50 protein-coding genes, 2 tRNA genes and 1 pseudogene (2 of these 53 cut by a window edge) are annotated in these 57,671 nt (G+C 49.9%); 19 read left to right on the top strand and 34 right to left on the bottom strand.

The genetic code is table 11. The features are described from left to right. The 6 genes in view from atpB to atpG are tightly spaced (at most 39 nt apart) and all read left to right on the top strand, a layout consistent with a single transcriptional unit that may run on beyond the window. Window positions 1-544, top strand: partial view of a F0F1 ATP synthase subunit A gene (gene atpB / locus B5F83_RS04715; RefSeq protein WP_239383826.1) — the 3' portion only. It extends 494 nt beyond the left edge of the window; only the last 544 of its 1,038 coding nucleotides appear in the window; the start codon falls outside the window, past its left edge; its stop codon occupies window positions 542-544. A gap of 39 nt (window positions 545-583) precedes the next feature. Next, entirely contained in the window at window positions 584-835 is a 252-nt protein-coding gene (atpE, locus tag B5F83_RS04710; RefSeq protein WP_087277210.1) for an ATP synthase F0 subunit C, read from the top strand. Window positions 836-839: 4 nt separating this feature from the next. Next, entirely contained in the window at window positions 840-1,352 is a 513-nt protein-coding gene (atpF, locus tag B5F83_RS04705) for a F0F1 ATP synthase subunit B (protein WP_087277207.1), read from the top strand. 5 nt (window positions 1,353-1,357) lie between these two features. After that, complete coding sequence (gene atpH, locus B5F83_RS04700) at window positions 1,358-1,918, top strand: ATP synthase F1 subunit delta (protein WP_087277204.1); 561 nt, start codon at window positions 1,358-1,360, stop codon at window positions 1,916-1,918. Between the two features lie 4 nt (window positions 1,919-1,922). After that, on the top strand, window positions 1,923-3,509 hold the full coding sequence (gene atpA, locus B5F83_RS04695; RefSeq protein ID WP_087277202.1) for a F0F1 ATP synthase subunit alpha: 1,587 nt from the start codon (window positions 1,923-1,925) through the stop codon (window positions 3,507-3,509). Window positions 3,510-3,512: 3 nt separating this feature from the next. After that, the gene (atpG, locus tag B5F83_RS04690; protein ID WP_087277199.1) at window positions 3,513-4,421 is read left to right on the top strand and encodes an ATP synthase F1 subunit gamma; all 909 of its coding nucleotides are present in this window, start codon (window positions 3,513-3,515) and stop codon (window positions 4,419-4,421) included. 36 nt (window positions 4,422-4,457) lie between these two features. Here the strand turns inward: atpG and B5F83_RS04685 are convergent, their stop codons facing one another. The 5 genes from B5F83_RS04685 to B5F83_RS04665 form a co-directional block, all read right to left on the bottom strand. Then, window positions 4,458-5,114, bottom strand: coding sequence for a DedA family protein (locus B5F83_RS04685; protein WP_087277196.1), 657 nt, complete (start codon window positions 5,112-5,114; stop codon window positions 4,458-4,460). Window positions 5,115-5,247: 133 nt separating this feature from the next. Next, window positions 5,248-6,369 carry a hypothetical protein gene (locus B5F83_RS04680; RefSeq protein WP_087277193.1) on the bottom strand — a complete coding sequence of 374 codons (1,122 nt, stop codon included), beginning with the start codon at window positions 6,367-6,369 and terminating at the stop codon, window positions 5,248-5,250. A 5-nt stretch (window positions 6,370-6,374) separates the two neighbouring features. Next, window positions 6,375-7,703, bottom strand: coding sequence for an MBOAT family O-acyltransferase (locus B5F83_RS04675; protein WP_204207329.1), 1,329 nt, complete (start codon window positions 7,701-7,703; stop codon window positions 6,375-6,377). A 159-nt stretch (window positions 7,704-7,862) separates the two neighbouring features. Beyond that, a tRNA-Val gene (locus B5F83_RS04670) sits at window positions 7,863-7,940 on the bottom strand. Between the two features lie 90 nt (window positions 7,941-8,030). Further along, the gene (locus B5F83_RS04665) at window positions 8,031-8,858 is read right to left on the bottom strand and encodes a helix-turn-helix domain-containing protein (protein ID WP_087277189.1); all 828 of its coding nucleotides are present in this window, start codon (window positions 8,856-8,858) and stop codon (window positions 8,031-8,033) included. Window positions 8,859-9,076: 218 nt separating this feature from the next. Between B5F83_RS04665 and B5F83_RS04660 the strand changes: the two genes are divergently transcribed. Then, the gene (locus B5F83_RS04660; protein WP_087277186.1) at window positions 9,077-9,925 is read left to right on the top strand and encodes an aldo/keto reductase; all 849 of its coding nucleotides are present in this window, start codon (window positions 9,077-9,079) and stop codon (window positions 9,923-9,925) included. Between the two features lie 58 nt (window positions 9,926-9,983). Next, a pseudogene (locus B5F83_RS04655) lies at window positions 9,984-10,930 on the top strand (alpha/beta hydrolase). Window positions 10,931-10,969: 39 nt separating this feature from the next. On the opposite strand, the gene B5F83_RS04650 reads toward B5F83_RS04655, so the two are convergent. From B5F83_RS04650 to B5F83_RS04640, 3 genes are all read right to left on the bottom strand, one after another. Next, on the bottom strand, window positions 10,970-11,488 hold the full coding sequence (locus tag B5F83_RS04650) for a GNAT family N-acetyltransferase (RefSeq protein ID WP_087277183.1): 519 nt from the start codon (window positions 11,486-11,488) through the stop codon (window positions 10,970-10,972). 456 nt (window positions 11,489-11,944) lie between these two features. Then, window positions 11,945-12,022: transfer RNA gene (locus tag B5F83_RS04645), tRNA-Val, on the bottom strand. Between the two features lie 116 nt (window positions 12,023-12,138). Then, window positions 12,139-13,518: a Mur ligase family protein gene (locus B5F83_RS04640; protein ID WP_087277180.1), complete on the bottom strand. Its 1,380-nt coding sequence runs from the start codon at window positions 13,516-13,518 to the stop codon at window positions 12,139-12,141. A gap of 50 nt (window positions 13,519-13,568) precedes the next feature. Between B5F83_RS04640 and B5F83_RS04635 the strand changes: the two genes are divergently transcribed. From B5F83_RS04635 to B5F83_RS04620, 4 genes are all read left to right on the top strand, one after another. After that, complete coding sequence (locus tag B5F83_RS04635) at window positions 13,569-14,711, top strand: AIR synthase-related protein (protein ID WP_087277177.1); 1,143 nt, start codon at window positions 13,569-13,571, stop codon at window positions 14,709-14,711. 39 nt (window positions 14,712-14,750) lie between these two features. Beyond that, entirely contained in the window at window positions 14,751-16,094 is a 1,344-nt protein-coding gene (locus tag B5F83_RS04630; protein WP_087277174.1) for a PhoH family protein, read from the top strand. 104 nt (window positions 16,095-16,198) lie between these two features. Further along, a complete protein-coding gene (ppdK, locus tag B5F83_RS04625; protein ID WP_087277171.1) occupies window positions 16,199-18,967 on the top strand; it encodes a pyruvate, phosphate dikinase in 2,769 nt (922 codons plus the stop codon). 90 nt (window positions 18,968-19,057) lie between these two features. Further along, on the top strand, window positions 19,058-19,699 hold the full coding sequence (locus tag B5F83_RS04620) for a hypothetical protein (protein WP_087277168.1): 642 nt from the start codon (window positions 19,058-19,060) through the stop codon (window positions 19,697-19,699). A 184-nt stretch (window positions 19,700-19,883) separates the two neighbouring features. On the opposite strand, the gene B5F83_RS04615 is transcribed toward B5F83_RS04620, so the two are convergent. Continuing rightward, on the bottom strand, window positions 19,884-21,812 hold the full coding sequence (locus B5F83_RS04615) for a PL29 family lyase N-terminal domain-containing protein (protein ID WP_087277165.1): 1,929 nt from the start codon (window positions 21,810-21,812) through the stop codon (window positions 19,884-19,886). Window positions 21,813-21,937: 125 nt separating this feature from the next. Here B5F83_RS04615 and B5F83_RS04610 point away from each other — a divergent pair, with 125 nt between their 5' ends. Next, window positions 21,938-22,807, top strand: coding sequence for a helix-turn-helix domain-containing protein (locus B5F83_RS04610; RefSeq protein WP_087277162.1), 870 nt, complete (start codon window positions 21,938-21,940; stop codon window positions 22,805-22,807). On the opposite strand, the gene B5F83_RS04605 is transcribed toward B5F83_RS04610, so the two are convergent. The 8 genes from B5F83_RS04605 to B5F83_RS04570 form a co-directional block, all read right to left on the bottom strand. After that, window positions 22,773-23,105 (bottom strand): PAS domain-containing protein, encoded by a 333-nt coding sequence (locus B5F83_RS04605; protein ID WP_087277159.1) that lies wholly within the window; start codon window positions 23,103-23,105, stop codon window positions 22,773-22,775. The two genes, B5F83_RS04610 and B5F83_RS04605, sit on opposite strands and share 35 nt — an antisense overlap. A gap of 5 nt (window positions 23,106-23,110) precedes the next feature. Then, window positions 23,111-24,307, bottom strand: a complete 1,197-nt coding sequence (locus B5F83_RS04600; RefSeq protein ID WP_087277156.1) for an MFS transporter — start codon at window positions 24,305-24,307, stop codon at window positions 23,111-23,113. Next, window positions 24,304-25,167: a bifunctional hydroxymethylpyrimidine kinase/phosphomethylpyrimidine kinase gene (gene thiD, locus B5F83_RS04595; protein WP_087277153.1), complete on the bottom strand. Its 864-nt coding sequence runs from the start codon at window positions 25,165-25,167 to the stop codon at window positions 24,304-24,306. Before thiD ends, B5F83_RS04600 begins: the two co-directional genes overlap by 4 nt. A 58-nt stretch (window positions 25,168-25,225) precedes the next feature. Then, complete coding sequence (locus B5F83_RS04590) at window positions 25,226-26,248, bottom strand: low specificity L-threonine aldolase (protein ID WP_087277150.1); 1,023 nt, start codon at window positions 26,246-26,248, stop codon at window positions 25,226-25,228. A 90-nt stretch (window positions 26,249-26,338) separates the two neighbouring features. Then, a complete protein-coding gene (locus B5F83_RS04585; RefSeq protein ID WP_087277147.1) occupies window positions 26,339-27,283 on the bottom strand; it encodes a PorV/PorQ family protein in 945 nt (314 codons plus the stop codon). A gap of 20 nt (window positions 27,284-27,303) precedes the next feature. Next, window positions 27,304-30,030: a S8 family serine peptidase gene (locus B5F83_RS04580; protein WP_158094155.1), complete on the bottom strand. Its 2,727-nt coding sequence runs from the start codon at window positions 30,028-30,030 to the stop codon at window positions 27,304-27,306. 144 nt (window positions 30,031-30,174) lie between these two features. Next, the gene (locus B5F83_RS04575) at window positions 30,175-31,254 is read right to left on the bottom strand and encodes a choloylglycine hydrolase family protein (protein WP_087277141.1); all 1,080 of its coding nucleotides are present in this window, start codon (window positions 31,252-31,254) and stop codon (window positions 30,175-30,177) included. 7 nt (window positions 31,255-31,261) lie between these two features. Then, the gene (locus B5F83_RS04570; protein ID WP_087277138.1) at window positions 31,262-32,029 is read right to left on the bottom strand and encodes an SDR family NAD(P)-dependent oxidoreductase; all 768 of its coding nucleotides are present in this window, start codon (window positions 32,027-32,029) and stop codon (window positions 31,262-31,264) included. 122 nt (window positions 32,030-32,151) lie between these two features. Between B5F83_RS04570 and B5F83_RS04565 the strand changes: the two genes are divergently transcribed. Further along, window positions 32,152-34,389 (top strand): inorganic phosphate transporter, encoded by a 2,238-nt coding sequence (locus tag B5F83_RS04565; protein ID WP_087277135.1) that lies wholly within the window; start codon window positions 32,152-32,154, stop codon window positions 34,387-34,389. Between the two features lie 3 nt (window positions 34,390-34,392). On the opposite strand, the gene B5F83_RS04560 is transcribed toward B5F83_RS04565, so the two are convergent. The 3 genes from B5F83_RS04560 to B5F83_RS04550 are packed head-to-tail and all read right to left on the bottom strand — an operon-like array spanning window position 34,393 to window position 37,026. After that, the gene (locus B5F83_RS04560) at window positions 34,393-35,673 is read right to left on the bottom strand and encodes an ATP-binding protein (RefSeq protein ID WP_087277132.1); all 1,281 of its coding nucleotides are present in this window, start codon (window positions 35,671-35,673) and stop codon (window positions 34,393-34,395) included. Beyond that, window positions 35,651-36,343, bottom strand: coding sequence for a response regulator transcription factor (locus B5F83_RS04555; RefSeq protein WP_087277129.1), 693 nt, complete (start codon window positions 36,341-36,343; stop codon window positions 35,651-35,653). The genes B5F83_RS04560 and B5F83_RS04555 overlap by 23 nt, the downstream gene beginning before the upstream one ends. A gap of 2 nt (window positions 36,344-36,345) precedes the next feature. Then, window positions 36,346-37,026 carry an HAD family hydrolase gene (locus B5F83_RS04550; RefSeq protein WP_087277126.1) on the bottom strand — a complete coding sequence of 227 codons (681 nt, stop codon included), beginning with the start codon at window positions 37,024-37,026 and terminating at the stop codon, window positions 36,346-36,348. Between the two features lie 196 nt (window positions 37,027-37,222). On the opposite strand from B5F83_RS04550, the gene B5F83_RS04545 reads away from it, so the two are divergent. Continuing rightward, window positions 37,223-37,705 (top strand): ferritin, encoded by a 483-nt coding sequence (locus B5F83_RS04545; RefSeq protein WP_087277123.1) that lies wholly within the window; start codon window positions 37,223-37,225, stop codon window positions 37,703-37,705. 130 nt (window positions 37,706-37,835) lie between these two features. Then, the gene (locus B5F83_RS04540) at window positions 37,836-38,507 is read left to right on the top strand and encodes an HD domain-containing protein (RefSeq protein WP_087277120.1); all 672 of its coding nucleotides are present in this window, start codon (window positions 37,836-37,838) and stop codon (window positions 38,505-38,507) included. Between the two features lie 21 nt (window positions 38,508-38,528). Here B5F83_RS04540 and pfkA read toward each other — a convergent pair whose 3' ends face one another. From pfkA to pyrE, 8 genes are read right to left on the bottom strand one after another with little or no spacing between them, the layout of a single operon-like run. Next, on the bottom strand, window positions 38,529-39,506 hold the full coding sequence (gene pfkA, locus B5F83_RS04535; protein ID WP_087277118.1) for a 6-phosphofructokinase: 978 nt from the start codon (window positions 39,504-39,506) through the stop codon (window positions 38,529-38,531). A gap of 44 nt (window positions 39,507-39,550) precedes the next feature. Further along, window positions 39,551-40,771, bottom strand: a complete 1,221-nt coding sequence (locus tag B5F83_RS04530) for a beta-ketoacyl-[acyl-carrier-protein] synthase family protein (protein ID WP_087277115.1) — start codon at window positions 40,769-40,771, stop codon at window positions 39,551-39,553. Next, on the bottom strand, window positions 40,768-41,523 hold the full coding sequence (gene fabG, locus B5F83_RS04525) for a 3-oxoacyl-ACP reductase FabG (protein WP_087277112.1): 756 nt from the start codon (window positions 41,521-41,523) through the stop codon (window positions 40,768-40,770). The genes B5F83_RS04530 and fabG overlap by 4 nt, the downstream gene beginning before the upstream one ends. A 5-nt stretch (window positions 41,524-41,528) precedes the next feature. After that, window positions 41,529-43,046 (bottom strand): aromatic amino acid ammonia-lyase, encoded by a 1,518-nt coding sequence (locus B5F83_RS04520; RefSeq protein ID WP_164484246.1) that lies wholly within the window; start codon window positions 43,044-43,046, stop codon window positions 41,529-41,531. Between the two features lie 7 nt (window positions 43,047-43,053). Beyond that, window positions 43,054-43,686, bottom strand: a complete 633-nt coding sequence (locus tag B5F83_RS04515; RefSeq protein ID WP_158094154.1) for a CpXC domain-containing protein — start codon at window positions 43,684-43,686, stop codon at window positions 43,054-43,056. Next, complete coding sequence (locus B5F83_RS04510) at window positions 43,679-45,100, bottom strand: rRNA cytosine-C5-methyltransferase (protein ID WP_143822552.1); 1,422 nt, start codon at window positions 45,098-45,100, stop codon at window positions 43,679-43,681. Before B5F83_RS04510 ends, B5F83_RS04515 begins: the two co-directional genes overlap by 8 nt. Continuing rightward, complete coding sequence (locus tag B5F83_RS04505; RefSeq protein WP_087277100.1) at window positions 45,097-45,552, bottom strand: hypothetical protein; 456 nt, start codon at window positions 45,550-45,552, stop codon at window positions 45,097-45,099. The genes B5F83_RS04510 and B5F83_RS04505 overlap by 4 nt, the downstream gene beginning before the upstream one ends. After that, complete coding sequence (pyrE, locus tag B5F83_RS04500; RefSeq protein ID WP_087277097.1) at window positions 45,545-46,183, bottom strand: orotate phosphoribosyltransferase; 639 nt, start codon at window positions 46,181-46,183, stop codon at window positions 45,545-45,547. Before pyrE ends, B5F83_RS04505 begins: the two co-directional genes overlap by 8 nt. Window positions 46,184-46,255: 72 nt before the next feature. On the opposite strand from pyrE, the gene B5F83_RS04495 reads away from it, so the two are divergent. Further along, a complete protein-coding gene (locus tag B5F83_RS04495; protein ID WP_158094153.1) occupies window positions 46,256-46,876 on the top strand; it encodes an NUDIX domain-containing protein in 621 nt (206 codons plus the stop codon). 23 nt (window positions 46,877-46,899) lie between these two features. Here the strand turns inward: B5F83_RS04495 and B5F83_RS04490 are convergent, their stop codons facing one another. From B5F83_RS04490 to B5F83_RS04460, 6 genes are all read right to left on the bottom strand, one after another. Beyond that, on the bottom strand, window positions 46,900-47,625 hold the full coding sequence (locus B5F83_RS04490; RefSeq protein WP_087277091.1) for an outer membrane lipoprotein carrier protein LolA: 726 nt from the start codon (window positions 47,623-47,625) through the stop codon (window positions 46,900-46,902). A gap of 21 nt (window positions 47,626-47,646) precedes the next feature. Beyond that, window positions 47,647-50,139, bottom strand: a complete 2,493-nt coding sequence (locus B5F83_RS04485) for a DNA translocase FtsK (RefSeq protein WP_087277088.1) — start codon at window positions 50,137-50,139, stop codon at window positions 47,647-47,649. Beyond that, window positions 50,139-50,813: a DUF4290 domain-containing protein gene (locus tag B5F83_RS04480; protein ID WP_087277086.1), complete on the bottom strand. Its 675-nt coding sequence runs from the start codon at window positions 50,811-50,813 to the stop codon at window positions 50,139-50,141. The genes B5F83_RS04485 and B5F83_RS04480 overlap by 1 nt, the downstream gene beginning before the upstream one ends. A gap of 56 nt (window positions 50,814-50,869) precedes the next feature. Beyond that, entirely contained in the window at window positions 50,870-51,952 is a 1,083-nt protein-coding gene (locus B5F83_RS04475; protein ID WP_158094152.1) for a DUF6359 domain-containing protein, read from the bottom strand. A gap of 157 nt (window positions 51,953-52,109) precedes the next feature. After that, a complete protein-coding gene (locus B5F83_RS04470; RefSeq protein ID WP_087277080.1) occupies window positions 52,110-52,673 on the bottom strand; it encodes a hypothetical protein in 564 nt (187 codons plus the stop codon). 450 nt (window positions 52,674-53,123) lie between these two features. After that, on the bottom strand, window positions 53,124-55,502 hold the full coding sequence (locus B5F83_RS04460) for a UvrD-helicase domain-containing protein (RefSeq protein WP_087277074.1): 2,379 nt from the start codon (window positions 55,500-55,502) through the stop codon (window positions 53,124-53,126). A gap of 105 nt (window positions 55,503-55,607) precedes the next feature. Here B5F83_RS04460 and B5F83_RS04455 point away from each other — a divergent pair, with 105 nt between their 5' ends. Both B5F83_RS04455 and B5F83_RS04450 read left to right on the top strand, forming a co-directional pair. Then, complete coding sequence (locus tag B5F83_RS04455) at window positions 55,608-56,966, top strand: Na(+)-translocating NADH-quinone reductase subunit A (RefSeq protein ID WP_087277072.1); 1,359 nt, start codon at window positions 55,608-55,610, stop codon at window positions 56,964-56,966. A gap of 12 nt (window positions 56,967-56,978) precedes the next feature. Then, on the top strand, window positions 56,979-57,671 hold the 5' portion of the coding sequence (locus B5F83_RS04450; RefSeq protein WP_087277069.1) for an NADH:ubiquinone reductase (Na(+)-transporting) subunit B. 507 nt of this gene lie beyond the right edge of the window; 693 of the gene's 1,200 nt are visible here — the first part of the coding sequence; its start codon is at window positions 56,979-56,981; its stop codon lies beyond the right edge, outside the window.

Genomic DNA, 57,671 nt, shown 5'->3' with positions numbered 1-57,671 from the left:
TGCCGTCGGACCTAACTACGCGAGATATTCTCCTTACCTTCTTACGGCATTTTTCTTCATCCTCATAAACAACCTGCTGGGAATCATACCGATTTTCCCGGGAGGGGCCAATCTCACCGGAAACATTGCCGTGACTTTCGTGCTTGCCCTCTGCACCTTCCTTGCCGTCAACCTGACGACAAACGGACACTACTGGAGGGAGATATTCTGGCCGGAAGCGCCGATGTGGATAAAACCGATACTGATTCCGATAGAGATGTTCGGAATGTTTACCAAACCGCTCTCGCTGATGATTAGGCTTTTCGCCAACATCATGGCCGGACACGCCCTGATACTATGCATAGTATCCATGATATTCATTACCATAAAGATGGGTGCAATCATCGGAGGCTCAATGACGGTGGTGTCCGTAGGCTTCGGGATTTTCATGGATTGCTTCGAAATACTTGTAGCCTTCATACAGGCATACGTATTCACCATACTTTCGGCGGTATTCATCGGTCTTGCACAGGAAAGGCCGCACGCCGAGGGACACAAAAACTGACGATATTATTAATGTAAAACGATTTAAAATACTAAGGTTATGTTACTTACAACATTATTGGCGGCAAGTGCCGCATTGGGAAAACTCGGAGCCGCAATAGGCGCCGGAATCGCTGTAATCGGTGCTGCAATCGGAATCGGTAAAATCGGTGCTTCGGCCATGGAATCCATAGCACGCCAGCCGGAAGCGGCAAGCAACATCCGTTCGAGCATGATTCTCGTTTCCGCCCTTATAGAAGGTGTGGCCCTGTTCGCCGTCATCGTCTGCATGTTGGTACTCTTCATAAACTAAGACAATGTCTCTGCTTATACCGGACAGCGGACTTCTATTCTGGATGCTTCTGATTTTCGCGGTAGTATTCGCCATACTCGCGAAATTCGGTTTCCCTGTCATTACCAAAATGATAGCAAAGCGCCGGGACCACATAGACAACTCGCTGCGCCTTGCCGAGGAAGCCGAAGTCAAGCTCGGACAGATAAAGCAGGAACATGCACGGATAATAGCACAGGCGCGCGAAGAGCAGAACAGGATATTGAAGGAAGCCGCACAGGAAAGGGACAACATCATCCGTATGGCCCAAACGCAGGCACAGGATGAAGCCCGCAAAATACTTGACGAGGCCAAGACGAGGATAGATGCGGAAAAGGAAAGCGCACTCAGGGAAATACGGAGCCAGGTAGCCCTGCTCTCGGTTCAGATTGCCGGGAAAGTCATCCGTAAGAACCTTGAATCCGACCAGGCCCAGATAGATCTTGTAACAAGGCTGCTTGATGAGGCCAACACCTCACGGGCAATTAAAAACAACTGATAACCATGAATGTAGGTATTGTTTCGGCAAGATACGCGGAAGCTCTCCTTAAATACGTGGGAGAGACAGGAAACGGAGAGACCGTATACAGGCAGGTATGCGGACTGGAAAAATGTTTTTCTTCGCTCGAAGACATGAGAAGCCTCATTTACCACCCGAAAGCGACGTCGGACAGACTCAAGCTCCGTGTCCTGGCGACGGCCCTCGGAGGAGAAGAAAACGCCGCTCCTGAACTGATGCGTTTTTTCAGGCTCGTAATCAGGCACAAGAGGACCAAATTCCTGCATCTGATACTGCGAATCTTCATGGAAAAATACCGTAACTCACGTGGAATCAGCTGGGCAAGACTCGTAACGGCAGTTCCTTCGGAAGAACTCGAAAAAAAGATTGCCGGAGTACTGCATGATGTGACGGGCCGTACTTTGGAACTCGAAACGAAAAACGACCCGTCGCTGATAGGCGGATTCATTTTCGACATGGAATGGACACGGTTGGATGCGAGCGTGGCATCGCAGCTCAATTCAATCAAAAGGCAATTCATCGAAAAAAACAGAAGAATAGTATAAAAATATGTCTCAGAATATAAAACCAAGCGAAATATCGGATGTGTTGCTAAGGCAACTCAAGGAAATCAGGAACGAACTCAAGTTTGAAGAAATCGGCGAAGTCCTGCAGGTCAGCGACGGCGTAGTGAGGATTTTCGGTTTGGACAATGCCGAAGCGAACGAACTTATCGAGTTTGAAAACGGAATAATGGCCGTTGTGATGAACCTTGAGGAAGACAATGTCGGTGCAGTCCTGCTCGGCCCTACCGACCAGATCAAGGAAGGCATGACCGTTAAAAGGACAGGCCGCATAGCCTCAATCGATGTAGGGGAAGGAATGATAGGAAGGGTCGTCGACCCTCTCGGAACTCCGCTCGACGGACGGGGGACGATTGAAGGGGAAACGCTCGAAATGCCTCTTGAAAGGAAGGCTCCGGGAGTGATTTTCCGCCAGCCGGTCACCCAGCCGCTCCAGACAGGACTGAAATCGATTGATGCCATGATTCCTATAGGAAAAGGCCAGCGCGAGCTCATAATCGGCGACCGCCAGACAGGAAAGACCGCCATCGCAATCGACACCATAATCAACCAACGCGAATCCTACCTTGCGGGCAATCCGGTATATTGCATCTACGTAGCCGTCGGCCAGAAGGCATCCACCGTAGCGAGCATCGTCAATACTCTCAGGCAGAAAGGCGCAATGGACTACACCATAGTAGTTGCCGCCACGGCCGCAGACCCTGCCGCCATGCAGTATTACGCGCCGTTTGCCGGGGCCGCCATCGGAGAGTACTTCAGAGACACGGGAAGGCACGCCCTCGTCGTATACGACGACCTTTCAAAACAGGCTGTGGCATACCGCGAGGTATCACTGATACTGAAAAGGCCTTCAGGAAGGGAAGCATATCCGGGAGACATATTCTATCTTCACTCAAGACTGCTCGAAAGGGCTGCAAAAATCATCGACCAGCAGGAAGTCGCCGAAAAGATGAACGACCTGCCGGACAGCCTCAAAGGGAAAGTAAAGTGCGGGGGCTCGCTTACAGCCCTTCCTATAATCGAAACACAGGCCGGGGACGTATCGGCATACATCCCTACAAACGTGATTTCGATTACGGACGGACAGATTTTCCTTGATACCGACCTTTTCAACCAGGGCTTCAGGCCTGCAATCAATGTCGGAATCTCGGTTTCACGAGTCGGCGGAAGCGCACAGGTAAAGAGTATGAAGAAAGTGGCCGGCACACTGAAAATCGACCAGGCCCAATACAGGGAGCTCGAAGCATTCTCCAAATTCAGCAGCGACATGGATCCGGTGACAGCCATGTCGATAGACAAGGGAAGGAAGAACAACGAACTCCTGATACAGCCACAGTACTCCCCTATGCCAGTCGGAGACCAGGTGGCAATACTTTATTGCGGCACGCACGCCCTCATGAAAGACATTCCGCTTGAAAGGGTAAGGGATTTCCAGACCACATTCCTCGACAGGATGCATGCGGGCCATGAAGAGGACGTACTGAAACCTCTTGCGGCCGGAAAAATAAACGAAGAGATAGAAAATACGATAAAGGAAGTGGCAGAATCCGTTTCCGTCCTATATAAAGCTTAAAAAATGGCATCACTGAAAGAAATAAAAAGCAGGATAAATTCCATAAACGGGACCCTAAAAATCACGTCGGCAATGAAAATGGTTGCCGCCGCCAAGCTCCATAAGGTGCAGAATGCCATAACCACGATGCTGCCATACGAGCGGCAACTGCATGATATCCTGTCAAGACTTCTTTCAGACAGTGCTGAAAACGGCACCGCCATCGGATGCGAAGAATACATAACGGAAAGGCCGCTGCACAAGGTTGCCATAATAGCCGTTGCCTCGAACAGCTCCCTCTGCGGCGCATTCAACTCCAATGCCATCAGGCATTTCAGGGAGATTGCCTCCGGATATATTGAAAACGGTCTTTCAAAAGACGACCTCCTCGTCTACCCTATAGGAAGAAAAATGGCGGAGGCCGCAAGCAAGGCCGGTTTCAGTCCCCAGGGGGACTTCAACACCCTTGCGGACAAGCATCTGTACAGGGAAGCTGCCGATTTTGCTAAGGAACTGATAGATAAATACCTCAAAGGCGAGATAGACAGAATCGAACTCGTATACAACCACTACAAGTCCTCGGCATCGCAAGTTCCGATGAACGAAACATATCTCCCGTTTGCCCTTGACCGGGACGGACACGGAAAAGACGGAGAAGCCGGCAACGGATATCTGAAAAATTACATCATCGAACCGGACCCGGGGTCCGTACTGAAGGTACTTCTTCCGAAAGTCCTTGTTCTGAAAATTTTCACCATGCTTCTGGATGCGAACGCAGCCGAACATGCCGCCAGGACCATAGCCATGCAGGAGGCGAGCGACAACGCCCAGAAACTGCTCCAGGAGCTCAAACTCCAGTACAACAAGCAGCGCCAGCAGGCCATTACGGACGAGTTGCTGGACATCGTGAGCGGAACAATGGTGAACAATTAAGGGACTGTTTAAAACGCACCCGCCCCAGCCGGAAAATCAGACCTTCCCTACTGATTTTTTCGATTTTACTCTGGCCCTGAGGACTTCTATCACCGCCGGTAGTATGGAAATCAGGATTATCGCCACGATAAGAAGCTTAAGGTTGTTCTGGACGAACGGCAGATCCCCGAAGAAATATCCCACATAGCAGAAAATCGCCACCCATGCGGCTCCTCCCACGGCATTGTAAATGATGAAATAGGCATAGTGCATCTTTCCCATTCCGGCCACAAAAGGGGCGAAAGTCCTGACTATGGGGACGAAACGCGCGATGATTATCGTTTTCCCTCCGTATTTGTTGTAAAATTCATGGGTCTTGTCAAGATAACTCCTCTTGAATATCTTGGAATCGGGATTGCGGAACAGTTTTTCTCCGAAAAAATGCCCTATCATATAGTTGCACGAATCCCCGATGAATGCCGCCACGAACACAATCAGCACGAGCAGATGGATGTTCAGCGGGGAGTCAGGAAGGGCCGAAATCGCACCGGCCACGAAAAGAAGCGAGTCCCCGGGCAGAAAAGGGGTAACGACCAGCCCCGTTTCACAGAAAATTATCAGGAAAAGTATTGCATAAGTCCAAAGATGATACTGGTTGACTATCTCAACCATGTGCTTGTCGATATTGAGGATAAAATCAATTATGAAATCCATACTCCTGTCGGCATTTCCCCTTGTCGGGAATCATAAAAATTCAACACGGCCGCAAAGATAATAAGAAGCCGAGAGCAATGCAAATGAACCTCTCCTATTTGCTTTGGATTTGCTTTGGATTTGCTTTGGAACATTACCGTGGAAACCTTGCCACGAAATCCTGCCACCGCCGCTCTCCCCTGCGGTCGGGCAAAGAAGGCATTATACGGTCGAGATACTGCGCAAAGACACCTGCCGTAACCGCCATGCCGTAATTGGTAAGATGCTGGTTGGCCGAATAGGTATCCTGGAAAGCCGCCGGTCCGTAAACCTCCCCAAGTCCGGCATCGGTCAGCTGGAGAGCCTGGAGGTCAAGCCAATAAGGGCTGAGTGGCGAGATATGCGCGGCCAGCCTGTCATGCCAGACCTGATAATTTTCCACGTGCCCGCGATACATGGGCACTGTCAGAAACACCAGCTGAATCCCGTTTTCCCGGCAAAGGCGGGCGATTTTCCCGACATATTTTACCGAACTTTTGCTGATTTCATATTTTTCTCCGTCTACCGGCGCACCCTCGCTCTCATAACGGCCGAGGGTCTGCGGCGACAATCCCTTCGAAAAACGCGCGAACTGTCCAAGATAAATATCGTTCCTCACCCTGCGCCTCGGCCCCTCGCCTTTCAGATTCCGCATCAGCTGGTCCGGCTTCGTGAAAATATAATTGTGGTTCCTGAAAGTCTCGCACCATGCTATCGGAACATTGTGATAGTCGAAAAGCGAAAAGGTCGATTGGATTTTCAGCCATGTATCCCTGCGAGCCCTGAAACTGTTGATCTGGTCATTGAGTTTTCCTTTTTCCAGTCGATACGGCTCGTCATCGTTTATGGCGTAAGTCTCAAGCACGATGACCTTCGGTTTTTGCACCTTTACCGCTTCCTCTATCGTAAAATACAAATCCGCGACCCCTACACCGCTCGCCCCGAGCAGGAAGCAATACAGTCCTGTCTTTTCAGTAAAAACGTAAGGATTGATGCCCGTAAGCAAATGGGAATTGCCGACAAAAAGCACGTCTACCGGGATATTGTACTGCTTCAGCCGGTAATACCAGTCCCATTTCCACTCTTCGTGGTTATTAGCACTGTCCTCGACGAAAATCCGTTTATTCTCCAATACGGCTATGATACAAACCGCCATGGCGGCAAGCACCGCACCTCTGGCCAACAGGGCCTTGAACGAAACGGCCCTCGCGCGTTTTTGTTTTTTCCTGACACCCATACCGTTTAAAACTGAAAATAGATAAAACTGTTGTCGTTATTCGTCGCGTACACCCCGAAAAGAATGACAGTAAATACCATGACCATATAGATACTCCACCGAAGCCAGGCGGGACGGCTGAAAACCAGCATATCTAAAATGTTTTTCCCTTTGCGCTCCAGATTTTCGGACACGTATTCGAAACACATCAGCGCCGCTAGCATGGCAAGGCTGAAAGCAAGTTCGTTTCCGCCGAGGCCGAAATCAAGCACGGAACCGGCATTCCCGAAACCTGCGCCGCATATCATTCCAAGGGCGGCATCCAGCCCCTCTGCCCTGAAAAATGCCAGCGACAGAGTCCACATGACAAAGACAACTACCGAAGCCGGAAAACCCTTTATCTTCAATCTGGCCAACAACGGATCGAGGATTATCACAAAAAGCCCGTTGATTATACCCCAAATCACGAAGTTCCATGAGGCCCCGTGCCACAATCCGCTGACCGCGAATACTATCAGCAGATTCCTCACGGTACGGACGCGGCCTTCACGGCTGCCGCCCAAAGGGATGAAAATATAGTCCCTCATCCATTGGGACAGCGAGATGTGCCAGCGCTCCCAGAAATTATTGAAAGACCGGCTCAGATAAGGCCTGCGGAAGTTGGTGCTCAGGTTGAAGCCCAATATCTTGGCCGTACCCACCGCTATCTGCGAATAAGCGGAAAAATCAATATATAACTGAAATGCGAAGAAAATCAGGCCCAAAACGGAAGGCAGGCCCTGTATTTCACCCCGGTTCTGACCCGAAGCCGTCAGGAAAACAGAATCCACATAGACCGCAAGCCTGTCCGCAATTACCATTTTCTTGACCAAACCTATAAATATCTCGACGATTCCTTCCCTCGCTCTGGCATAATCGAATTTTTTCAAATCATTGAACTGCGGAAGCAGGTGCGAGGCCCTTTCGATAGGCCCGGCGACCAATTGCGGGAAGAAGCTTATGAAGGTAAGGAAAGCGATTATATCCTTCGAGGGTTCGATTTTACGGCGGTAAACATCTATGATATAACTGAGGGACTGGAAGGTATAGAAACTTATGCCCACCGGAAGTATGATATTCAACGTCGATATATGCAGTTCTGTTCCGAAAAATGTGAACAGCCCGTCGATGCTGTCTATGAAGAAATTGGCATATTTGAAGAAACCGAGTATTCCGAGATTGATTATGAGGCTGAGGGCCAGCAACGATTTTCTCTGTACCTTCTTATCCTCACCGGTATTCCCAATGGCCCTTCCGAGAACATAATCGACCGTGGAACTGAATACGAGGAGACCGAGGAAACGCCAGTCCCACATTCCGTAGAAAAAATAGCTACATATTAAAAGGAATGCGTTGCGTAATTTTACCCCCCCCCTTGGTAAATACCGTCCAATACAGTATTGTCACGACCGGAAGGAAAATTGCGAAATCGATTGAATTGAAAAGCATGATGAGTGATGATTTGCCCTTTCGGGTGGTGGGAGCTGAGGGAGTCGAACCCCCGACCCTCTGCTTGTAAGGCAGACGCTCTGAACCAACTGAGCTAAGCTCCCGTTCCGTTTTGGGATTGCAAAGATAAGTATAATTTTCGTTCCTGCAAATTTTCTTGCATCATTTTTCGAAATCATTTTTCGAAGTAAATCTCATGCCTGAGGCGTGAAGACCCTGTATTCAGTAGGACAAACGCCTAACCGTTTCCGGACATACCGGCTGAAATAAGACACGGAAGAGAAATTCATCCGCTCCGCTATTTCTGTCAGCGGGAGTTCTTTCTGCCTGAGCAGGCGGGTGATTTCCTGCATGGCGAAGCGCTCAATCCAGTAAGAGGCAGGTTTCCCGCTTATTTTTTTGCATATTTCCGACAGATAGTGAGGTGTGATACAGAGGCGTGAAGCATAAAATTCAAGGTCCCTGTTCCGGACATATTCACCGTTATACAGCAGTTCTATGAAACCTCGCAACAGGGAGGTAACGCGCTCCGACACTTGCAGGTCCTTGCGGTTGCGTGCGTGAATGTCGTACAGGTCGAGAATATGCGCGGTCAGCAGGCTGCCCAATAATTCCTCACGGAAAAGGTGCTTCTCATCTTCCATGCGCACACGGAGATACTGCAAGGCGGCCTCGCATATCCGGAAGTCCCGCCCAGAAAGTTTCATGACCGGATTCCGTAATAATGACAAATGCCCTATGATACCATAGTTGCTGCGGATGGCAATCGAAGTTACGAATGCCTCCGAAAGGTTCATCAGAATGCCTTGGAAATCATCCGAAGCCGAAAATCCGGAGGCAAATGCCGCATTGGGAAGAATAACATAATCACCGGCTGAAATGTTATAATGGGTGTCCTGGAAAGTAAATCCCATATTGCCCCTTCTGCAAAGGATGTGGATTACCCTTCCCGCATACTGCAAGGTACTGAATTCCTGCCATGTATCGGCAAAAATGATTCCGTCGAATTTACTATCGTCCATTATCTGACATCTTTGTCCGTTTACCCGCAAAAATATGCAGAAGCCGAGAGCATAGCAAATGAATTTATTCAAATTGCTATGCCGAGGCGTAAACAGTATTTCTGCCGCAGGCAAAAATACGCAAAAACCACGAATAGTGAAAATATTACCCCCGATTATGCAACGACAGGACCACAGGCACTCCGTAATTTTGCATCAAAATTTAAAAATCCAGATATATGAAAGATGTAAGATTGAACAATGGTGTGATGATGCCGGCCATCGGATTCGGAGTCTACCAGATTCCGGTGGATGAGACGGAAAGAGTTGTAAGCGATGCCATCGAAGCGGGTTATCGGATGTTCGACACGGCCGCTTCCTATTTCAACGAGGAGCAAGTGGGCAATGCAATCCGACAGAGCGGCATTAGGCGCGAGGAATTTTTCATCACCACCAAACTTTGGGTGCAGGATTATGAATATGAAGACACACTCCGTGCCTTTGACAAGTCATTGAAACTACTCGGGCTTGATTATATCGACCTCTATCTGCTGCACAAGCCCTACGGCAACTATTATGCAGCATGGAGGGCCTGCGAACGGCTTTACAAAGAAGGGCTTATCCGCGCAATCGGCGTGACGAGTTTTTCCAATGAACGCCTGCAAGACTTATTTTTGCACAACGAGGTGAAGCCTGCTGTCAATCAGTTGGAGACCCACCCGTTCTTCCAACAAAAAGCCGCAAATAAGTTTTTGCAGTGCGAAGGCATACAGCACGAGGCGTGGGCACCTTTTGCCGAAGGACAGAATGATATCTGGAACAATCCCGTACTGAAAGCCATCGCGGAAAAACACGGGCGCACGGTCGGTCAGGTCGTTCTCAGCTGGCTGAACCAGCGCAATGTGGTGGTCATTCCTAAGACAGTGCATAAGGAACGGATGATAGAGAACTTCAATATTCTTGATTTTACGCTTACGGAAAAAGAAATGGATGCCATCGCTACGCTTGAAACCGGGAAAAGCCCGATTTACGATGATATGGACTTGGCAATTGTGAAAGGTATCGGCTTGCATAAAATCCATGAATAATCATCAAGGAGCATATAAGGCAATGGAACCAAAACAAATCAAAAATACCTCAAGCCACATGGAAACGAAATACATCGACACTCCCGAATGGGACAAGACATTTCCCTCAGCAACAAAGTGAACCATAAGAAAGTCAGCTTCAACAACCGCTACGGCATCCGCTTGGTCGGCGACCTGTACATGCCCAAGAGCCAGACAGAGAAACTGCCTGCAATCGCCGTCTGCGGTCCTTACGGAGCGGTAAAGGAACAGGCATCGGGATTGTATGCCCAGACCCTTGCCGAACGCGGTTTCATCACTCTCGCTTTCGACCCGTCATTCAGCGGAGAAAGCGGCGGACAGCCCCGATACATCTCATCGGGTGAAATCTATACCGAGGATTACAGTGCGGCGGTGGATTTCTTCATGCTCCAACCGGAAGTCGACCGGGAGGGCATAGGCATTCTGGGCATCTGCGGCTTCGGAGGCATCAGCATCAATGCCGCCGTGCAGGATACCCGCATCAAAGCCACCGTTTCATCCACAATGGGGGCATTCGACCCTCACGACAAGGAGCAGAAGTATGAAATGCGCAGACAGCTCAACGGACAGCGCACCGCCGATCTCCTTGCCGGACGGACCAATGAACGTAGCGGCGGCGTGCCGGCGAACCTGCCCGACGATGCGCCCGGCTTTATGAAAGATTACCGGGACTATTACAAGACTCCGCGCGGCTTCCATCCCCGTTCCGTAAACTCCAACGGAGGTTGGGAAAAGATTGCCGACCTGCCTTTCCTCACGTTCTCCCTACTCGACCATGCGGACGAAATCCGCTCCGCCGTGCTTGTCGTACACGGGGAAAAGGCTTATTCGCTTCCGGCTTCCCGTGAGGCTTTCAGCAAATTGAAAGGAGACAACAAGGAATTGCTGATTATTCCCGGCGCGAACCATACCGACCTGTACGACCGGACGGACATCATTCCGTTCGACCGGATTGAAGCGTTTTTCAAAAAATACCTGAAATAAAAATCGGAGACTAAACTTTACATCTCGACAAAAGCATATTTAGAAGCTATTTATCTTCATGAAATGTTCAGTGCGGACATCCCCGAGTGGAGATGTCATGCCGTCTACCGTATGGTGAAAAAGGAAGCCGCATTTGTCAAGTACGCGGCGTGATTTCGTGTTGCCGTCATAATATGCTCCCCATACGGCACTGATGCCCAGATCAGTAAAGCACCGTAGCAAAAGGCAGCGGACGGCTTCCGGTATCAGGCCCTGGCCCCAATATGGCTTGCCTATCCAGTAGCCTATTTCCGCCTCATCAGGCAGGATTCCTGCGACATGCGAGCTTTCCCCGAACAACAGCCCGATGCTTCCGATTGGCTCTCCGGTTTCTTTCAAAACCACGGCGTAAGTCTCCGGAGCAGAAAAGACGGTACGGATTACGTCAAGGCTGTCTTCAATTGATGTGTGCGGAGGCCAACCTGCCGCAGGGCCGATTTCCGGGTCTTTAGCGTATTTATACAATGTCCCTGCATCCGATTCCCGCCATGGGCGCAGGATAAGCCGATTCGTTACCATTATTTGGAAGCCGTTTAAATTTATGGCATAATTGCCAAACTTATTTTATAATCAATTGTAAATCAGCAGATTATTTTTTTGAGGGGAGGGGTATTTCATAACTTTATGGTTGTCAAGACATTAAAGTCACACATAAATACCCAAACAACCTGACTGATAAAAAGTGGCAAGTTATAAAAAATATGTTAGAAGATAAAAATATGTTAGAAGCTAATTCACCTCGGGGGAAAGTGCCACAGATTTGCAGGAAAATGGTTCACTTTCCCCAAAAGACGGATGTGGAATAGCGTTGGGAGCAATACTCCCGGGGACCAGCGGATAATGGACCTGCGAATAATGCGAATAATGCCAATCATACCAAAACGAGAGACGGCAAAAATCGGTCGGTTCCGGCCATAAACAAAAAATCCTGAAGTCGCTGGACTTCAGGATTTCGCTTTGATTTACCCTTTCGGGTGGTGGGAGCTGAGGGAGTCGAACCCCCGACCCTCTGCTTGTAAGGCAGACGCTCTGAACCAACTGAGCTAAGCTCCCGTTCCGTTTTGGGATTGCAAAGATAAGTATAATTTTCGTTCCTGCAAATTTTCTTGCATCATTTTTTCAAAATTATTTTTCAAAACAAATCCCAAAAACAACCGCAAAGGAAGCCGTCAGATGAAAAGAGGCAGAGCTTCGGCCACAACGAACGTACTTCCGCCAATATAGACGACAGCCCCTTCGTCAGCCGCCATCGTCCCGAGGACTGTCCGCACCGCATCCGTTACGGATGGAATCGAAGCTACCGAATATTCCCCTCCGCCTGTTTTCAAACGGACCGAGTCAGGAGAAAGGCCGTGAAACCGGACAAAATGTTTTTCCAGTTCGGAGGCCGGAAGGGCACGGCGCGATTCCGCATTGGTAAACACCACATCGATATTCCGTCCCGGGAGGAGCGGGAACAGCCGCAGAACAGAATCCACATCCTTATCGGAAACCATACCGAATATTATGCAGGCCCTTTTGTCAGGATTGGCCTCGAAAAGACGGGCGAGCTGGGAAAAGTTGTACTTCAGTCCATGGGCGTTATGGCCTATGTCCAGAATCACGGTTTTGTTGCCCCGGCGGAAAGTCTGCCAGCGCCCGAGAAAGCGCATCCTCGAAGCCGCCCCGGTAATGCCGTCATACAGGACAGGCTCTTCTATCCCATCGGCAAGAATTCCCAGACTCGACAACAGCGAAATTGCAGACAGGGCCGTAGAAAGGTTGCGCCTCTGGTATTCCCCATGCAAATCCATTTCCGACAAAAGGCTGTCAAGAACCGGAGAATCGTAAGGAAACATATCGGATGCGTCAAACAGCGGGGATTCGCATTCAAGCGCCTTTTCCTCAAATACATCCGCTATTTCCTCATCATTCTCCCCTATCACGGCCGGAATCCCCGGCTTTATTATCCCGGCCTTCTCGAAAGCTATCTTTTCACGGGTGTCCCCGAGCAAATCGCAATGGTCGAGACCGATATTGGTTATTACGGAGAGTACCGGAGTTATGATATTCGTACTGTCCAGACGGCCTCCGAGCCCGGTTTCTATGACGGCGAAGTCCACATGCTCGCGGGCAAACCAGTCGAAAGCCATCATGGTTGTTATCTCAAAAAACGAAAGCGAATTTTCCTCGAAATAATTTTTCCATTTTACGAGGAAATCATAGACATTTTCCTTCGGGACATATTTAGCCACTCCCCCGCTCCCGTCGCATATTTTCATCCTCTCACGGAAATCGAGTATGTGCGGGGAGGTATACAGCCCGACCCTGTAACCGGCGGAAGCGAGAACGGAGGCTATCAGATGCGACACCGAGCCCTTCCCGTTGGTTCCGGCGACATGGATGGATGCAAATTTTTCATGGGGATGTCCTGCGGCCATGTCCCAACGCACCATACCCTCAAGCCCCGGCTTGTAAGCGGATGCGCCTACTTTCTGAAACGAAGGGAAACGGGTGAAAATCGCGGAAATTTCCGCCTCATATCTGTCATTGAAATCTTTATAGTCCATTTTTTCAGTCCTAAAACGCACAAAAATACATTTTTATTTATAATTTTACGATGTTTTTTAAGAGAACACCGATGAATCTTTTCGAAGCAAAATTCGTAATAGACGGAATCGAACAGGAATCCACACTGAAAGAGCTTGTAGATGCCTGCAACGGGCCTTACGGGAGGCCTGCCGAATACCATTGCGAATGCTCCGCGGGGAAGGGTACCGTGGTGGATGAAAATCTCGACCCGGACCTGAATCCGATAGAATATTCCGCGAGCAGAAACGAAGAGTACATGGAGAGGCTGCTGGCCTGCAGGACGGAAGGAAGGACAGGGATTAACTACGCCGCCGAAGCACGCCAAAGCATAGCGAAAGCGCTCACGGCCTCACTGTGGGACACTCCGGAACAATACATGCTTGACTCCATGTCGTTGGAACTCGAATGGGACTGGGATACCGAATCGCTCGGAGGGTACGCCTCGCTGTACCGCTCGGTTGCGGCAGCTGCGGACTATGCTTTCGAAATAGGAGTGAAAATAGCTTCCTGCCGCGTAACTTGCAGGAATCGGGACATGCGCCTGAAATCGTCCTGCCTTTTCCTGAAAGAAGACGAAGAAGGATGCGAGCTCGTCCCGGTCAAGACAAAATCCGATAAAAATGCCAGATATGTTTCGCATACGCCATCATTCGATGAAAAGATAAAGGACTCCACCGTACTTTACATACCATTCGACACGTCGGATGCCGTACTCGGAGGTTCGGCCCTGGCGGCACTGCTCGGGCAGACGGGGGAAAGCACCCCGGCAATGGCCGACCCGGACTACTTCATCGACTGCTATGAAGTCGTGAAGGAACTGAAGGATGACGGCATAATACTGGCGGGAAGGGAAATCGGGCGCGGAGGACTGCTATGCGGCCTTGCAAGGCTCGCCAAGGCCTGCGGCACAGGCATGGAGGTAGACATACTCCCCCTCCAGAATGCCTTCGGGTGCAAGGATGCCACGGAAATACTTTTCAACGAGATTCCGGGAGTGCTGATAGCAATAAGCGATGAAGACTACGGATACATAGACACGCAAATGATTCTCCAGGACATAGCCTATTATCCAGTAGGATTCGCCACCGAAGGCGGAGCACTTAAAATCCGCCACAAACTCGACTACAACGTGGCAGACCTGCTGTTGCCTCTGATAAACAGGAACATCTGACGATTTACTACCATACACAGAAACAAAAATTTCATCAATATGTCAAAACTTCCAAAAATCTTTGTTCTGGACACGAACATCATCCTGCACGACAACAGGGCCATACACCATTTTCAGGAAAACGACCTCGTCATCCCTATCGCGGTCATAGAAGAGCTCGACAAATTCAAAAAGGGCGATGAAGAGATAAACTACCACGCAAGGGAATTCGTCCGCCAATTAGACAAGCTGGCCGAAAAAAGGCTGTTCACGAAACCCATACCTTTGGGAAAGAACCTCGGGACCATAAAGATAGAGATGAACCACCCTTTCCCCGAAGGAATGGAAAAATGCTTCATGGACGACATCCAGGATCACAGGATAATATCCACCGCCCTCTGGGTCAGGGACAACAATCCGGACAGATACGTGGCCCTCGTCACCAAAGACCTCAATATGAGGATGAAAGCCAAGGCCATAGGGCTTAACGCGGAGGATTATCTTACGGACAGAATCGACGAGGAAAGACTTTACGAAGTCGAAAAAGGAATCATTGAAACCGATGAAATAGAGCCTTCGCTGGTACAGAAGATGGCTTACAGCACCGGGAACATACCTCTCAAGGACCTGCATTGGGAAACCCCGAAAGCCAACCAGCTGTACAAGATACACTGGGGGAACGGCTCCGGGAAAGAGACCGTATGCGCAAGGTACGACGACGCTTCACGTTCACTGGTATTCGTAAAGAAACAGCGCGCCGCCGGAATCAGCCCGAGGAACGACGAACAGAAGTTTGCGATGGATGCCTGCATGAATCCGGAAATCGAACTCGTGGCTCTCACAGGCGGACCCGGCACAGGGAAAACCTTGATTGCGCTTGCGGCCGCGATTGCGCAGGAAAGGCGTTACGAGCAGATAATCCTTGCCCGCCCGGTCATCCCTATGGGCAATCAGGACGTAGGTTTCCTCCCGGGAGATGCTGAGAAAAAGGTCGGTCCGTACATGCTGCCGCTGCTGGACAACCTGAATGTGATAAAGGAAGCCCTCGGGACGACCTCTAAAGAGGTGAAAAGGATAGAAGGCCTTTCCGAAAGCGGGAAATTGGAAATAAGCCCTCTGGCCTACATAAGGGGCCGGTCGCTGTCGAAAGTCTATTTCATAATAGACGAGGCGCAGAACCTTACTCCTCATGAAATCAAGACCATAATCACACGTGCCGGAGAAGGGACGAAGATAGTTTTCACGGGAGATGTCTTCCAGATAGACCAGCCTTATCTGGACATGTATTCCAACGGTCTTACACATCTGAAAGAAAAGATGTCCGGAGTCCCTATTTTCCAGCATGTCAATCTTAAAAAGGGCGAAAGGAGCAAACTTTCAGAACTTGCAGGAAAATTATTGTGATTTTCATACTAATTTTTATATATTTGCAAACTTCCATTTTGGATTTTAGTTAAAAGGAACCTTAAATACAGAATTATTTATTTTAATTCAATATTTATAATACTATGTCAGAGACTAAGAAAAGAGTTTATTGCTTTGGCGGGACATCTGCCGAAGGCAACGGTTCAATGAGGAATCTCCTGGGCGGTAAAGGAGCCAACCTGGCGGAAATGTGTACATTGGGTATGCCTGTACCTGCCGGTTTTACTATCACCACCGAATGCTGCACCGAATATTATGCGCTCGGAGGAGGCTATGCCCCTGAATTGAAGGAAGAAGTTGCCGAGGCCATGAAAAAAACCGAGGCAATCATGGGAATGAAATTCGGAGACCCGAAAAATCCTCTGCTCATAAGCTGCCGTTCAGGCGCGCGCAGTTCGATGCCGGGTATGATGGATACCATATTGAATATCGGGCTTTGCTCGGCCACTATTCCGGGAATGATTGAAAAAACCGGAAATCCGCGTTTCGTATACGATGCATACAGGCGCCTCATCATGATGTATTCGGATGTCGTGATGGAAAAGGCCGAAGGCATAGAACCGGAAGACGGAATGGGAATCAGGGTTCAGCTCGACAGGATGATGGAAGAGCTCAAAAAACAGAAAGGCTACGAGTCCGATACCGAAATCACGGCCATCGAGTTGAAAGAACTTTGCGAGGCATTCAAGAAGAAAGTCAAGGAAGTCATAGGAGTCGAGTTCCCTGACGATGCGCAGGCCCAGCTCTGGGGTTCCATCGGAGGAGTGTTCAAATCATGGAACGGGAAAAGGGCAATCGCATACAGGAAAATCGAAGGCATTCCTGACGATTGGGGAACAGCCGTAAACGTACAGTCGATGGTATTCGGAAACATGGGCAACACCTCAGCTACGGGCGTAGCATTTTCGAGGAACCCTGCAAACGGCGAAAACAAGTTCTACGGAGAATGGCTTATCAACGCACAGGGTGAAGACGTGGTGGCCGGCATCCGTACCCCGAATCCTCTGAACGAGGCTACGAAAAACGAGCATAACGAGCATCTCGACTCATTGGAAAGGGCGATGCCTGACGTATATGCACAGCTCGATGCCATCCAGAACAATCTCGAACAGCATTTCCATGACATGCAGGACATAGAGTTCACAATCCAGGAAGGCAAACTCTGGATGCTCCAGTGCCGTGTCGGCAAACGTACAGGACTCGCTGCCCTGAACATGGCAATGGACATGCTGGCAGAAGGACTTATCGATGAAAAGACAGCGGTTACAAGGCTTGCACCTTCGCAGCTCGACGAACTGCTCCACCCTATCCTCGACCCTGCTTCCGAAAAGAAAGCAACTGTCATAGCCAAAGGTCTGCCGGCAGGTCCGGGAGGCTCCGTAGGAGAAATAGTCTTCACATCCGAGGCCGCAATGGCCACGGCCGCTGCCGGAAGGAAGTGCATCCTCGTCCGCGAAGAGACTTCTCCTGAAGATGTAGAAGGCATGCGCGCGGCAGACGGTATCCTTACCGCCCGCGGAGGTATGACTTCGCATGCAGCCCTCGTTGCACGCGGCTGGGGAAAATGCTGCATCGTTGGTTGCGATGCCCTCAAAATCAACCTTGCGGAAAAGACCCTTACCATCAACGGCAAGACATACAGGGAAGGCGACCTGTTCTCTCTCAACGGAACCAAAGGCCTTGTTTACGATACCAGGATAGACACCATGGATGCTTCCGAGAACCCGCGTTTCGTACACTTCATGGAAATCGTGGACAGATACCGCAAACTCGGAGTACGCACAAATGCCGATACTCCTGACGATGCACAGCAGGCTCTCAACTTCGGAGCCGAAGGAATCGGACTCTTCCGTATCGAGCACATGTTCTATGGGAAACATTCCGAGATTCCATTGGCAAAACTCCGCAAAATGATTCTTTCCAAGACCGAGGAAGAACGCCGCAAGGCCCTGAACGAATTGAAGGTCTATGTCAAGGAAGCCGTCAAGGGCACTATGAAGGTGATGGACGGCAAACCTGTTACCTTCCGTCTGCTCGACCCGCCTTTGCATGAATTCGTACCTCAGACAGAAGAGAAAATCAAAGAACTTGCTGAAGAGCTCGGAGTAACTCCGGAAGACATCAGGAAGCGCGGCGAAGGTCTCCACGAAGTCAATCCTATGATGGGACACAGGGGCGTGCGCTTGCACATCACCTATCCTGAAATATCGGAAATGCAGTTCGAGGCCATCCTTACCGCCGCTGCCGAGCTGAAGAAGGAAGGCTTCGTACCTAAACCTGAAATCATGATTCCTGTAACGGTATCTGTCAACGAGCTCAAATACCAGAAAGCCATCCTCGACAGGATACACAAGGAAGTAGAAGCCGCAACCGGTGTCAAAGTCGAATACCTCTACGGTACGATGATAGAGATTCCTCGTGCAGCCCTTCTTGCAGACAAGATGGCCGAGTCCGCACAGTTCTTCTCTTTCGGAACCAACGACCTCACACAGATGACATTCGGCTTCTCGCGCGATGATATCGGAGGTTTCATGCAGGACTATCTTGACAAGAAGATTCTGCCTTACGACCCATTCCAGACCCTCGACCGTCCGGCTGTCGGCAAGCTCGTAAAGATTGGCCTCGAAGGCGGACGTTCCACACGTCCTGAACTCAAGGTCGGCATCTGCGGCGAACACGGCGGAGACCCTGCTTCGATAGAGTTCTGCAACGAAATCGGCATGAACTACGTTTCATGCTCGCCTTTCCGCGTTCCTATCGCACGTCTTGCAGCGGCTCAGGCTGCAATCAAGGCAGAGAACGAGCCAAAGACCATCACCGGCAAGATTGCCAAGAGGTTAGGACTTAAATAGACTCCCATATCAGGGAAACTGACATAACAAAACTGACATAACGCGAAAAGGAGCCGGTTTATTGCCGGCTCTTTTTAAAACAAACTGCAAATGAAAAAGATTATCATCACATTGATTGCCATTCTGGCAACAGCATGTGCGCTCTACGCCCAGGAAACCATAGATGTACTTTATCTTAAAAACGGTTCTATCATCCGCGGAACTATTACGGAGATAATTCCTGAAGAACATGTCAAAATCATGACTGCGGATAGCAGTATCTTCGTATATGACATGGATGAAGTCCTTAAAATCACGAAAGAAACGGCCCAATCGGCAAAACAGGAATCCCCGTTCAACAAACATAAGGGTTATTTCGGAATGGTCAAGGTCACATTCCCATACTTCTTTACCGGCGTTGATATTGTGAACGGTTACCGCTTCTGCCCTCAATTTGCAATTGGAGGCGGAATCGGATTGCAAGTCGTAGAATACTCCGCCATCGGTATCCCATTGTACCTGCACCTTCGAAGCGACATAATTGCAAAACGCGTTTCGCCATACTTCGCATTGGACTTGGGTATAAATTTCATTCCGGGATTTGCCGCCCCGATTTACCTATCTCCGCAAGCAGGAGTTAGTTTCAATGTCGGCAAGAAATACCGCATGACCGCCGGAATTGACGCGCCGTTCCTGTTATTTGAAAATGTCATCTCAATATGTCCGGGGTTCAGCTTGGGCTTCTGCTTCTGACATTTTGCCGCGAAACCGGTGCCTAAAATGAATCCCGCCCCGTGCATCACTGCAGGGGGCGGGAAATTTAGGAATAGTACATACGATGCTTTCACATCTTTTAAATAACTTCTTATGTCTTCGGGTTAAGCCTGTAAGGGAAATCCCGTTATTTTCGGGAAATCCTCGACATGAAAACGGAAGGCTAATAAACCCACGAGAAATTATCTACCCAAAGTTTGTTCGTTGAACAGCCGGTCAGATAGTCTCCGCGCTTGCTGGTTGCGCAGGATATCACTACCGAATAATTGCCTTCAGCAGGTTTGGCTTCGGTATCGTACCATACGAAAGGTATCTCCTCCGTCTTGAAATCGGTCTGGGAAGCAGTGATATCGAGCACTGCATAACCTATTATGGCCCCTTCTTCGAGGCTCGTCACAGTTGTAGGATCCCACATGCCGGTAGGGGTTCCCACACCCGAAGTGACCCCGTGCTGCTTTGTCCAGTCTATTACCACGGCATATATCCTGCTCGTATCCGGCTTGTCCTTATACGAAGCTCCTAAAGGGTCTTTGCTGCCCGTTTTGTCTATTGTACCTACGGTAGCCTTGTAATCCACTTTCAGAGCCTTAGGCCTTGCGGTCCAATCATAGACCTTGCCGAAACTTGCAGTGCCTGTTATGGTGGCCATGGCAAAGTCACCTGTATACATATTACCAGGAGTAAAGGCTATAAACATGAAATTCGCCGACAGCATCGCTACGCCCGGATTGTCAGGATCCTGCTGGCAAAGAGTCGATATCATGCTGTTGTTACCGCTGTCCCAGAAGCTCTGGCCGGCAGCATTTGGATAAGGCACATTTTTAGTTGAAACCATTTTCTCAGACCATCCGGACATGTCCCCGTTAGGAATGGTATCCCCTACGGCAGTAGTGAATTCGCTGGCCGCAGTCACTTCGGACGAACCCGTACGGAACTCAAACTCATAGGTCTTTCCGGCAAATACACCTGTGCCTTCCTTAAGGCTGTATATATCCAGGCCGGCATCGTTTTTGGCTTTATCCCATGCCGGAGCCATCACGAACGCATTGCCGTCCTTCTCGGCAGCAATCCACTCGGATGTGCCTTTCACTCTGTAATACAGCGATATTCCGTCCTCAGCGAAATTGTAATATGCCGACACCGTAGCCGTATTTTTCCACAAATCGATGGAACTTAAACTGAAGGCGCAAACTGCGACCTTCTGCTCCGCATGGAAGCTCTGGCCGTTGGAAGCTATCAGGATTATGCTTACCGAACCTTCTCTTTCAGCATAGGTGTTTTCTGCCGCCGGAGCAGTAATCACGAACATACCGTCTTCTATCGAGGCACGCCAGCCGTCAGGCTTTGAAATCACATAATCTTCCGCACCGCTCATCCTGAAAGAGAACTCCTTCCTTTCGCCAGGAACGAATTCCGACACCTCGGGGGCATCCGTGAATTCGAACACTACTTCCTTGGATTTCGGTATTATCAATGGCTCTTCCTCCCCTTGCAGGGTAATATATATATAATCCTCATCCTCGGTTACGTCCGCAAACATCGAATCACCTTCTCCGGCAGAAGGCATTCCGGTATCAGTCCATGTCTTACCTCCGTCGGTCGAAATTTCCCAATTGCCGTTCTCAGAATTTATCCTCACCTGAGGGGCGGTACCGGTCACAGGAATAGGTTTACCGGTTTCGTCAAGGATGAGTTCCTTGCTCCCGTCCGGATATTGGTAGCCCCAGTAATATACGTCGTCTTCACCCAGCATTACGATTATCGTAGGAGGGGTAAGCCCATCTTTGCCGTCATTGCCGTTACGGATTGTAATTTCGGTATTGTCAGAAAAATAAATCGTATAGCTCCCGTCGGTATTCGTCTCGACCCTGTCCACGGTTACCTGGGACTGGATTTTCTGAATCAACTCCTGTAAAGAGTTTATATCGGATTGCACTTTTTTCTGGAAATCTTCAAGAGCCTGCACCCTATTGTTCAGGTCATCGATAGAATTTCTCAAATCGGAATCATCGAAGCATGAATGTGTCACCGCCATGGCGGCAACAGCCGTTACAACGCATATCAGAATGCGTCCGAATGGTTTTAATTTCATAGCAAAAAAATAAATTAAATTTCAAGACTGCAAAGAAACTGCAATTATTCCGCCCGTAATATCATAAAAACCGCATAAAATATCACAATTTTCTTATTTTTGCAGAAAAATAACGGAAAACGAGGATGATTACGAAAATAATCACGGACAAAGTACCTACAATAGGCAGTATTCCATCAGCCAGAATCTACCCGGGAAACGGCATACAGTACAAAATCGGGACGGACAGGGTCTGCATCATAATCTGTACCAACGGAGAAGCCGAAATAGAGATGGACTCTAAGATTTACAACATTTATGAAAAAATCTTCCTCGTCGCCGGCCCGGAAAAAACAATAAGCATGAATTCGTCCTCGAAGAATTTCAGAGGAGACATTTATTATATACACGTGGATTCGCTCCCGATAGAGGAACTGAAGCACGTATATTCGCTGAAACGCATCTACGATGAAGAGCCTTGCTACAAAATCCCCGATGAAAAATACATAATGTGCAGGTTCATCGGCCATTACCTGAAAAGTTTCCAGTCGGAGGATGAAAACACGTACAAAATCCAGATAATGCAGAACTATCTGAATATCCTGTTTTACGAAGCCTGCAACATTTTCCTGAACAGGGAAGAGAAGAAGGCCGGCTCCAAAAACCGCTACCTTACGAACAGGTTCTTCGCCGACGTTGAAAGCAATTTCAAGACCAACAGGAAAATATCGTTCTACGCACAAAAACTGGGCATTACCCCGAAATACCTTTCATTCCTTGTCGCAAAGGAAACCGGACGCACCGCTACAAGATGGATAGAAGAATACACCCTGCTCGAAGCCAAGAAAATGCTCCGGAGTGGAAAAATGACAATATACCAGATAGCATACGAACTGTCATTCTCCACCCCGTCGCATTTCGGGACATTTTTCCGGAAACATACAGGAAAGACCCCGAAAGAATTCATAAAATCCACGGAAATCACCTCTCGTAATGAGGCATTTCCTCAGGAATGACCATGGATATTTCCACAAGGCCCATGACCCGGCCGTTTTCGAACCAGGCCGTCTGGTAAATCATTTTCCTTACGCCCTTCTTGTGTATGGTGTAGGCATTCGTCCCCCCTGTTTCAAGAAGTTTCCGGATTATGGCCCAGGAACGCTCCGAGTGGCAGCCCCGCAGGTTGCTTCCGATAAGCCTGTCGGTACCTTCTGCGAAGGTATCTCTCGATTTTTTATTCATGAAAATTATCTTTCCTTCGGAATCGCACACGGTAACGGCGCAATTCATTTCTTCATACCATCTGTAATCCATAACAATTATCTTAATCTGTTTTTCTGAAAATGAGGTATTATCCTGAATTTGAATACTATCAGCGACACGATGCAAAGCACTGCGCCTATCAGATAGGCGTATGAAAACGAATAGGCCCCTCCTATCACGCCACCTGTCACCAGACCGATTCCGATGCCTACGTCCCATGAAGTAAGGTACGTGGAGGTCGCCGTGCCGCGCTGGTCGTTGCGGCCCAGATTCACGAACATGGTATTGAAAGCAGGAAACATCATGCCGGAGCCCACTCCGAGGGCAAGTGCCGAACCATAAAGGATAATCTTTACAAGTGCTTCGGAGACGGCAAAGAGGGGTTCACAGACGAAAAGGCCTATATAACAGAAAATTACAATCCCGATACCGGCCATAATCACCTGCGTTATTTTTCCATGGTCCACCTGCCTTCCGGAAAACATCCTCGAAACGGCCATGCCGAGGGCCATGAAAGTAAAGAAAAGCCCTGTTCCGGATACCACGCCTATGCTTTTGGCATACATGGCCACGTAAGTCGTAGTAATCCCGTAGGGGATGGATATCAGCAGCAAGTCTATTCCGACAGGGATGCCTTTGAGAAGGATGAACCTGTCAAGGGATATGGGGCTGTCCCGTTCTATGCGCGGTTTTACCGGGGTCTTCACCAAAGAGGCCATAACGAGCCCGGCCAGACAACAGCCGAGGGCGCTGAGGAAAATGACTGTAAACGAATAATAGTCGTGGAGGAAGAGCCCTGTCATAGGGCCGAGGGACATCGCAATGTTGTTTGCCAGTCCGTAATATCCTATGCCCTCTCCCCTTCTCGAAGACGGCATTATGTCTATCACAATGGTATTTCCGGCCACCGTCACCATACCGAAGGAAAGGCCGTGGATTATCCTCAGGGCGACGAACAAAAGCACCGAACCTGCAAGCAGATACAGCCCGAAGACCGAGGTAAAGACCGTAAAGGCAAGAAGATACAGTGGTTTACGGGCAAAGGCGTCAAGAAGATAACCGGAAAACGGACGTACCAAAAGGGCCGCGACGGTATAGCACGCAAGAATCGTCCCTATGGAACCTTTTCCCAAACCGAAGACCTCTGTCAGATAGAAAGGCAGCACAGGCATCAGTATGTAGAAGCCGAAATAGAGCAGGAAATTGGCTGCAAGGATGAAGCAATAACTCGGAGTGACTAAGCGGTCTTTCATTTTGCTTCCGTATTAAACCTGTAATTGTGGCATACCGGGCCGAAACCTTTCCCGAAAAGGTATTCCGAACCGGCCCTTATCGCCCCGTCGATATATTCCTCTGCCTTATGTACTGCCGATTCCAAGGTAAAGCCCCGGGCAAGATACGCAGCAATAGATGAAGAGAAAGTGCAGCCCGTACCATTTACGTTAGGGGTGCGTATCATCTCCTTTTCAATGATTTCATAACCTTCCGAACCGGCCTTCATGAACAGGTCTATCTGCCTGCCGCAAGGACGTACCGACTTCACTATGGCCGAACAGCCGAAGGCGCAGAGGGCCTCCATGTCCTTTTCGGCACTGTCCAGCGTGATTTCATGTCCGAGCAACAGGGAGGCTTCACGGGCGTTGGGCGTAATGACTGTAGCCAACGGGAAAAGTTCATTCCTGTATGCCTCTATTGCGGACAGCTCTACCAATCTCTGGCCTGTGGCGTTTACCATTACCGGGTCCACTACGGCCGGTATGCCCGGATATTTTTTCAAAAGTCCGGCGACTCCCGCTATCAGCTCCTCGGTAAACAGCATGCCTATTTTTATTGAACAGGCCCCCACGTCGGAAAGGAAGGAATCCGCCTGGCCTATCACGAGTTCCACAGGAAGGGGATATATATCCTTTACGGCCGTCGTATCCTCATTCACGATGCAGGTTATGCTTCCTGCCGCGTATGCGCCGCAACAGGTTATGGACTTGATATCAGCCTGCACCCCCGCACTTCCGAGAGGCTCGCTACCGGCAATTACCAAAACCTTGGGATACGTCTTTTCCCTTTTCACGTTATCGCCCATTATATCCGAACCGGCTATCCTGTCTATACTCATGACAAAACGATTTATATCGATTTAAATATCCAAAAACAAAAGCCCGCAAAGTTACAATTTATTTCATCGCGGTTTCCACTGCCGCAACAAGATTGTCTATGTCTTTTTCCACAGTATCGAAAGAGGTCACGAAACGCACCTCCCCGGCAGCTTCGTTCCAAAAATAGAAAAAATAATCCTCCGACAGTTTTTCGGACACCTTTTTCGGCATAGTAAGGAAAAGCTGGTTGCTCTGGACTTTCTGGGTAAAGACAATGCCCGGAATGGCGGACAGCCGCCTGTACAGTATTCCCGCCATCCTGTTGGCATGGGCCGCGCATTCCAGCCAAAGTCCGTCTTCGAGATAGGCCGAGAACTGGGCCGAGATGTAGCGCATCTTGCTCGCAAGCTGGCCGCTCTGCTTCCTCACGTATTTTGCGGCATCGAAAAGGGACCTGTCGAAAACCACTACGCATTCACCGAACATAAGTCCGTTCTTCGTACCTCCCAAAGTCATCGTATCCACGCCGCAGTCCTGTGAGATTTCCTTTATTGAAACACCGAGCGATGCCGCCGCATTGGCAATCCTCGCCCCGTCGAGATGCACCTTGAGGCCGTAGCCGTGTACGAAATCCACAAGAGCCTTAAGTTCATCGGGAGTATAGACCGTACCGAGTTCCGTACATTGGGAAACATACAGGGCGCCCGGCTGTGAATGATGCTCGAAACCGAAGCCGGTAAGATACGGCCGCAGCAATTCAGGCGTAAGTTTTCCATCCCGGGTATCGACCGGACGGAGCATGCAACCAGTGAATTTTCCCGGCGCATTGCATTCGTCCACGGCAATATGCGCCGTCTCGGCACACAGAATCGAATTGTAGGACCGTGTCATCAGCTGTAGGGCCACCATGTTGCTGCCCGTCCCGTTATATACGAACAAAGGCAGGACTTCGCCATCGAACAACGACCTTACCGATTCGCTGGCCCTCTGTGTCCACTCATCGTCACCGTATCCTGGGGCCTGGTCGCGGTTGGCGTCAGTCAGGGCTTCCATTATCTTGGGATGTACGGAAGCATTGTTATCGGAACCGAAACTTCTCATATTTGTAATTTTTCTATCAAAATCAGCGGCATATAAAAACAGAGGAGGCTGCAAGAACACCCCCGCAGCCTCCCTATAACCGGATAATTGTCAGAACTTATAGCTCAATCCTACTTTGAACGAATTGGTCAATACGTCACCTGCCAGACCAGTACCTATATAATATGCCGCATCTATGCCTATTCCGAAGAACTCGACTCCGAGACCTACGGTAGCATATGACGGCATAAAGGCCTCCTTAGCAGAATAACGGTATCCGCCCCTTATGGAAACCATGTCTATGAATTCGAATTCAGCACCTACTCCAGCCGTAATGACCGGGGTAATGGCAGAACCCTGGTTGGATATCATCACACAGTTTGCATCCACGGCTGGGGTTATGTCCAGAATATCATCCACGACCTCGTAGTCGCCGGAATATCCGAGACGGAACTCCATCGGCAGAGGCTGGGTTATCCCAGTACCATAACTCATATCCGGACCGAGATTCTTTGCCGAAAGGGCAACATTGAAATATTCGTGGCTGTACATGAGGTCCACATCGACTCCGAATCCCATTCCGTTCGAATCCTGCATAAGCATGTCATAGAAGAAATGGAAGTTTACGGCAGCTGCAAACCCTTTGATTATATGCATGCCGAAAGATGCTTCTACACTCATCTTCGTGGAAGTCGCACCCTGTGAAACCATAATGCCGTTTTCATCCATATAGTTTCCTAAAGGCTGCATCAGTCCTCTGAATCCCAAGCCTACGGTATACCTGTCGGAGAACTTATAGAAGGCGCCGACAGCAAAATTTGTCATATTTGCCAATTTCGGCTGCCACATGCCATAGCTTGCAGATACGGCGAAATCATCATCCGAAAGCGCTGCCGCAGCCGAGTTCGTATAAATGCTGAAACCTTTGCCGTACATTGCCGTGTACGCATCGGCCATACCGGCCGTCCTGACATCGGTAGTAACGTCCGTAACACCCTGTCCGAACATATCAACGGCCATGGACAAAGCCGCGATTAACACAAGTATCTTTTTCATATTCAATATTTTTCAATCAATTAATACTTGACTACATTGGTCTTAAACACGGTACCGTCTTCAGCTGTCACGGAAATGTTGTATACACCCATAGGACGGTCTCTCATATCCAGAGTCAGAGGAGCGAAAGGAGAAGCATCTACTGTATCGTTAAACAATACGCCTCCGGATGTATTGGAAACCACTATCTTGTATTTTCCAGCATCCCCAGGTCTGATATTGAGTTTGTCGTATACAGGATTAGGATATACGTCCACTATCTCCGAAGCGTCGCGCACCAATATATCCACCTTCGTCTTGAATGGGTCTCCCACTCCGTCAGAAGCGATGACAGTCAATACGGCACTGCCGTAATTAATCGATGTCAGTTCGAAACTGCTTCCCGTCTGTCTTACGGAAACCACGTTCGCCTTATCCAGTTCGTATGTAAAAGAAAGCGAATCGCCGTCGGTGTCGGTAATATAATCGGCTGCATCGAAACCGGAAGTTGCGCCGATTTCATTGAAACTCAATCCCGGTATATTGCCTTCAATAAGCGACGGAGATGAATTAGGCCTTACAGAGAATGCGAAAGAAGCGGTAGACTCCATCCCGTATTCGTCTTTAGCCGTAATTTCAACCGAATAATCACCTGTCACAAACTCCCAACCGTTCACATAAACCATAAATACCCCATCGACGAGTTCTGATTGCAGTTTTCTGCCATTGCTGCAAACGACTTCGGCAGTGACTGTATGTCCGTCAGGATCGGTAATATTTACCGCTACCTCCGCGGAAGCGTAAGATTTCAAGATAAAATCACGATACTCTTCCGGGATATTTATTTCCGGAGCATGATTAGGGCCTGTGGTAACAGACTTCACAGATGAAAGTTCGGAAACATTTCCGGCCCTGTCCGATGCAGATATGGCGACATAGTATTTCTGGTCGAAGTCAAGGTTTCCGATATTGATGATTTTCGAGCTCGGATCCCCTTCGGTTGCATTGGCAAGTTCCCTTATCTCGTATTCCATTGCATTAATATTTGACGGAATATTGTCATAATCCACGCTCGAAAACTCGCTGGTACTGTAATATACCTGTAAGAATGTGGCTTCCCCGTCATCCTCGTCGGAAGGCACGTCCACAGTAAGGCTCATTATATTGCTTTTCGGTTCTGCAATTTCGAATTCCGGTTTCCCCGGAGCAATCTCGCTGAGGACGGCGGATAATGCCCAAGCCGTATTGATCAGACCGCGGCCTAACTGATAACCATCCTCCATATCCCCTTGCAGGTCATCCTTGTTATATTCATAAATTATAGGATCGCAGGAATTCAAAAGAATCTCTTCCAAATCTTTGTTTGTAAATCCCGGACCTCCTTTGGCCGATACTACAAGTGCGGCAATACCCGATACATGAGGGCAAGCCATGGAAGTTCCCTGCAACCAGCCATAACTGCCTCCAGGGAGGGTACTGAGAATAAGATTTCCGGTAATATCCTCTCCTCCAGGGGCTGAAACGTCAACCCAACTTCCGAAATTTGAATATCTGGCTCTTTCATACCTGGCATTCAGAGCCGCTACGGCGATTGTCGGTTCGTAATTCCCCGGAGCCGCGTCATGGTAGTTGTCATTTCCGGCAGCGAAAATCACGACTCCACCGGCCATTGGACCTATCTGGTTGCCGTCATCATCCATGCCGGCATAATTTATAAAATAATCGATTGCCGCACGGATTGCATACGGAGTGGTAGTCACACCTTTCAATGGATCGTATCCCCAGCTGTTCTGAGCTATGACAGCCCCGTTATTGGCTCCATAATAAATTGCTTCAGCCGAATTGCCGCTCTTGTCCTTATCAGGATTGTCCGTTGGCTCGAAAATCTGGCAGGACATGAGACGTACTCCGGAATCAGTCGAACCGTTTCCACCGGCTACACCGGCTACACCTACACCGTTATTATTAACGGCGGCAACGGTTCCTCCCACATGGGTACCATGCCCATGTTCAATGATATCGCCAGTGAGAGAGCAAAAATTGTAGCCGTATATGTCATCTACGAAACCGTTTCCGTCATCATCGACACCAGGAAGGCCGTTCAGCTCGGCCTCGTTAATCCACATATTCTGGGCCAGATCCTCGTGATCGTAATCCACACCTCCGTCGACTATGGCGACTATCACGTCCGGATTTCCGGTAACACCGTATTTTTCATACGCCGTATACAGATTGATGTCGGAGCCTGCTATCGAATTGGCAAGCGAACCGTCGTTCTGGTAATGCCACTGCTCGGTAGCCCTTTGGTCGTTGAAAGGATAGTCTATGGCAAACGGATAAACCTCCTCGGCCTCCACCTTAGGTACATATACATATTCGGCATATTCGACTCCGTCCATACCTGACACGCAGTCGGCAGCCTTAGTAAGAGGAATTTCTTCATTGAATGTGATTTCATACCACCTGTCAAGTCCGGATTTGTGGATACGCTTAACAAAACGCGGGTCTTCCCTGAAGAGCCTTTCCACGGAAATGACTTCCAGTTCCTGCGGAATGGTCTCCGCCGACTTGACGGATTCGAGCCTTACCATCCCTTTTTCATCTGTGGCGGCTTCGAATACCTGCCTCATTTCTTCCGACAAAAGGATTCTGATCTTTCCTTTCACGGTTTCACCCATCGGCGAATCGAACACCGGCCTGTCATCCTCAGGTCGCTGCATCGGCTCCTGGCACCCGGCCATTGCCATGACAGCCAAACCGGCAATCAAAAAATACCTTTTTTTCATCTAACCAATATGACTAACTATTTAATTAATAAAATAACCACTGTGCATTTTCAATTCACACAAGTTGCAAATATAAGTCAAAAAAAATACGTTTCGCGCCGGTTCTTTAATTTTTTCCTCAAATTTTCACACCTGAAGCATCTCTACAGGCTCCTCTTTTGCCTCATCCAAAGGCCTCGACACATATTCCACCGTCGAAAAATCTATCGCCGACAGGTCGATGCATCTTATGCTGCTGTTATACATAGTCCTGAAATACAGCTTTTTGCCGGTAAGGTCGGAAGCCGCCGTCCATTGGGTAGCACTCGGTATGTCCGGGGATTTGCCCGGCTCGTGCTCCACCCCGACAGGAAGGTCGAAATTATTCAGGATATGGAAGCACTGCATGACACAATCCCGTCCAGTTTTCTGCTGCGGGGCCGTAGTTTTGTAGAAAAACGCCCTTACGAAACGCGAAGGGGGAGTGACGTCCCCGGGAATCCCGAGCATCCCCGAGCCCGCTCCGAAAGGATGGATGAGGACACCGTCCACTGTCTTCGGCTGCGCCCCGCCGGAATAAAGATTGACATAATTGTTCAGATTTACGACCTGCCACTCGAACCCGGGAGCATTGGTCAGGACTCCAAGCGTGTTTTCATAAACATTCGTCCTGCCGTCCACGATTTCGATAACTATCTGCCTTCCGGTAGCATCCCCCACACGCCAATGCACTGTAGAAGTCCCTTCTATCGCGACAAGGCGGACCCTGTCCAGTTCTTTCAGAAGTTCATCCACGGTAGCGAAACTCGAAAGCATCCACGATACAAACTGCAAGTCCGCAATCGTACGCCCGTTATAAGCCTCCTTGTATTCAGGATATTTCCCATAACCGGGAAAATAGAACAGGCCGGCGGAAAGGCCGGCTTCGTTAAGCCCCTCGGCGACAAACTCGTCCTTGACTACGGAAACACCGGCATAACCGTATTTCACCTTGAATTTCATTCCGTTCTGCCCTGTCGGTGTGTATGATATGAATTCCATGCCACGGGGAACGATGACATACATGCTCGGAAGCTCGCTGTCCCCCCACTCTATCGTCCTTGCCAGCACTACGCTCCCGTCGGCTGCACGGAACGAAATCCCGGTACAGGCGGATGCGGACAGATGGAAGGACAGTGCGGCTACGGCCGAAACAAGGGCCGATTTCAATATTAGTGACGTTTTCATGGCGGTTTTACTCCTTTTTCCTGTATGAAATGGTACCGGTAGCCTGGTTTGTAGGCATCACAAGCAATTCCGCAAGCTGGATATGCTCCGGCAGCGAAGCCGCGAAATACACGGTAAGGGCGATATCGTCCCCCGTAAGCGGACGGATACCTTTATAAAATGCGTCGGCAGCAGCCTTGTCGCCGCGGTACCTTACGACCGTAAAGTTGGTCTCCACCATCCCGGGCTTGATATTGGTAACCCTCAGCGGAGTATCCACAAGGTCTATCCTGAGCCCGTCTGAAAGGGCCTTTACGGCCGCCTTTGTCGCGCAGTAAACGCTTCCCCCCGGATATGCCGCATCCCCGGCTATGGAACCTATGTTGATAATATGCCCCCTTCCGCGGGCCACCATCCCCGGCACCACGAGCCTGGTCATCGCGAGCAGTGCCCTGATATTGGTATCAATCATGATGTCCCATTCGTCCAGACTGCCCTCGAACTCCTTGTCAACTCCGATGACGAGTCCGGCATTGTTTATCAGCACGTCTATCCCTTTCCATTCTTCGGGAAGCGATGCCAAAGCGTTCTCGGCCGCCTTGCGGTCACGGACATCGAACGGAAGAAGGAGGACCCTGGAACCGTATTTCCCCTCGAACTCCGCCTTGAGGGATTCGAGTTTTGCCGTATTCCTGGCATTGAGTATCAAATCCGAGCCTTCGGAAGCGAATTTTCTTGCACAGCCTTCGCCTATTCCGCTGCTCGCCCCAGTAATAAAAACAATCTTTCCTTTCATTTTCTGAAAATTTAGTGTGTTAATATGGCAAAAATACATTTTTTAACATTATTGAAACATGATTTCAGAATATAAATTGGAGATATTGTATATTTTTGCGCGCAAAATCAGATTTGTTTGACATGGAGACATTATTTCTTGTAATCGTCGTCATATTGTTCACGCTTGCCATTTTCGACCTCTATGTCGGAGTAAGCAATGACGCGGTAAACTTTCTGAATTCGGCCGTAGGATCCAAGGCGGCGAAATTCAAGACACTGATGATTGTCGCTTCAATCGGAATTTTCGTCGGGGCGGCAATGAGCAACGGCATGATGGATATAGCTCGGCACGGTATCTTCCAGCCCGAACATTATTACGCCACCGAGCTCATGTACCTCTTCGTAGCCGTAATGATTACCGACGTAATACTGCTGGATGCGTTCAACTCCTTCGGGATGCCGACGTCCACGACGGTTTCGATGGTATTCGAGCTGCTCGGAGGTTCCGTAGCCCTTGCGATGTTCAAGATGCACGACGACCCGTCGCTGACCCTCGGGATGCTTCTCAACACGGAAAAGGCATTGTCAGTGATAATCGGAATATTCGTATCGGTAGCGATAGCATTCTTCTTCGGTACGCTGGTACAGTATCTCGCACGTCTTTTCTTCTCGTTCAATTACAAGAAAAACCTTAAATGGAAAATAGGAATATACGGAGGTGTCGCCATCACCGCCATAGTATATTTCATGCTTATCAAAGGTGTAAAGGACGCTTCGTACATGACAGAAGGGTTCAGGACATGGATACATGAAAACACCCTGCTCGTGGTTGGCTGCTGCTTCGTATTCTTCACGATACTGATGCAGATACTCCATTTCCTGAAAGTGAACGTATTCAAGGTAATTGTCCTTACAGGAACGTTTTCGCTCGCCCTCGCATTCGCAGGCAACGACCTTGTGAACTTCATCGGAGTACCGCTCGCTGGCTATTCGACCTACCATGACTACATGGCCCAAGGGAACGGTGTCGGATTCGACAACTTCCTGATGGATTCGCTCAACGGACCGGCCGACACTCCGGTCATCTTCCTGATAGCCTCCGGAGCCATAATGGTATTCGCCCTCATCACTTCGAAGAAGGCGCACCGCGTGACCCAGACGGAAGTCAACCTCGGCAAACAGGATGAAGGCAGCGAAATGTTCGGCTCTTCGCCGATAGCGCGCACAATCGTCAGAAAAACGACCGTTGCAGGGCAGGCCATCGCCAAAATCATTCCTGACAAGGCCCTCGCATGGGCGGACAAACGCTTCAACAAAGACGACATAATATTGGCGGACCACGCCGCCTTCGACCTCGTAAGGGCATCTGTCAACCTTGTGTTGTCCGGCCTGCTCATCGCATTGGGAACGTCCCTCAAACTTCCGCTTTCGACCACATACGTGACTTTCATGGTTGCAATGGGTTCCTCCCTCGCCGACAGGGCATGGACACGCGAAAGTGCCGTATACAGGGTAACAGGAGTGCTCTCCGTAATCGGCGGCTGGCTTTTCACTGCCTTTGCTGCATTCATGGCATGCTTCATACTCACATGCATCATACACTGGGGCGGATTCATTGTAATAATCATCCTGTTCATAGGCCTGTTCATCTTCATGTACCTCAACAGGCACAAGGGTGCAATCGAAAACGACAAGGCCCAGGACGACCTGATCAGCAAGGTCCAGAATTCGGATTCGGACGTGGTTTCCATGAAACTTATAAAACAACATTACCAGCAGGTAATGTCGAAACTCCTCCAGTCACAGGCCTCCCTGTTCATGTCCATAACTGACGGAATCATCAAAAACGACCTGAAGGCTCTCAGGAAATCCATCAACGAACTCAAGGACGACAAGTATCTGCTGAAAAACTCGCGCCGCAAGGAAATAGTGGCCATGCGCAAGATAAACAACCAGGCGGAAATGATGCAGACCAATTCGTGGCTGCATCAGGGCTTCAGCAGCTGTGAACAGATGCTTTATTCGCTCAGAAGGGTCTGCGACCCGTGCAAGGAGCATGTGGACAACAACTTCACGCCTCTCCCTCAGGAATACATAGATGAATTCGTACCGGCAAGGAACGACATATACAATCTGCTCACACGTGTCGAGGCCGTCATTTCGTCCAACGACTTCTCGAAAAAAAGCGAAATGATAGACGAACTCGACAGCATCAAGGACAGAGTAAAGTCGATACGCAAAAAGAGGACCGACTGCATCTCGTCGGAAAGTTACAATCCGGACCTGATGATGCTCTATGTCACAATCCTCCAGGAATCCGAAGAGATGCTTTACCAGATGAAGCACTTCATAAAAGCCGCCAGCGAATATCTGAAATAGGATTTATTTGGCCAGAGTAAATATGAATTCGAGCCCGCCGCCCCTGCGCTGGCGGGCTTTTATTTTGCCTTTATGGTACAGGACCGCATTCTTGACTATCGCCAGCCCGAGCCCGGTCCCCCCGACCTTTCTCGAACGTCCCTTGTCGACCCTGTAGAAACGGTAAAAAATCTTTTCAAGGTGTTCTTCGTCTATCCCGACACCGTTGTCCGCAAACGAAATCTCTATCTCATTCTTGTTTTCCGATTCCACATTTACATAGATATCCGTTCCCGACGAATATGCCAGGGCGTTCTCGGAAAGGTTCCTGAAAATGGAGTAAAGCAGTGTCGGGTCTCCCGTAACAACGGTGTTTTCAGTGATATTGGTATGGAGTTCCATGCGCTTTTCAGGCGGAAGGACATCGATATATTCCCTGATTTCGTCAATGATTTCCTTCAGGCACACCCGCTCGTGCTTGAACATCCATCCCGCCTCGTCCAGACGGGTGATAGTGGATATGTCCTGCAAAAGTTTGTTCAGCCTTTCCGTCTGCTCGTAAGCCTTGCCGACAAAATTCAATACGGTGGCCTTGTTGATATCCGGAACGGTAATGATGGTTTCGAGATAGGCCTTTATGGCGCTTACCGGTGTCTTCAGTTCATGGTTGATATTATCCGTGAGTTCCCGTTTCAGGTCCTGTTTTTCCCTCTCCCCCTTATAAGTCACGGAACGGTCTATCATCCTTGCTATGACGAATGAAACGGCAAACATCAGCAACGTTACGATGGATATGAAATACAGGAAACTGTCATCTACTTTCATGAACTGTGTCAGGCTTATCCCGTGAGGGATGGCACTCCTGACAATCAGCCTGCCGTCGTATGTGGCCGAATAGAAGAACAGCACGCCTCCGGTCTCGGAAAGCCTGCTTACGGTATGGGCATTCCCTTTTTTCAGAGCCTCTGCAATCTCCGGCCTGGAACGGTGGTCTGAAAGCGTATCGGGCCTGTCCGAATAAGTATCGTATATGACATTCCCGAGAGTATCTATCACGCTAATCCTCAGCGAGTCGGAATGAGGGATGCTTTCCACGCTTTCCTTCGGGGACAAACCCGAGGCGATTCCAAGAAGTATGTCTTCGTTCACTACCTGGAGCTGGGCATTGAGTTTTTCCGCCTTGAACTCCTTCTCCCTCCTGTACTGGAAAGAAACGAAAACGACCGATACCGCCAGGGAAAAAAGCAGCATCACGAAAAAAATGTCCAGAAAGCCTTTGTTCTTATGGTTCGAATGTATAGCCATACCCGGACCTCGTAGCTAATTTATAACCGTATTTTCCCAATTTTTTACGGAGACGGGTGATGTTCACATCTATGGTCCTGTCGAGCACGACGACTCCCGGGCCCCAGACTTTCGCCAGGATGTCTTCGCGTGAAAACACGACTCCCGGTTTGCTCAGAAGCAGCTTCAGAATCTCATACTCGGTTTTAGTAAGTATTACGCCTTCCCCGTCCACGAAACATTTTTTCATGTTAAGGTCAAGGACGAAAGGCCCTGTTTCTATACGCTCTGCCGCATCCTCGCTCTTGGAGGAACTGTTCATGGAACGTCTCAGCACGCTCCTCACCCTTGCCAGCACCTCGTTCAGCGAAAAAGGCTTCGGTATATAATCGTCCGCCCCGATATCGAGGCCGCTTACTATATCCTCCTCCCGGCCTTTCGCGGAACAGAAGATTATCGGAATATTTTTGGTATCGTCCCTGTGCCTGAGTATCCTGGCCATGCCAAGCCCGCTCATCTCGCCCATCATTATGTCCAGCATTATCAGCGAATACTCCCTGAGATCCAGGGTCAGGGCCTGCTCCGCACTGGTACAGGTATCCACTTCGTAGCCCTCACGTTCGAGATTGAACTTCAGCACTTCGCAAATCGGCTCCTCATCGTCTACGACAAGGATTCTTATCTTTTCCATACTCATTGTCTTTCGTTATCTTTCAAATTAAAAACAAGGTCTTTCAGGGCACCGGCCCCGTCAACGATATATTCCGCCTCATGTTCCACAAGCTCGGACAGGCTGCGAAACCCCCAGGACACCCCGACGGATACGATTCCGGCGGCATGGGCCGTATCCATATCGATTCCCGAGTCCCCAACGAAGACGACAGACCCGGAAGGCCCGGCGTACCCGGCGGTTTCGAGGATTTCATAAATGACGGCAGGATCAGGCTTCAACGGAATCCCGGGCCTTTGCCCGAAAACGGATGAAAACCTGATTTCGGGAAAATATTTCTTCACCAGCCTGCATGTCCCCTCATGGAACTTATTGGAAGCCACTGCCATCGTGATTCCGGCCTCCTGCAAATCGTGCAGAAGTTCAGGGATGCCGTCATAGGGAACAGTTTCATTGTCGATATGAAGCCCGTAATATTCCACGAATTCATTGCGCATCCTCTCCACCTCCGCCTGGGGCACGGAAGACGGAAGGGCAAGCTCGACAAGCCTTCTGACCCCGCTGCCGGCGAACCGCTTGTAATCGTCAAGCCCGTACGTCGGATAACCGTTGGTTTCCATCACATGGTTGCACGCGGCGGCCAAATCGCCTATGGTGTTCAGGAGAGTCCCGTCAAGATCGAAAATAACAAAATCCGCAATCATCCAGATGCCGTTTAGTGTGTTATGAAGTGCAAAAATAAGAAACAGTTTCGAATTAAACATGACAAAACGTCCGAAAATGCGGACATTCTGTCACAAATGACAGCTGCTGAGGTTTCTGGTATCCGTTTTGATAGTCAAAGTGCGTTCCGCAAGGGCGGGACAAAGACAAAGTAGAACATTTTTAAAATTTAATATCATGATTACCGAAAAACTTCAAAAAGCAATCAACGACCAGATTACAGCTGAAATGTGGTCTTCCAACCTTTATCTTTCAATGTCTTTCTTCCTTGCAAAGGAAGGTTATGACGGACTCGCAAATTGGATGAAGAAACAGTCCCAGGAAGAACTGGAACATGCATACGAAATGGCAGGATATGTCATCAGGCGTGGCGGCGAAGCCAAAGTCAATATGATAGACGTGGTGCCTCAGGGCTGGGGCAGCGTTCAGGAAGTGTTCAAACATGTCTATGAGCATGAATGCAATGTTTCCGCTATGATAGACAAGCTGGTGGACATCGCTTCCGCAGAAAAGGACAAGGCCACCCAGGATTTCCTTTGGGGCTTCGTACGCGAACAGGTAGAGGAAGAGGCTACCGCTCTGGACATCTACGAAAAGATGAAAAAAGCCGATAACGCATCCCTCATCCTGCTCGATGAAAAATTGGGACAACGCAAATAACGGATAATAAAGTCAATAAGTTTCATGATGCAGGCGGACGTCGGGAGTGGATTTCTGACGGCCGCCTTTTCTCTGGTTCAAAACCAGTTTTAATGATGGACAATTTTAAATTATGGCCATTTTTTAAATTATGGAAAGAAAAGAAATCACATACGAGACAGTAAGGAAGTCGGACGAAATCCGCACATACATCAAACAGGCCGATGAGTCGCTGAAGGCCCTCGGATTTACGGAACATGCTTTCGCGCACTGCACCAAATGCGCAATAAAGGCAGGGGAACTGCTGAAGGAACTCGGTTACAGCGACAGGGATGTGGAACTCGCCATGATTGCGGGCTTCATGCACGACATAGGGAACGTCGTAAACAGGTCCGACCATGCGCAAAGTGGCGCCATCATGGCTTTCAGGATACTTGACAACATGGGGATGTCACCTGTCGAAATCGCCAAAATAGTAACGGCCATCGGGAACCATGACGAATCCACAGCCTACCCGGTCAATGCCATAGCGGCCGCACTGATACTCGCCGACAAGAGCGATGTAAGGCGTTCAAGGGTAAGAAACGGAAGGAAAACGAGTTTCGACATTCATGACAGGGTAAATTTCGCCGCGGTCGAGTCCGACCTCGAATTGGACAAGGATGCCGGAAACATAACCCTCAAACTGAAAATCGACACCCACATCAGCCCGGTAATAGATTATTTTGAGATATTCATGAACAGGATGCTGCTCTGCAAGAAAGCCGCCGCCTTCTTCGACCTCAAATTCAAACTTGTAATAAACGGCTCCGAACTTCTTTAGAAACCCGGAGACGTTTATTTATCATATCGAAAGGATCTTGACCGCATTCAGATCATCCCTGTCGATGACTGCACGGTGGTCTATCGCACGGACGAAAGGCACGAACACATATTCGCCTTTCTGTTTTCCTATCATCACGTTCCTCTGGCCTTCCATCAACGCCGTCACGGCTGCCATACCCATTTTGGACGCAAGAATCCTGTCGCGTGCCGTAGGGGAACCTCCCCTTTGGATATGGCCGAGAATCGTCACCCTCGCATCATACTGGGGGAACTCTTTCTTCACACGCTCGGCAAGCGCCATCGCCCCGCCCGTCTTGGGATTTTCGGCCACTATGACTATGGCCGAATTTTTCGTTTTCCTGAATCCCGTATTTATAAGCTCGGCAAGCTGGTCGATTTCCTCTTCTATCTCCGGTATTATCGCGGCCTCCGAACCTGAGGCTATGGCACCGTTCAAAGCAAGATAACCGGCCGTATTGCCCATTACTTCTACGAAAAACAGGCGCTCATGGCTCGAAGCCGTATCCCTTATCTTGTCCACGCACTCGACAACCGTATTCAGGGCAGTATCGTAACCTATGGTCCAGTCAGTACCGCCGAGGTCGTTGTCTATGGTGCCGGGCAGCCCCACTATAGGGACATTGTATTCTTCGGCGAATATCGTCGCGCCCCTCAGAGAACCGTCCCCTCCTATCACGACAAGGGCATCTATCCCTGCGGCCTTCATGTTTTCATAAGCCGTCTTCCGCCCTTCGGGAGTCATGAATTCCTTGCATCGGGCGGTTTTCAGGATAGTTCCGCCAAGCTGGATGATATTTGAAACGCTGTTGGATTTCAAATCTATTATCTCGTTACAGACAAGGCCCTTGTATCCTCTCATGATACCCTTGACGGCATAGCCGTTATATATTGCAGTCCTTGTCACCGCCCTGATGGCGGCATTCATTCCGGGAGCATCGCCTCCGGAGGTCAAAATACCTATAGTCTTAATAGCCATATCAGAAAAACTTGCAAAACGCAAACTGTCCAGCAAAAAGCATGCTACTCAGCCCTGCCGACGACAAGGGCGCTGTTCGTACCTCCGAAACCGAAAGAATTGCTCAGAAAACAGCGTATGTCAGCCTTTGCTGTATCGGCCACTATGTTCAGAGGAGCGGAGTATTCGTCAGGTTCGGTAAAGTTGATGTTCGGGGCGATGAATCCCCCGCGCATCATCAATATCGAATACACGGTCTCCGATGCCCCGGCCATCCAGCACTCATGGCCTGTCATGCCTTTCGTAGAGGACACCGGAGTGCGGTACCTGCCGAAAAGCCGGTCTATCGCGATTGCCTCATACATGTCCCCCTGCACCGTTGAAGTGGCATGGGCATTGACATAATCTATCCTGTCCGGAGACAGTCCGGCTTCGTCAAGTGCCATGCGCATGGCCTTTTCCGAGCCTTCGGCGCTGGCCGAAGATATCATTCCGCCATTCGAAGAGAAACCGTATCCCAATACTTCGGCAAGGATTACTGCCCCGCGCTCCACGGCATGCCCGTAATCCTCGAGCACAAGGGAGGCGGCACCTCCGGAAGGCACAAGCCCGTCCCGGTATCTGTCAAACGGGCGCGAAGCTCTAGCCGGCTCATCCGTTCTCATAGAGAAAGCGCTTATCCCGTCGAAACTCGCCATTGAAAGATAATTGGTTTCCTGCGCCCCGCCTGCTATGACGACCTTTTGCAGGCCGCTCCTTATGAGCATTGCGGCAAGCCCTATGGCATGGGAACCGCTTGCACACGCGGCTGATACTGTCATATTTATTCCTTTCAGGCGGAAAATCGTCGAAAGGTTCATCGTGACCGTCGAGTTCATGGAGCGGAATATCGAAGCCGCCCCCACGAGGGTCGTATCCTTCTTTTCCAATATCCTCTCATGGCCGCGAATTACGGCCTCAGCCGTGGAATCGTTGCCGTAAATTATGCCTGCACCGCATTTTTCAAGCATATCCGCATCCAGACCCGCATTTTCCACGGCCTCCTTTGTCGCCATATATGCGTATTCTCCTTCTTCGGCAAGGAACTCCCTTTGTTTGCGGTCCAGAATCCCCTTGAGGGAAGGCCTGCGGACTATCCCAGTAAGAGGTGAACGGTAGCCGTACTCCGTGCGCAGAGGGTCAATCCCGATACCCGATTTTCCGGAACGCAGGGACTGCTCCACCTCGCTGCACGACTCCCCTATGCAGGACCATATCCCCATGCCTGTAATCACTACCCTTCTCATGTATAAAGCCCTCCGTTTACAGATATGGTTTCACCGTTGATATAAGACGCATCGTCAGACACTAAGAAAGCCACAGCGCCGGCGACTTCTTCGGGCCTGCCGAAACGCCCGGCAGGTATGGAAGCCTTAAGGCTCTGCTCGTCGAGCCCGGAAACCATATCGGTGGATATATAACCTGGAGCGACGGCATTCACTGTCACATTGCGCCTTGCCACTTCCTGGGCAAGGGCCTTGGTGGCGGCAATCAGTGCCCCCTTGGCAGCCGAATAATTGGCCTGCCCGGGCAAACCCTTTATTCCGGACAGGGAGGCTACATTGACTATCCGGCCCCGTCTTTCCGACAGCATGCCTTTCAGTACGCGCCGGGTAACATAGAAAAACGAATCCAAATCCGTCGAAAGCACATGCTTCCATTGTTCGTCCGACATGAAAACCATAAGGCTGTCATCCCTTATCCCGGCATTGTTTACCAAAACAGAGATAAAATCGCCCGGATGCCGGTTTTCCCACGAATCCATGGCTTCTTCCACCGCAACCGGGTCGGAGACATCGAAACGCAGAAGTTCCGCCCTGCCGCCTGAAGCCGTTATTTCATCCGCCACTCCGGCAGCGGCCGCATCGTTGGAGAGATAATTTACAATCACATCATAGCCTTCGGCCGCGAGCCTGAGGGCCACCGCCCTGCCTATTCCGCGCGAAGCCCCGGTAACAAGAGCATATTTCCGCCTGTTTTCATAGTTTTCAGTTTTCATAGTTTTCAGTTTTTAAGAAAATCTGTCACACGTTCGACAAACCGGTACAGAGGCTTGTCATCGGAAAAAGCCGGAAACATACCGCGTATGTCATCATAGAATTCCTTCGTTGCGGGGGCAAGCATGCCCTGAATTCCAAGGGCGTCGACCGCATTCGCAAGGGCCATTGAATGTATGGCCATTACCTGGAAAGAGTTGTCAATCACCTTGGCCGCCAACAGCGCCGAATTGGTTCCCATCGACACTATATCCTGATTGTCATTGTTGTTCGGAATGGAATGCACATAATTCGGCATGGACAGGGTCTGGCATTCGGCCGTAGTCGATGTCGCCGTAAACTGGGCCGCCTGCATCCCGTAATTGAGTCCGAGACGTCCGAGATTGACGAATGGCGGCAGGATGCCGTTCAGCTTGTCATGCATCAGATAATTCAACTGGCGCTCGGCAAGCATCGTCATCTTCGTGACGGCTATCTTTACCTTGTCCATTTCGAAGGAAACATAGTCCCCATGGAAGTTCCCCCCATGAAGTACTGTGCCGTTTTCCCTGTCGACCACAGGATTGTCGCTCGACGAGTTGAGTTCGTCGACAACCGTGTTCTCGGCATTGGACAATGTTTCATACACTGGGCCGAGCACCTGCGGGACACATCTGAGCGAATAGTAAGGCTGGACCTTCCTGTCGAAGACCGAAACATCCTTGTGGCCGTTGTCGTAAAGCTCCTTCTTCCTGTCCCTTATCATCTTGCTTCCTTCGAGCAAATCCCTCATTCCCTTTGCTATGGCCGCCTGCCCTCCATGACGTTTTACGGCCTGCAACCTGTCATCGAGGAAATCCCCGTAAGATGAAGCCACCTCGTTCATCAGCGAAGAAGTCATCATCGACCAGTAAACCAGCCTGCCGGCCATAATCATATTGACCAGGGCTATCCCAGTCATCATCGAAGTTCCGTTAGTCAGGGCAAGGCCTTCGCGGATATATATCCTTATCGGATGGAGGCCTTCCTGTTTCATTATATCGGAAGTCTTGTACCAACGGCCCTTATGCCTCACTTCGCCTTCGCCTATGAGCGCAAGGGCTATATGGGCGAGCTGGACAAGGTCTCCGGAAGCCCCCACACTGCCGTGCGAAGGGACTTTCGGGATAATGTCCCTGTTGATGAATTCCGTCAGAAGCGCCACCGAAGACCAGTGTATCCCGGAATATCCCTGGACGAAGGTGACGACCCTCGCAATCATGGCCGCCTTCACATAAATGTCGGGCAACGGCTCCCCTGCCCCTGTGGAATGGCTTCTGATTATATTGTACTGCAACTGTTTCAAATCCTTGTCCGGCACCCGGTACTGCGCCATAGGGCCGAAACCGGTATTTATCCCGTAAATCACTTTATCGGAAGAATATTCCGCAAGAAAGGCGCAACTGTCCTCCACCCTTTTGCGGGCGGCGGCCGAAACGGCAAGCTTCTCGTTTTCGAAAAGCAGCGCTTCCACCTGCTCCAATGTCAGCTCTCTGTCCAATGTTATCATATCATCACTTCAATTTAGACATTATCCATGAATAATCAACTCTCACGAAACCGGGCCCGGGCTTCATATCCGGATTACGCTCCACAATGGCTTCGCAATCGGTATATATTTCGGGCGATACATTGTAATACTCGTGTCCGCCGTCCGCTTTGACCACGGAAATCCTCAATTCGCGGCAAAGCCCGCCATCGAAACGGATTCCATGAAAGAAAAAATTGCCGGAAGCACCGGATTCCTGCCTGAAAACATATTCCGAAAGTTCCACGGCCACATCGGATGCGCCCTGCTCGAAAATCTGTATTTTCTCGGCAAGCCTCAGTACATTGTCCACTTTCCGGCAGGTATAATCCGGCAACAGCCGGGCGACCTTCAGACCATATTCTTCTATGTTCGGGTCATACGCGCTGTAAGGGACCATCCATATCATGAATTTCCTTCCGGGGTCATGATAGAGAAGCGGATATTCCGCATACGTGGTTTCGCCGCAGGCCGGACACACCCATCTCAGGAGGGAACCGTCGAGAATTTTCAATCTCAAATCAGGCTCCGACGAAGCATTGACCGACGGATATTTTCTCACTTCCGCGCAATGTCCGCATACCGGGCACCTGCAAATATATTTGCTGTCTTCATTCATCATTACGTAATTTTATGTCCATCCTTATCCTGCGTGAGGACGGATGCAGATTGTTCATCCTGGCGCCTATGTTCTTCACGAAGCCTATCGGCAGCCCTCCGTATTCCACGGCAAGGTACCCTTTCGGGTAACCTGAAAGGAAAATATTTTCCTTGGCCAGAAACCTCAACGCCGTTTCCCTGTCCACGGGCATCCGCGGGTAGAAGTCCCTTTCATAGGCGGAAGACAGGGCCAGGGAGGCATCGGGCACGAAATCCTTTCCGCGCATGGAGCCGGCAATCACCCCTGCCGAGAGCACAGGAACCGCCTGCCTTATATACGGCAGCATGCCGCACAGGTTTTCGGGAAGGACTTCCACCGCTTCCCCGTCAGCATTCCGCAAAGAAAACATTTTTCTGTCGAAGGCCTTTTCAAGAAAACCCTTTACCGGCACATATCCGGCTTTCTTTTCCGGATATGCGGCAAAAGCCCCCTCCGGCTTCCTTACGGCGGCACAATATTGCCCTTCTCCTTCAGTAACCCCGTATATGAAAAGCATGCCTCCGTGCTCGTCCGGGATGGCCCCGGCGTTTTCCGCTTCTGGACAGCGGACCGGTACGGATTCCGCTCCGAAAGACGACTTCATCCACGCGATATTGTCACCGTTTTCATATCTGTTGTAAGTACAGGTCGAATATATGAGCACCCCTCCGGGTTTCAGTGCCGGCCACACGTCTGCAAGTATCCTTTTCTGGCGTGCGGAACAGAGCGAAACCGTATCTTCCGACCACTGACCCAATGCAGAAGGGTCTTTTCTGAACATCCCTTCGCCCGAGCAGGGCGCATCCACAATCACAAAATCGAAAAAATCCACGAGGTGTTTTCCGAAACGCGAAGGGTCTCCGCACGTAACGGCGACATCGGGGCTACCCCATATCATCACATTGTCCCTGAGGGTGCCGACACGCTGCCGGATTACTTCATTGGCCACAAGCAAGCTCCCTTCCGGCATCCTTGAAGCCAGGTCGGTAGTCTTCCCTCCCGGCGCCGCACAGAGGTCCAGTATTTTCAGGGGACATCCACCCAGCCCGGAATCTCCGAGAATGGCGCTGAATGCGTGGCCTATAAACATCGAGGATATATCCTGGACATAATATGCCCCCGCATGAAAATAAGGATCCAGCGTAAAAACGGGCCTGTTTTCCAATATCGCCCCAAAACGGGACCAGGGCACCGGCCTGTACCTGTAACCAGCATTGTCAGCACCAGCAAATTTCGAAGGATTGACCCTGATTGAAGTGCATGGAAGAGATGACAGGGAAGCGACGGCAACCGATGCTTTCTCATGTCCGGCTACATCGGTCAGATAACGGACAAATGCATCCGGGATATTGCCGGTCGTGCTATTGCCGGGGACATCCATACTGCCGGTCAAAATTTGCCCGCACCGTATTTCGAAGGGTCGAAACCTTCGGGGAATTTCCCTTGTGCGGCATCCGCAAGCGTATCGACGAGCTTGTCCACAGCCTCGCGCAGCTTGCCGCCAATCATCATGCCCATCATCGAGCCGAGCTGTGCTTCGAGGTCGATATGGAAATCCGTAGCCTCTCCGCCCTCCGCATCGTCGAAATGCAGCCTGAATGAAAAATTGACCGGAGATTCAGTGCTTTCGAAAGCTATTTCCGAATAAGGCACGCGCGACACGACCTTCACTCCGAGCCTGATTCCCTGCACCGTACCTGAAATCGAATCGAAATCCGCAGTCACTCCTTCCTTCCTGTCCTCAGGAAGAAAGTTGACGAAATTGCGCATATCGGTAAAGGCCATATAAATTTCATACGGCCTCTTGGCTATGACAGCATGCTTGCTTGTTATCTGCTTACTCATTCTTTCCCCAATTGGCAGGAGAATATCTCCATTCGCGAAGCAGTTCCATATCTTCTTCCCTGATATAGCCGCATGACTGCGCCATATCCAGCAAGGTATCGTAATTCGTAAGCGTATGCAGTTCTACGTTGGCATTTTCGAAGGCCTCACGCGACTGAGGGAAATTGTAGCTGAATATCGCAACCATACCGGAAACTATCGCACCGCTGCGCCTCAACGCATCAACTGCGGACAGGGACGAATTGCCGGTAGATATCAGGTCTTCGATGACCACCACCTTGGCCCCTTCCGGAAGCACGCCCTCGATCATCGCTCCGGTACCGTGGTCCTTTGGTTTAGGCCTTACATAAATGAACGGTTTTTCCAGAATCTCGGCCACCAATATACCTATTGCGATGGCACCCGTCGCAACACCTGCCACTATATCGGACTCTTTGAAATTTTCCTTTACTGTCTCGGCTATCCATTTGGCGATTTCACGTCTCAACTTCGGATACGAGAGTATCTTCCTGTTATCGCAATAAATCGGCGATTTCCATCCTGAAGCCCACGTATACGGCTTTTCAGGGGACAAAGTCACGGCCTTTATTTCAAGAAGGGACTCAGCAACCTTTTTTTCTATTTTTTCCATAATTCCTAAAAAATGAATACCGGTGCAAATTTAAGAAAAATTAATAATTTTGGCATTTCAAATACAATATTCATGTTCAAGGTATATTTTGAAAACAGGGCGATAATTATCTGCGGGGAGGACGACAACTTTCCCGAAGATGCCAATGCCGTGATACTGAGACTTAACGGGGAAAAAGACTTCAGGGAGACTGTCAGGCTTTTCGAAAACGGGAAAGGGCTCGAAAGGCTTTATATTCCTACGGAAGAGCCGGAAAAACTTTTCAACAGATTCCGCAAGGCATTTTCCGAAATAGATGCAGGCGGAGGACTCGTCGAAAACCGGCGCGGGGACTATCTTATGATTTACAGAAACGGACTCTGGGACCTGCCGAAAGGAAAACGGGAGAAGGGCGAAAAAAGGAAAGCGACCGCCCTGAGGGAAGTCCGCGAAGAAACCGGGCTCAGGGAAATCAGTCCGGGAGGATTGATCTGTGTCACCCACCACTGCTACAGATGGAAAGGCCAGGGAGAACTCATAATGAAGCACACCTACTGGTACCGGATGACCTATACGGCGCCTATAGAACTCATTCCACAGACCGAAGAAGACATTACAAAAGCTACCTGGATAGCGAAAAGTACCTTGCCATCCTTCCTGACCAACACTTATCCGTCAATCACGGAAGTATTCAGGGAGGCAGGCATAATCTGAGCGGCGATATTCCCCAAAACCGCTTAAAAACCGGACCTTAAATCATTGATGAAATAGCCCTCCATTTCAAGAGCTTCCAAATCAGGGGTAAAGCCGCGGGCGGAAAAGACTCCCGACACGGACATTGAAAAATCGTCCATATCAACAGTGACGGATGTTTGCCTCCGGCTGCCATCACGGGATTCTCCCCCTTGCACGATGCCAAGTTCCAATCCGGCCAGGCCGGTCCCGTCGGGAAGCACATACAATGTAAGATAAGACAGTCCCGCCTCATCTCCCGCAGGAACCAGTTCGACTGCATAACACCGACTTTCACTGGAACCCTGCCAGGTCCGCTTCTTCACACTGAATCCCTGGGGCAATTCAAAAAGTACCGACAAAGGGTTGGACAGTACGGAACGGCTCTCCATGTCGAAATCCGTCACCGTAACCTCTTTGGAACCGCTGTCTATGATATAATTGTATTTTCCGTCATTCAGAATCTCCGTCCCGTCACCGAAGGCACGATACCCGTCAGAGGCGGTCTCGATGGAAAACCGGGATTTTCCCGAATACTTGCCTTCCTTTATCTCCATCGTCCCCGATGCCCTTATCCTCCCATCCGCACTTTCTTTCAGCGCGGCAATCCCGGATACGAACACATCGAAAGGATCCGCCGCTCCCGAATCACCGGTCCTGGCGGCGGCACCGGAAGCTCCGGGCAACAGCATTATCAGCAGCAATGCTATGGAAAAGATTGTTTTAGCCATAATAAACCAGCCTTAAATAAATCAATCAAGGGTCTTTAAAAGCTCGTCCAACTGGTCGAAATCCAGCACAAGCACCTTCCTTGCCTTGGATCCTTCACTCGGGCCCACTATTCCGGCCGCTTCGAGCTGATCCATTATCCTTCCGGCCCGGTTGTAACCTATCTCCATCTTCCTCTGGAGAAGTGAGGTCGACCCCTGCTGATTGGCAACAATAAGCCTTGCGGCCTCATCGAACAAAGGATCGCGCTTACCGAGATCCACGGACGAAATATCCGACTCGTCATCGCACTCCGGAAGGTAATAAGGGGAACCGTAACCTTGCTGCGACCCTATGAATTCGGAAATCCTTATGGCCTCGTCGGTATCCACGAAGGCACACTGCACACGGCACATCTCCTGCCCGGCAATCATCACAAGCATGTCTCCCCTTCCTATCAGCCTGTTGGCCCCGACATCATCGATGATGGTCCTGGAGTCCACTCCAGACAACACCTTGAAGGCTATGCGCGAAGGGAAATTGGCTTTGATCGTACCGGTAATGACATCTGTCGTCGGCCTTTGGGTCGCGATAATAAGATGTATTCCGACAGCCCTCGCCTTCGCAGCCAGTCTCGATATAGGCTCCTCGATTTCTTTTCCGGCAGTTATCAGCAGGTCCGCAAACTCGTCTATGACGACAACGATATAAGGCAGGAACTTATGCCCGTTGTTAGGATTGAGCTTCCTGTCGAGGAAACGTGCGTTGTAATCCTTTATATTCCTCTCCTTGGCCATTTCGAGAAGCTCATAGCGCGACTCCATCTCCATGCACAATGACTTCAACGTCGTCACGACCTTGGATGTATCCGTCAGGATAGGCTTCTCCTCCCCCGGAAGTGTCGCAAGAAAATGGTTCTTTATGGCGCCGTAAATGGACAGTTCCACCCTCTTCGGATCCACAAGCACCAGTTTCAGCTCGGCAGGATGTTTCGAATAGAGCAGGGATGTCAGGATAGCGTTAAGCCCTACCGATTTTCCCATACCTGTCGCACCTGCTACCAAAAGATGAGGGGCCTTCGTCAAATCGAAAGCGAGCACCTTCTGGGATATGGTATACCCAAGGGCTATCGGAAGTTCGAATTTATTGTTCCTGAATGCTGGATCGTTCAGTATCGACTTCATCGGCACTGTGCTCGGCCTGTCATTAGGGACTTCTATTCCGATTGTGTTCAATAATGTGATGACCCTTACGCCATGAACACCTATCGAACGTGCTATATCCTCTTCAATCCTCTTGATCTGCGCGACCTTGGTACCTGGGGCAGGTACTATTTCATACAGTGTGACAGTCGGCCCTTTACGGGCGAAAATGCTCTGGATTTGTATCTTGTACTCCGCAAGGGCGGCAGTTATCCTCATGTTGTTCCTTTGCAGCTCCGCCTGGGAAATGTCATACCACCTGTCACTGTAATCGTTGAGAAGTTCCAGACCCGGGAACTCGTAATGCGGCAAATCAAGTCTCGGGTCATATTTTTCCGAAACGCTGCCGTCCGGCACTTCATCACCTCCCGATATGTTTATTTCCTCAACAAAAACCTCTCCGGGCACGGAGACTTCCTCCTTTTCTTTCACCTCCATAATCCGGTCTCTGCCAGCATCATCGACTTCCTCACCTTCGGAATCACACGCATCATATCCGTCTTCTTCGTCCTCATCATCCTCCTCCTCATCATCCTCCTCCTCATCATCATTCTCCTCATCTTCATCTTCCTCGTCGTCATCGCCGCCTTCACCGTCTTCTTCCTCATCGTCAACACTATCGTCATTTTCCTCATCATCTCCACCCGCGGCCGTATCGTCACCGGTGTCCGTACCCTCATCGGCACCGGCAGCCTTTCCCGCACCGGCAATCCTTCCCTTACCCTCGCCCAAGGACGAAATCCACGAAGCGAAACGGTTGCTTGCAAACAGAAGGAAAAGTATGATGGCGGCAACCAGGACCAACACGGTACCGACAGTCCCCATCAACGACTCCATTTCATTGACCATAGCCGTCCCGTATGCGCCGCCTATGCCTTCACCGAATACCGGAAAATCTCCGAAAAATCCTACTATGCAGGTTGAGACAAGGGACAGCAGCACTGCCGCAAAGACGGCAAGGAACAGTATGCGGAAAAACCTGACTCTGCGGTTGAGACATCTCAAAGCAGCTATTGCAAAGACAGCCACCACCGCAAAGGCGCCGATTCCGAACATTTTCGTTACCAAAAGGCGGGCCCATTTGAAACCCAGACGGCCGCCGCTGTTCCTGGCAATTTCATCGGCAGATGAAGTCAGCAGGCTCTGGTCCGCCGTCCATGTAAAGATATATGAAACGACGGCAATCAGAGTGTAGACCGACAGGATGCCGAGGAATATGCCGCACACATTTCGTATTATCTTGACATTGCGAGGATTGAAAGTGCGCCGCTTCTTTGCCGTCCTGGACTTTTTGCCTGATACGGATGCTTTCTTCTTTTTATGCTTGGTAGCCATCAGCTGTTCCTTCTTTTGGCCTGTTGCTGCTTGTTTTTCTTCGCGTTCTGACTCTTGTTACGTTTGGATACAGGGTTAAGGCCGGGCCGTGCAAACGTAGCATCCGAAGCAATCTTGGTAAGCACGAGGTCTTCCGGGACCTTTATCCTTCCCGAAGACATGCGTTCGATATCTTTGAAAATGGTATCGTCAGTAACACTGTCCTTGTTCCATATAAGGTATTGCTGCCTCATATATATGGCAAGGGAACGTATCATGGATGTCTTCATCTCATCATCGGGCCTGTTCGCTATCACATCTATGATACTTTCGATATTCCTTCCGTAATGCGTGGCACGGATAGGCCTGGTATTCCTGACAATGGGGTTGGGCCTGACGTCCTTCGACTCCTCACGAAGCACAGGATAAGGGGCATCCCCATCCTGAAGCTTGAAGTGCGAGATGACCTGAACATGGTCCCACAGTTTCTGCATGGCCTCGGCATTATCCTTCCCATGTCCTTCAAGGGAACGCATGACATCCACGATGCACTGCAACTGTTCCCTCCTTTTTTCAGGGTCTTCCATACTCACGACATGTTCTATCATTTTCTGAACATGCCTGCCGTGCTCGGGCATTATAAGTTTTTCCCTCTGGGTATTATAGTCCTTAAAATACAAATCGTTGTCGTCCATACCTGATTTCCGTTAATATACGGATGCAAATATACAACAAAAATCGTAACGGCTTCCTACCTTATCTCATATTCCGTGACATCTTTTATTCCGGCAAGACCGAAATACGATGCCACTATGTTTCCTTTCAGAAACACCCTTTTGCCAAGCAGTCCCGGATTGTCCACAAGGTTCAGACCGTCCCTGACATCGCCTACCGGCAAAGACACCGACAGGCACTCGTCCCTGTCCCTGACATTCCTCGATGCGGCGATTGCAAGATTGGTATAGGTGCGGAAAGGGGCGGCAAATGAAATACCCGACGATGTAAGGTCGCCCCCGACAATGTAGCCGCAGACCCAAAGTCCCTTTTCACCGGCACGTCCGCGCGCTTCGTCGACCGAAAGCGCATCTTCGATGCTGCCTCCCTTATCGCCGCCGAACGAATAATCGAATTCGTTCCAGACACGGGAAGTATCCACCGATATGCTGATACCGGCCTTGTCGGCAACCCCGCCGCCGTCATCCCCGCTCCCGAGATTTACGATCAGTATTTCGCGGGCATCAAGGACTTTTGTAAAGAGGACCTTTTCAACCCCGTCGAATAAAAATTTCAGAGAAACGGCTCCCGGATTGAAATACGCTATCCTCTTCTCATTGTATGAATACATGAGCCTGCCGTCGGAAGAGGTCAGGAACAGGACTCCCCCGTCATAATCTGAGATGAAACCGCTGTTGATTACGAGTTTCACACCGGAATTGAGCTGGGCACAGCCGAATTGTACGGAAGCCTCCTCATCCGCTTCGAGCACGAAACACACCTCGTCACCGAACTGCGGAGCATCGAAGGCCGGGACATTGAACTCCCTCGAAATCACTTTTGCCGTATAGCTTCCCGGGGCAAGCTCGAAACGCTCGGGCTTGTCTCCGTACAATCCCGAATAGACATACTTCCCCGAAGCATCGGAAAGATACAGGATAAAATCATTCGTATCGGGCAGGGTCAGGGAACCCGCCTTCGTTTCAGGTTCGAAAAAATCCCCGAAACTGAACACAAGGCTTGCATAGCCTTCGGGGAGCCTGTCCCGCGTACAGGAAATGAATGAAAATGCGACCAACAGGCATAATGCCGGCAAAATACCAAAAACAAAACGTTTCATAAAATTTCCACCGACCACAACTGCACTGCAAATATAAGCCGCCATCCGAAGAAAAAACCTCAAAAAAAGAAAAATTTCGCCACAAAACGTTTTGTGGCGAAATAATATATAATCTTGCGATTTTCCGATGCAAATCAGGACAAGTTTTAGAAGCTGTTTAAAATATCAGACCTATTCCCAAAGCCGCTATCGGAGCCCATACATAACCTGTTCCGGTCCCCATGGTTATGTCCGGCGAAAAACGGCATTTCGCCCCTATGTCCAATGATACTTTACCGAAATTGATTACAAATCCAAGCCCTGGAGTTACGACAAATGCCGCCGAGGCCGGATAATAATCGGAAACGTCTGGCTCTGGGTGGGTATAACCTGGAAGAATGACACCCACTCCTGCCTGCAAGCCTATGTATCCCTGAACCCTGCCTCTCCACGGATAGAACCATTTTCCGTGGGCGGTAACGTCAATATAATTTCCTCCGTACAGCCAGTTATAATCCAATCCGACACCGGCATACAGATTCTCTTTCGGGAAAACGGCCCCGTGCGAAGTATGCAAGTAAAAGCCCAGAAAGGCCATACCCCCGTTTACACTTCCCATATAATGGATTCGGGTATCTCCATGTATGACCGAAGGCCGCACCGCGGTTCCGTCCCCATCATCCTTAGCCATCACCGCAAAAGGCAATGACAGAGCCAAAAGCAAAACAAATAATTTTTTCATAACAGTATGTTTTTATAAATCAATATGTTACAATCGTTTCCGGTCAGAGTACACGTTATTAAGAAAAACACACCGAACAGGGAGAACTATTCGGAAACGAAAGTGCTGAAGTCGATATTTCCAGCTATCAGAATAACTGAAAGTATTATTTGTTCAGTAATAATCATAAAAAATATTTTTTCAAAAATACATTTTTTTTACGGAAAAATAATTTTACATGTTTTTTTTGAGAAGTTGTTTAAGAATTTTTCTCGGGGGGGGGAAAAAGATTCGGGGCCGCACGCGACGGTATAAATGCAAGGACTATGAATGAATGCAAGGACCGGGGACACCGTTTGACGGCGGTATCCACCGTGATTATTCGCCGGAAAACCGGAAAGTGAACCAGTCTGTCGCGAATTTGGTGCACTTTCCCGGAATCATGAAGAAACAGCTCCGGTATTCAGGGAATTATTTTTCTTCTGCACGCCGCAATTTGGCGAATTTCATAAGCAGGACCTTTTCCCCGAAATTGTCGAAACGCACTACGGCCTTCAGGTCATTGCCGGAGCCCTCCATGCGGACAATTACGCCGAAACCGAAACGGCTGTGCTCCACCCTCATTCCGGTAGAAAAGGACATCACGGGATCAGGAATGAAATCCTTGTCCGAAACCTTTCCAGGGGCCGGGGACGATGATGAAGGACGGGGCTGGAAACCTGTGCCACGGGAAACTGCATCACGGGAAGTTGTGCCATGGAAAGTTGCGCCACTGAAAGCCGTGTCATGGAAACGTGCCGGTCCTGATGATGTTTGAAGACGGGAGGACGGCACGGAAATGTATTCCGGGTCGATTTCATCGATAAAGCGGCTCGGCGGATTGCTTACATGCTGGCCGTACTTCATACGGGATGAAGCGTATGACAGGGTGACAGCCGTTTCGGCACGGGTCATGGCGACATAAAACAGCCTGCGCTCCTCTTCGATTTCCCGCTCCGAATATATGCAATTGGCTGAAGGAAAAAGATTTTCCTCCATTCCGGCGACATATACGTATGGAAATTCGAGACCTTTCGAAGAATGAATCGTCATCAGCGTAACGCTGTCTTTCGGAGCATCTTTGCCTCCGTCGGAATCCACATCGCTCATAAGCGATATGTTTTCAAGAAAATCCGACATGGTTATAACCGGATTTTCCTCCGGGGACTGTCCGTCATGCTCTATCTGATACAGCTCGTTCCTCGTATTGGTCTCCTCTTCCACAAAAGCCTCGGCCGCATTGAGAAGTTCGTCTATGTTTTCAAGCCGCGACTGCCCCTCCATGCTCCTGTCCTCCTTGTACATGCTGTAAATCCCGCTTGCAAGCGCCAGTGATCTGGCAATCGCCGAAGCATCCGAAGACGGGGCAGATTCGATGAATGCCTCCATAAGCTGCACGAAATCCCCGATACGCTTGATGGCAGCAGGCTTCAGACCGTATGAAGCCAGGTCCAGAGTGACTATGGCATCCCACAGGGAAACGCCTTTATCGGTAGCGGCGGCGGAAAGCATGGCCATGGACGTAGGGCCTATGCCCCTTGCCGGTATGTTGATTATGCGCCTGAGCGCCTCGTTATCGGAAGGATTGACTATGAATCTGAAATAGGCAAGCAGGTTCTTCACCTCTTCCCTGTCGTAAAACGAATGGCCGGAATATATTATATAAGGTATATTGCGGCGGCGCAGGGCCTCCTCAAGCACGCGGGACTGCGCATTCGTCCTGTACAGTACGGCGAAGTCCTTGTACGCGGCATCGTCCGAAGCCTTCCTCGTCATTATCGAAGAAGCTATGAGCATCGCCTCCTCCTGGTCAGTGAAAGCCTTGATTATCTTTATTTTATCCCCATCCTCGCCTTGCGAGAAACATTTTTTCTCGATACGCTCCTTGTTTTTCTCTATCAGCGAATTGGCCGCATTCACTATATTTTTCGTGGAACGGTAATTCTGTTCGAGCCTGAACATGCGGCAATCATCATAATCCTTTTTGAAACTCAGGATATTTTCCACCCTCGCCCCGCGGAAGGCATATATCGACTGGGAATCGTCCCCGACGACACAGATGTTACGGCTTTTCTCGGAGAGTTTTTTTATAATAAGATACTGGGCGTAATTGGTATCCTGGTACTCGTCCACGAGTATGTAACGGAACCGTTCCTGCAATGATTCGAGGACATCGTGATTGTCGCGCAGCAGGATGTTCATATTCAGGAGAATATCATCGAAATCCATTACCCCGGACACCTTGCAGCGTTTGGCATAGAGCGAATATATCTCGCAAATCTGCCCGCGCCTGGCAGCGAAATCGTTCTGGATGATTTGCGGATTGTTCCGGTAGGCCGAAGGGGTAATAAGATTGTTCTTGGCCATGGAGATGCGGGAAAGCACGTCGGCAGGTTTGTAGACCTTTTCATCGAGCTGCAAGTCCTTGACACAGGCCTTCAGTGCATTACGCGAATCATTGGTGTCATATATCGTGAAGGCCTCGGGATAATCTATCCGCTCATGGTATTCGCGCAGGAATTTTATGAAAACGCTGTGGAAAGTTCCCATATAGATACGGCGGGCCTTCCAGCCTATCAACGCCCTTATCCTCTCCATCATCTCGCCGGCCGCCTTTTTCGTGAAAGTGAGGGCGAGAATCGTCTCCGGGGGAATGCCGCTTTCAACCATATATGCTATCCTGTTCGTAAGGACACGTGTTTTCCCAGAACCGGCTCCGGCTATTATCAGCACCGGGCCATCAATGCAGCCTACGGCCTTTTTCTGCTCATCATTAAGACCATCGAAAATCTTGCTTCCACTATTCTCCATAATAGATGCAAAATTAATGAATAAAATGGAAAATTCGGACGGGCGAATTGAATAATTATTTGTAGATTTGCGCCGCTTTTAGAATCATTAACAACATTAGAAACAATGTCAGACAATATCAATTTGAAAAGAGGCCTCGACATCCCTGTCAAGGGAACCGCAGTCCGACAGCTTAAGAAAGCGATTGTCCCGGATATTGTCGCCTTGAAACCCACGGATTTCAGAGGTTTGATACCTAAGTTGCTCGTGCATGAAGGCGACAGGGTCCTGGCAGGTTCGCCTGTTATGGCTGACAAGGCCGACATGTCCATACTGTTCACTTCGCCGGTGAGCGGAACGGTCAGGGAAATTGTCCGGGGAGAGAAGAGAAAACTTCTCGAAGTACGCATTGAAGCCGACAAGACTGTGGAATACGTCGATTTCGGAGTCAAAGACCCTGGAAAAACGAGCCCGGAGGGAATCAGGAGCGCACTTCTCGAAAGCGGATTATGGCCGGCACTCGTACAAAGGCCATACGGCATCATCGCCAGTCTCCAGACAGCTCCGAAGGCAATCTTCATCTCATCCTTCAGCACCGCCCCTCTCGCTCCGGAAATCCAGTTTTCTCTTCAGGACGAAGCCGAGAACCTTCAGGCGGGCATCGATGCCCTTGCCAGGCTGACGGACGGAGGCGTACACGTCTCTTTCAACAGCAAGGAAACCGGGAACAATCCGTTCAAGGGCCTCAAAAACATTACCACGCACTATTTTTCCGGCCCGCATCCTGCAGGAAACGTCGGCGTGCAGATCCATCACATCTCGCCGATAGCCAAGGGAGAAACCGTATGGACGGTAGCGCCTCACCTGCTCGCGGCCATTGGAAGACTTTTCCGCACGGGCAGGCTCGACCTTCGCCGCAAAGTTGCCGTTACGGGACCTAAGGCCAGCGAGCCTTCCTACGTAGAGGCAGTGGCAGGATTCTGCATGAAGGAAATCGCCGGAATGTATGACGGGAAAGCGGATGAAATCCGTTTCATAAGCGGAGACGTTCTCACCGGCACGAATGTCGGCTCCGAAGGGTTCCTCGGATTTTTCGACGACCAGATAACCCTGCTTGCCGAAGGACATTATCATGAAATGTTCGGTTGGGGAAAGCCTTTCCGCACCAGGAAATTCTCATTCTCCCACACATATTTCTCATGGCTCACACCGGGCAAAAAATATGCGATGGACACCAACCTGAACGGCGGGGTAAGGGCTTTCGTAATGTCTGACGTATATGGAAAAGTGCTTCCTATGCACATTTATCCGGTATATCTCATAAAGGCCTGCATGGCCGGCGACATCGACAAGATGGAACAGTTCGGAATATACGAAGTGCTTCCTGAAGACCTCGCCCTTTGCGAATACGTATGTCCGTCCAAAATCGAAATCCAGTCGGCATTGTCGGACGGAATAGACCTGATGATGAAAGAAATGGCTTAAAGCGTTGATATTATGAGAAAATTCATTGATAAAATCAAACCGTCGTTCGAAAAAGGCGGAAAATTCGGATTCCTCCATTCGACCTTTGAGGCATTCGAGTCGTTCCTCTACGTTCCGGATACGGTAACGAAAAGGGGTTCGCATGTCAGGGACTGCGTTGACCTTAAAAGGATAATGATAATCGTAGTCGTCGCACTCATACCTTCGCTGCTGTTCGGTATCTGGAACACGGGATACCAGCACAGTGCCGCTTTCGGCCTCGACTGGGGCTTCTGGCAGATGGTATGGTACGGAATAGTAAAAATAATCCCGCTTTACCTTGTATCCTACATAGTGGGACTTGCCATCGAGTTCATTTCGGCACAGATCAAGGGACATGAAGTAAACGAAGGCTACCTCGTTTCCGGAATGCTTATCCCGCTGATTGTCCCTGTGGACGTCCCTCTGTGGATGCTCGCGATAGCCGTCGCTTTCGCGGTAATCGTAGGAAAAGAAGTATTCGGAGGCACCGGAATGAACATCTGGAACCCGGCACTTCTCTGCCGCGCATTCCTGTTCTTCTCATATCCGAGCAAAATGTCCGGCGATACTGTATGGACCGGCGGAGTTTCGAGATATCTCAGCGAAGGTACGGCATACGCTGACGGAAACGGCCTCGTAGACTCGTTCTCCGGAGCCACCCCTCTCGTACATGCGACCGAAGGC

The sequence above is a fragment of the Muribaculum sp. An289 genome (assembly GCF_002159555.1).
Classification (GTDB): domain Bacteria; phylum Bacteroidota; class Bacteroidia; order Bacteroidales; family UBA932; genus Merdivivens; species Merdivivens faecigallinarum.
Note: the sequence above shows the minus strand (reverse complement) of the source record. Positions and strands in the feature narration are given on the sequence as shown.

Excerpts from the sequence above, each read along its gene's own strand:
- B5F83_RS04665 (WP_087277189.1), bottom strand. The coding sequence starts at position 8,858 with ATGGACGATAGTAAATTCGACGGAATCATTTTTGCCGATACATGGCAG.
- B5F83_RS04660 (WP_087277186.1), top strand. The coding sequence starts at position 9,077 with ATGAAAGATGTAAGATTGAACAATGGTGTGATGATGCCGGCCATCGGA.
- atpA (WP_087277202.1), top strand. The coding sequence starts at position 1,923 with ATGTCTCAGAATATAAAACCAAGCGAAATATCGGATGTGTTGCTAAGG.
- B5F83_RS04475 (WP_158094152.1), bottom strand. The coding sequence starts at position 51,952 with ATGAAACGTTTTGTTTTTGGTATTTTGCCGGCATTATGCCTGTTGGTC.
- B5F83_RS04480 (WP_087277086.1), bottom strand. The coding sequence starts at position 50,813 with ATGGACGACAACGATTTGTATTTTAAGGACTATAATACCCAGAGGGAA.
- pyrE (WP_087277097.1), bottom strand. The coding sequence starts at position 46,183 with ATGGAAAAAATAGAAAAAAAGGTTGCTGAGTCCCTTCTTGAAATAAAG.
- atpF (WP_087277207.1), top strand. The coding sequence starts at position 840 with ATGTCTCTGCTTATACCGGACAGCGGACTTCTATTCTGGATGCTTCTG.
- pfkA (WP_087277118.1), bottom strand. The coding sequence starts at position 39,506 with ATGGCTATTAAGACTATAGGTATTTTGACCTCCGGAGGCGATGCTCCC.
- B5F83_RS04620 (WP_087277168.1), top strand. The coding sequence starts at position 19,058 with ATGAAAAAGATTATCATCACATTGATTGCCATTCTGGCAACAGCATGT.
- B5F83_RS04575 (WP_087277141.1), bottom strand. The coding sequence starts at position 31,254 with ATGAAAACGTCACTAATATTGAAATCGGCCCTTGTTTCGGCCGTAGCC.
- B5F83_RS04675 (WP_204207329.1), bottom strand. The coding sequence starts at position 7,703 with ATGTGGGACTGGCGTTTCCTCGGTCTCCTCGTATTCAGTTCCACGGTC.
- B5F83_RS04600 (WP_087277156.1), bottom strand. The coding sequence starts at position 24,307 with ATGAAAGACCGCTTAGTCACTCCGAGTTATTGCTTCATCCTTGCAGCC.
- atpE (WP_087277210.1), top strand. The coding sequence starts at position 584 with ATGTTACTTACAACATTATTGGCGGCAAGTGCCGCATTGGGAAAACTC.
- B5F83_RS04605 (WP_087277159.1), bottom strand. The coding sequence starts at position 23,105 with ATGGATTACAGATGGTATGAAGAAATGAATTGCGCCGTTACCGTGTGC.
- B5F83_RS04490 (WP_087277091.1), bottom strand. The coding sequence starts at position 47,625 with ATGGCTAAAACAATCTTTTCCATAGCATTGCTGCTGATAATGCTGTTG.
- B5F83_RS04635 (WP_087277177.1), top strand. The coding sequence starts at position 13,569 with ATGTTTTTTAAGAGAACACCGATGAATCTTTTCGAAGCAAAATTCGTA.
- B5F83_RS04545 (WP_087277123.1), top strand. The coding sequence starts at position 37,223 with ATGATTACCGAAAAACTTCAAAAAGCAATCAACGACCAGATTACAGCT.
- B5F83_RS04650 (WP_087277183.1), bottom strand. The coding sequence starts at position 11,488 with ATGGTAACGAATCGGCTTATCCTGCGCCCATGGCGGGAATCGGATGCA.
- B5F83_RS04540 (WP_087277120.1), top strand. The coding sequence starts at position 37,836 with ATGGAAAGAAAAGAAATCACATACGAGACAGTAAGGAAGTCGGACGAA.
- B5F83_RS04515 (WP_158094154.1), bottom strand. The coding sequence starts at position 43,686 with ATGAATGAAGACAGCAAATATATTTGCAGGTGCCCGGTATGCGGACAT.
- B5F83_RS04460 (WP_087277074.1), bottom strand. The coding sequence starts at position 55,502 with ATGGAGAATAGTGGAAGCAAGATTTTCGATGGTCTTAATGATGAGCAG.
- B5F83_RS04640 (WP_087277180.1), bottom strand. The coding sequence starts at position 13,518 with ATGGACTATAAAGATTTCAATGACAGATATGAGGCGGAAATTTCCGCG.
- B5F83_RS04560 (WP_087277132.1), bottom strand. The coding sequence starts at position 35,673 with ATGGCTATACATTCGAACCATAAGAACAAAGGCTTTCTGGACATTTTT.
- B5F83_RS04530 (WP_087277115.1), bottom strand. The coding sequence starts at position 40,771 with ATGAGAAGGGTAGTGATTACAGGCATGGGGATATGGTCCTGCATAGGG.
- B5F83_RS04590 (WP_087277150.1), bottom strand. The coding sequence starts at position 26,248 with ATGAGAAGTTTCGGTTCCGATAACAATGCTTCCGTACATCCCAAGATA.
- B5F83_RS04455 (WP_087277072.1), top strand. The coding sequence starts at position 55,608 with ATGTCAGACAATATCAATTTGAAAAGAGGCCTCGACATCCCTGTCAAG.
- atpH (WP_087277204.1), top strand. The coding sequence starts at position 1,358 with ATGAATGTAGGTATTGTTTCGGCAAGATACGCGGAAGCTCTCCTTAAA.
- ppdK (WP_087277171.1), top strand. The coding sequence starts at position 16,199 with ATGTCAGAGACTAAGAAAAGAGTTTATTGCTTTGGCGGGACATCTGCC.
- B5F83_RS04630 (WP_087277174.1), top strand. The coding sequence starts at position 14,751 with ATGTCAAAACTTCCAAAAATCTTTGTTCTGGACACGAACATCATCCTG.
- B5F83_RS04485 (WP_087277088.1), bottom strand. The coding sequence starts at position 50,139 with ATGGCTACCAAGCATAAAAAGAAGAAAGCATCCGTATCAGGCAAAAAG.
- B5F83_RS04680 (WP_087277193.1), bottom strand. The coding sequence starts at position 6,369 with ATGGGTGTCAGGAAAAAACAAAAACGCGCGAGGGCCGTTTCGTTCAAG.
- thiD (WP_087277153.1), bottom strand. The coding sequence starts at position 25,167 with ATGAGTATAGACAGGATAGCCGGTTCGGATATAATGGGCGATAACGTG.
- B5F83_RS04495 (WP_158094153.1), top strand. The coding sequence starts at position 46,256 with ATGTTCAAGGTATATTTTGAAAACAGGGCGATAATTATCTGCGGGGAG.
- B5F83_RS04610 (WP_087277162.1), top strand. The coding sequence starts at position 21,938 with ATGATTACGAAAATAATCACGGACAAAGTACCTACAATAGGCAGTATT.
- B5F83_RS04565 (WP_087277135.1), top strand. The coding sequence starts at position 32,152 with ATGGAGACATTATTTCTTGTAATCGTCGTCATATTGTTCACGCTTGCC.
- B5F83_RS04555 (WP_087277129.1), bottom strand. The coding sequence starts at position 36,343 with ATGGAAAAGATAAGAATCCTTGTCGTAGACGATGAGGAGCCGATTTGC.
- B5F83_RS04685 (WP_087277196.1), bottom strand. The coding sequence starts at position 5,114 with ATGGATTTCATAATTGATTTTATCCTCAATATCGACAAGCACATGGTT.
- B5F83_RS04550 (WP_087277126.1), bottom strand. The coding sequence starts at position 37,026 with ATGATTGCGGATTTTGTTATTTTCGATCTTGACGGGACTCTCCTGAAC.
- B5F83_RS04615 (WP_087277165.1), bottom strand. The coding sequence starts at position 21,812 with ATGAAATTAAAACCATTCGGACGCATTCTGATATGCGTTGTAACGGCT.
- atpG (WP_087277199.1), top strand. The coding sequence starts at position 3,513 with ATGGCATCACTGAAAGAAATAAAAAGCAGGATAAATTCCATAAACGGG.
- B5F83_RS04505 (WP_087277100.1), bottom strand. The coding sequence starts at position 45,552 with ATGAGTAAGCAGATAACAAGCAAGCATGCTGTCATAGCCAAGAGGCCG.
- fabG (WP_087277112.1), bottom strand. The coding sequence starts at position 41,523 with ATGAAAACTGAAAACTATGAAAACAGGCGGAAATATGCTCTTGTTACC.
- B5F83_RS04470 (WP_087277080.1), bottom strand. The coding sequence starts at position 52,673 with ATGAAAAAATTATTTGTTTTGCTTTTGGCTCTGTCATTGCCTTTTGCG.
- B5F83_RS04585 (WP_087277147.1), bottom strand. The coding sequence starts at position 27,283 with ATGAAAAAGATACTTGTGTTAATCGCGGCTTTGTCCATGGCCGTTGAT.
- B5F83_RS04570 (WP_087277138.1), bottom strand. The coding sequence starts at position 32,029 with ATGAAAGGAAAGATTGTTTTTATTACTGGGGCGAGCAGCGGAATAGGC.